Raw genomic sequence first — 55424 nt, forward strand, 5'->3', positions numbered from 1 at the left:
GTCGCAGATCGGTGCGCTCGAACCCGAACGAGGAGACGATCTCGGCGGTGGCCGGTCCGGTCGCCACCACGACCCGTTCGCTGCGATCGCGCCAGGCCGTTGCGATCGTCGCGAGCGGGAGCAGGTGCGATGCGTAGTCGGGGCTGATGACGAGGACGGTCATCCGAGCGACTCGGCAAGTTCGCGCAGCACATCCTCTTCGCGAGCGACGGTGCGGTAGACCACGCCGAGCGACTCGGACATCTGCTGGATCGTGAAGCGGCTGCGCACCATCTCTCGGCTGCGCGCGGGGCGCTCCGGGCCGCGCTCGGCCTGCGCCGTCAGGGCGGCGCTCTCGATCGCGTGCCGCAGCTGCCCGGCATCCCACGTCGCCGTGAGGATGCCGGTGACCCCGTCCTCGACGTAGGTGGCCGGGCCGCCGCCGTCCGGCGCGACGACCAGAAGGCCCGTGGCCATGCCCTCGAGCAGGGCGATGCCGAACTCCTCCTTGATGCTCGCGCACACGTACACGCCCCCCGGGGCCGTCGCGCGGGGCAGCCCGATCCGCGCCGCGGCCATCCACTGCGCGACGACATCGTTCGGGCGGTGACCCGGCAGCAGCAGGCCGCGGCGCGCGCGGTCGGCGGGCGGCACGCTGGCATCGATCAACCCGAGCTGCTCGCGCTCGTCGAGCGAGGGCGCGTCGAGGTCGCCACCGACGATCAGCAGGTTCGCGCGGTCGGCGAGCGGGCCGGACGCCCAGGCTTCGACGAGCGTCGCCATGCCCTTGACCCGATGAAGCCGGCCGACGCTCACGACGAGCGGCAGCGATCGGCGCGGCTCGTCGAGCTCTGCGATCAACGCGTGCAGCTCGGCGAGCGCCGGGGTGGGGGGCTCGCCCGCCGCGTGGCGCTCGGCCGCCGCCACGGCGGCGTCGACCGTGACCAGATCGACGCCCTCGGGCACGATCGTGTGGCGCTCGGCGTGCGCGGCCATGTCGATCCCCACGAGCTGCCGCATGTCGGCGGCGAGGTTCGGCCGAGGGAAGAACACGGTGTGCGCGGCGTTCGCGGCGAGGCTCTGCACGAGCCGGGTGCGGAACCAGAAGTGCTCGAGCACGTCTGCGTCGCCGAATCCCGACCGCGTGAGTCGCCCCGAGCGGTCGAGAGACTCGATCACCGCGTGGGGATCGGGCGCGACGGTGAAGACGACGGGGATGCCGAGCTCGCGCGCGACGTCGGCGGCTGCCAGGCTGCCGACATCCGCCATCCGCAGGTGGAGCAGATCGACACCGCCGGCGGCGCGGAGGATGCGGCGGATGCCGCGCCTCGTGACGACGCGCAGCGGCCACGCCGCGGCCGACGAGACCGGCTCGCGCAGGAGGGGGATGTGCCCGTACACGTGGCCCGTGTCGGCCGCGTGGATCGTGCGGAGATCCGCCGTCGCATCCGCCACCGAGCCGCGTGAGAGCGTGATCACCCGCCGCACCTCGGTGTCGCTGTCGTGCACGAGAGCGTCGCCGAGGCGGACGAGCAGCGTCGCGATGCCGCCGTTGTCTCCCGCCCCCGCGGACGAGAGGTGCGGATCGATGTCGGCGTGCAGGAACAGCTGCGCGACCGAGAGCCCGTCCGTGCGGCGCACGCGCGCCTGGTCGGGAGCGAGGTCGATGAGTGAGAGCCGCGCCACATCGCCGATGAGACCGGGCTCGGCCGCGAAGCCCTCGAGCGCATCGCGGACCGCCGGGCTGGGCGAGCGCTGGCCGAGCGCGGCGATCGCGGCGACGCGCACCGCCTCGTGCTCGTCGAGGTCGCGCGCGATGCGCAGCAGCGGGGCGGTGGCCACCGATGCCCGGACGAGCCCGAGCGTCTCGACCATCCTGGCCCTCGCCTCCGGCTCTGCGATGCCCAGCAGGGCGCCCTCGACGCCCACCATGAGGGGCTCCGCCGTCGTCGCCGACCACTGCTCGAGAGTGCGCTGCGCGACCATGCCGGTGAACCCGCCGCGGGCGACGAGCGCGAGCAGCCGACCCATCGCCTCCGGCCGCGGGAGTCCGGACCCGAGCGCCCACGCGACATGCTCGCGGACGAAGAGCCGCTCGTCGGAGAGGAGGCCGACGAGCATCCTCCCCGCTTCGCCGTCGAAGACCTCGGCGAGCGCGTGGATAGCCGCGATCACGACGAGCTGATCCGAGGATTGCAGCGCTGCGGCGAGGAGCCGAACCGTGCGGACGCCCGGATCGCGCCCCGCCTCGAACGCGAGGTCGTCGGCGGAACGCATAGCATCGACGATGCTCGGTGCGTTCGCGACCTGGTCGAGTGCGGTCTGAACGCCCACGCTCATCTCCTTCTGTCGCCGGACCCGCGCGCGCACCGCGCGCGACCCCGGCTGAGTGCCGGTATCTGGAATGGTACGGGGGAAGAATGAACGTTCGGCCGGGATTGACAACTCGCGCCGACAGAAGGGACATGGGTATGCATCTGGTCGCGATCGGCGACGTCGGAGTCTCCGGCGACGTCGTGCACATCGGCGACGAGGCGATGTTCGAAGCACTGCGGGATGAGGTGTCGGCCAGGGGCGTGCGATCGATCCTCGCGATCTCGAGCGCTCCCGCCGAAACCGCCCGTCGCTACGGGGTCGACGCGATCGATCGCATCGGATTCACGGGCGATCGCGCGGCGATGGCCGCCCGTCTTGCCGCGGTCGCCGCCTGCCTGGAAGGCGACAGTGCCCTCGCCGAGGACGACCCCGCCTGGCGGGTGATCAGTGCGGTGCGGGACGCGGATGCCGTGGCCATCGCCGGCGGCGGCAACATGGCATCGAACTGGCCCCTGCACATCTACGAACGCGCCGCGCTCGCACTGATCGCGCGGCGATACGGGCGGCCGTTGGTCGTCAGCGGGCAGACCCTCGGCCCGGCGCTGACCGCACCTGATCGCGAGGTGCTCGCCCCGCTCCTGCACAGCGCCGCCCTCGTCGGCGTGCGCGAGCGCGCCTCGGAGGCTCTGGCGGCGAGCCTGGGTGTCGAGACCGCGAGGCTCAGCGCGCACACCGACGACGCCTCGTTCCTTGGTTTCGACGACCGTCCTGTCACGCCCGAACCCGCGGGCTCCCTCGTCGTGAGCCTGTCCACGCACCTCGGCGGACTCCCCCGCGCCGAGACGGTCGCCGGGCTGGCGCGCGCGCTCGACGGGCTGGCCGCAGCATCCGGACTCTCCGTCGTGTTCCACCCGCACTTCGGCTCGCTCGATCCGGACGTGCTCGTCGGTGACCAGGTGCTCCATGACGAGGTGCGCGCGGCGATGCGCACGCCCTCCCGCGCGGTCCCGCCCGGCGACGCCCGCTCGTCCGCGGCCCTCGCACGCAGCGCCGGGATGCTCGTCACCAGCCGGTACCACCCCACGGTCTTCGCGACCCCGGCGGGCGTCCCGGTCGCCGCCCTCGTCGCCGACGACTACACCGGCGTCAAGCTGCGCGGGGCCACCGGTTGGTGGGACCAGCACGGCACCATGCCGCTGGCACACGCGGCCGGCGCGGGAGGCGCGGCATCGCTGATCGAGGTGTGGGAGTCAGCGCCCCGTGTCGCGGAGCGGACCGCCGAGCTCCTGCCGAGCGCACGCGCCGCGCACGCGGAGTGGTGGGACCGGGTCGTCACCGTGTTCCGAGGCTGAGGAGCGGGCTGGCGCGAGGTCGTCGGCGTCACAGCACCGGGTGAGCTTCGTCGATTCGACCTCAGGTGGGCGATCCGACCTCGATATCCACCGGGACGTTGAGCAACCGACGGTGCCGGATGTGCGAGCGGACTCAGCGCGGCGCGAAAGCGAGATGGAACAGCGCGCGCACCCGCGTGGCGACGTCGAGGCGCTGATCCGGGTCGCTCCGCGCGATCTCGGCGGCGAGCATCCCCGTCGCCAGCAGCACGTCTTCGACCTCGAGGTGCGACCCGGCGCGACCGGCGCGCTGCTCGCGCGCGAGCAGGCGGGATGCCACGCCGCGGTAGCGTTCGCCGAGCGCGGCGACCCGCGGATCGTGACGGTCGCCGTTGACGAGCTCGACGAACGCTGTCGAGACCATCGCCTGATCGACGGTGCGGGTGAGCAGATCGTCGAGCGTGCTCGTGTCGGGCTCCATGAGCCGCTCCAGTTCGGCGACGTTCTCCTCGTACACGGCCACCGCGAGAGCCGTCCGGTCGGGGAAGTGACGGTACAGACTTCCCTGCCCCACACCGGCGCGTTTGGCGACCGCGCTGAACGGAGCATTCAGCCCGCCCTCGGCGTAGACCTCCCGTGCTGCCGCGATCAGTGCGCGACGATTCTCGGGCCCTGCAGCGGGCCCGCGATTGGCTTTCGGCTGCTCTTCTGCCTGCGACGACACGGGTGTAGCCTAATACCGGACACAGTTGTCCGGTAGAAAGGAACACACCATGGGTACCTCGCCCCTCACCGCCGATTCGTCGATCGCCACCTGGCTCGAAGATCCGATCGGCAACGCCCTCCTCACCGATCTGCTCGCCCAGGGCGGTCAGACCCCCGACGCGTTCAGACCCGTCCGCAAGCTCGCGATCAAGCGGCTCGTCAAGCTCAGCCAGGGCGCCTTCACGCAGGACATGCTCGATGACCTCGTCCGCCGCGCGGCCGCAGGCGTCGTGCCGGGCGGGACGGCTCCCGCCGAGCCTCCGGCCGGGACGGATGCCGCAGCATCCGCGCCTGCCCCCGTCCTGCGCGAGTGGACCGAGCGCATCGACCAGGGTCGCTTCACCGGCAAGACGATCATCGTCACGGGCGCAGGATCCGGCATCGGCCGTGCCACGGCATCGCGCATAGCCCGCGAGGGCGGCCGTGTGATCGCGGTCGACGTCAGCCAGGAGCGCCTCGACGAGTTCGTCGCTGCGCACGCGGGCGCCGACATCGTCTCCCTCACCGCCGACATCACGGACGATGCCGGCGTCGCCCGCATCATCGAGGCGGCCGGCGCCACGATCGACGGCCTGGCCAACATCGCCGGGATCATGGACGACATGACACCCGTCGGCGACGTGTCGGACGCGGTGTGGGACCGGGTGTTCCGCGTCAACGTCACGGGAACGATGAAGCTCATGCGCGCAGCGATCCCCGCGATGCTCGCGCAGGGTGGCGGTTCGATCGTGAACACCGCCTCCGAGGCGGCACTTCGCGGTTCAGCCGCCGGGGCCGCGTACACGGCGTCCAAGCACGCGGTCGCGGGCCTCACGAAGAGCAGCGCATTCATGTATGGGCCGAGCGGCATCCGGGTCAACGCCGTCGCCCCCGGTCCCACGATCACGAACATCCAGGCGAGCTTCGCCTCGCCGCTCGGGGCCGAGCGCGTGCAGACGGCCATGGCGGTCATGCCCGACCCCGTCGAGGCGGATGCTCTCGCAGCATCCATCACCTTCCTGCTCAGCGACGACGGCGTGAACGTGAACGGCGTCATCCTCGCGAGCGACGGCGGCTGGTCAGCCGCCTGACCTCGCGTCGCCCTTCTCCTCCGCGCCGCTCACCGGAGGCGACACGCCCTTCGGCCGCGCCGTCGCGGGCGTGTTGCGTCAGGTGAGCGGTCCCCGCCGCCGGCTGCGCGCGACGTAGACCGTGTTGGACGAGGTTCCGCCGGTGACGGCGTTCGCGAAGTCGATGACGTGCGCCTCCGCATCGTCGAACACCCCGCGCAGCACGGCCATGTAGGCGGCGTCGGGCGGGTCGTCCGACCACAGTGCGAAGACTCCGCCGTCGACGAGGTGACGGTCGAGGGAGCGCATGCCGTCGGCGGAATACAGGGCACCGTGGCTCGGATCGAGCTGGTGACGCGGCGAGTGATCGACGTCGAGCAGGATGGCGTCATAGCCCATCGCGTCGGTGGGGGGCGGCATCCGCATCACGGCGAAGAAGTCGTCGCAGACGAGCGCCGTGCGCGGATCGTCGACCAGCTCGGTCGAGACAGGGAGCAGCCTGCGCTCGTGCCACCGGATGACCGCCGCGAGCCGGTCGATGACGGTGAGAGCGCCCACGGTGAGGATGCCGGCGCGCTCGTCGCGCAGCGCGGCGACGGCGGTGTAGCCGAGCCCGAGGCCGCCGACCAGGACATTCAGTCCACTTCCGGAGGTCGCATCCAGGCCGAGGGTGGCGAGCGCCTCTTCGGCGACGGTGAACAGACTCGACATGAGGTACTCGTCGCCGAGCTTCACCTCGTAGATCTCGTGGCCGACGGCCGGCTCGTTCCGGCGGCGCAGAGTGAGGTCGCCGAGGGGAGTGGACTGCCAGTCGAGTTCTTCGAACCGTGCGATCACAGCATCCTTCTCTCGTCGCAGCTCACCCTACGGGGTGTGCTCGGTCGCTCCCGCCGCGCGGAGTTCGCCCCTCGCTCAGCGAGCAGCGAGTTCAGCCGCGCAGGGCCAGGGCGAACGGCAGGACCGCGTCAGCCCCCGCGCGCCGCAGCTCGCGCGACGCGACCGTCAGGGTCCAGCGGCTGTCGGCGATGTCGTCGACGAGCAGCACCGGCCCCGCCGGGAGATCGAGCCCCGTCGCGTCGAACCGATCCCACAGGCCTGCGAGGCGATAGACGCTGTTGCCGCCGGGGTCGCCCGACGGACCCCCGTTCCGCGTGCCCAGCGTGCCCGCGAACGGCAGGCGCCCCGCCGCGGCCAGACCGCGAGCCACCGCATCGATCAGCAGCGGCCGGCGCCGCGACGGCATCGCGACGACGGAAGCTGGCCGCGCCGCCCACGGCCAATCGGCGAGCACACGCACGGCGGCGTCGAGGAGGGAGGGAGAGATCGGCCCGTCGGGGGCGCCCTCGGCGAACAGCGTGCGGAGCGCCCCGCCCCATCCGAGGTCGGTCAGGCGTGCGAGCGCACGGCCCTCCTCAGGCCGCTCGGCGGCTGCGATACGACCCTTCGCCGGCACCCCGAGCCGGTCGGCGCCCGTCGGCCATTGTGCGCGCGGCTCGATCGGCACGCCGACGCGCGCGAGCGACGCCGTGGCAGAGTCGGCCGCCGCCGACGCGATGCCCGTCTCGAACCACACGCCTGCGCAGTTGTCGCACCGGCCGCAGGGAGCGGCCGTGTCGTCGTCGAGCGCGCGCTGCAGGTACTCCATCCGGCATCCGCTCGTCGCCTCGTAGTCGAGCATGTGCTGCTGCTCGGCGACGCGCTCTGCGCCGATCCGCTCGTACCGCTCGGCGTCGTACGCCCACGGCTCGCCCGTCGCGACCCAGCCGCCGCTCACGCGGCGCACCGCCCCGTCGACGTCGAGCACCTTCAGCAGGAGCTCGAGCGGCGTCCGGCGGATGTCGACCAGCGCCTCGAGCGCCGGCGTCGAGGTCGGGCGATCGCCGAGCTCACGGATCACCCGCTCGGCACGCTCGCGCGTGGGCATCGACGCGGTCGCGAAGTACCGCCAGATGTCGGGGTCCTCCGGGCCGGGCAGCAGCAGCACGTCGGCGTTCGCGGTGGCACGGCCGGCACGGCCGACCTGCTGGTAGTAGGCGACCGGCGACGACGGCGCACCCAGATGCACGACGAACCCGAGGTCGGGCTTGTCGAACCCCATTCCGAGCGCGCTGGTCGCGACCAGTGCCTTGACCACATTGTTCTTGAGAGCCGCTTCGGATGCCTCGCGCTCGGCCGTGTCCGTCTGCCCCGTGTAGGCGCGCACGTCGTGCCCCGCCTCGCGCAGCAGTCGCGCGGTGTCTTCGGCACCGGCCACCGTCAGGCTGTAGATGATGCCCGAGCCCGGCAGGTCGCCGAGGTGCGTGAGCAGCCACGCGAGCCTCGCTCGGGCGTCGGGCAGACGCAGTACGCCCAGGCGCAGCGACGCGCGGGCAAGCGGACCGCGGATCGTCACCACGCCCGGCTCCGCCGCAGCTTCGCCACCCTCGCTCCGCCCGAGCTGCTCCTCGACGTCGGTGACGACGCGGCTGTTGGCCGTCGCCGTCGTCGCCAGGATCGGGATGCCTGCCGGCAGGCGCCGGATCAGATCGCCGAGGCGTCGATAGTCGGGGCGGAAGTCGTGGCCCCAGTCGCTGATGCAGTGGGCTTCGTCGACCACCAGCATCCCCATCCGATCCACGAGCGCGGGCAGCTGCTCATCGCGGAACGACGGGTTGTTCAGACGCTCGGGCGAGAGCAGCAGTACGTCGACGTCGTCGCGGTCGAGCTGCGCGAGCACGTCGCCCCACTCGTGGGCGTTCGTCGAGTTGATCGCGACCGCCCTGACTCCGGCGCGCTCGGCCGCTGAGATCTGGTCGCGCATGAGAGCGAGGAGCGGCGAGACGAGCACGGTCGGACCGCCGCCGCGACGCCGCAGCAGCAGGGTCGCGACGAAGTACACCGCCGACTTGCCCCACCCTGTGCGCTGCACCACGAGCGCGCGCCTGCGGCCGTCGACGAGTGTCTCGATCGCCTCGAACTGACCCTCATGGAACTCGGCGTCGGCGCGGCCGACGAGCGTGCGGAGGATCGCGAGCGCCTCGGTGCGGGTGTCGGCGGTCATCGTCCGAGTCTGTCAGCCGGCGCCGACACCCGGGCTGCAGCCTCCGCCGGCCGCACCGTCTGCAGGGAGCTCACGCCCACGACCCGGCGTGTCGCCCCTCCGCCGTCACATGCGCCACACCGCTCCCTGCAAACGGATCGTGGGAGGGCCGAGTCAGCCCGCCTGGCCGACACCCGGGCTGCACCCTCCGTCATCCGCACCGTCTGCAGGGAGCTCACGCCCACGACCCGGCGTGTCGCCCCTCCGCCGTCACATGCGTCACACCGCTCCCTGCAAACGGATCGTGGGAGGGCCGAGTCAGCCCGCCTGGCCGAGCGCGGCCTCGAGCGCGACCCAGGGGAGCATCGCGCACTTCACCCGCATGACGTACTTCGAGACGCCCTGGAACACCTCGGCGTCGCCGAGGAACTCCGGCGCCTCTTCGGCCCCGCGGGAGCGCATCATCGAGCGGAACGCGTCGATCGACTCGTGCGCGTGCTCCGCGGTGGAGCCCTCGAGCAGCTCCGACATCACCGAGGCCGACGCGGTCGAGATGCTGCAGCCCTGGCCCTCCCACGCGAGGCTGATCGTGCCGTCGTCGCCGACGGCGACCCCGATCGTCATCCGGTCTCCGCAGGTCGGGCTCACCTCGGTGTGCTGATGGACGAAGGATGCCGCATCCCCCTGCCCGATCTTCCGCCGGGCGTGATCGAGGATGACCTCCTGGTACAGGCCCTCGAGGTCGCTCATCGGTCGGCTCCGAAGAACGCGCGCACCTCGGCGAGCGCAGCGCCGAACCGATCGACCTCGCCGGGCGTGGTGTAGAGGTACGCGCTCGCCCTGGTCGAGGCGCTGATCCCGAGCGCGCGGTGCAGCGGCTGGGCGCAGTGGTGGCCGACCCGTACCGAGACGCCGCGGGAGTCGAGGAACTGCCCGACGTCGTGCGCGTGCACGCCCTCGACGTCGACGCTCACGATCGCTGCGCGCGGCGCGCCCGGCGGCGGGCCGATGAGCCGCACGCCGGGGATGCCCGCGACCGCCTCGGTCAGCAGCCCCGCCAGCTCGGTCTCGTGCGCGTGGATGCGGTCCATGCCCCAGCCGTCGAGATAGTCGACGGCTGCCCCCAGGCCGACCGCCTGCGAGACCGGCTGGGTACCGGCCTCGAACCGCTGCGGAGCCGGCAGGAATTCGGCGTCGGTCATCGTCACGGTCGTGATGGTCGATCCGCCCGTGCGCGCCGGAGGCAGCGCATTGAGCAGCTCGGCTCGCCCGTACAGGGCGCCGATACCCGTGGGCCCGAGCATCTTGTGCCCCGAGAAGGCGGCGAAATCGACGCCGAGCGCCCCGAGATCGACCGGCAGGTGCGGCACCGACTGGCAGGCGTCGAGGAGCGTCATCGCCCCGAGCGAGCGTGCGAGCTCGGCGACGTCGGCGACCGGCGCGATCAGGCCCGTCACGTTCGAGACGTGGGCGAACGCGATGAGGCGCGTGCGGTCGGATGCCGCGTCCCGCAGCCCATCGATGCTCCAGGTGCCGTCGGGACCGACCGGCGCCCAGCGCAGGACGGCCCCGGTGCGCGCCGCGAGCTTCTGCCACGGCAGGAGGTTGGCGTGATGCTCGGCCTCGGTGACGAGGATCTCGTCGCCGGGGCGGAGAGCCAGGGCGGAGTCGACGGCGATGGTCGAGGCATCCGAGAGTCCGAGCGCGACCACGTTGATGGCGTCGGTCGCGTTCTCGGTCCAGACGATCTCGTCGGCGGCGGCACCCACGAATCCGGCGACCTTGTGCCGCGCGGTCTCGAACGCCTCGGTCGCGGCGCCGACGGCTTCGCTCGCGCCGCGATGCACGGCCGCGTAGTCGCGCTCGACGAACGCACGCTCGGCGTCGAGCACCTGCGCGGGGCGCTGGGCCGTGGCCGCGGAGTCGAGGTACGCGCGACCGGGGTGGTGGCCGATGGAGGCGAAGTCGCGTCGCGACTGCGTGAGAGCGAGGTCGAGGTCGTCGCGCGGAGGGGTGGTGCGCATGGGGATCCGATCGTGGAGCGAGGGGGTCCTTCTAGTCTGCCTCGGACTGGCGGCGTGCGGGCTGGCCGTGGCAGGCCCGAGCCGTCACGCCGGCCCGAGCCGTCACGCCGGCGGGATGACGAACGTGCTGAACGAGTCCGGTGGAAGGGTCGGCGTGATGACCCGCTCGCCGAGCATGATCCGAACCGGCATGGCTTCCGCCATGTCGTTCTGCATCACGACGACCACACTGCCGTCCTCGTTGAGGAACGCGAGCTGATTGGCGTGACCGGTGTAGCTCAGGCACTCGAGCGCGCGCGCCCCGGGTCGCACGAACGCGCTCACGTGCTTGAGCACCTGGTACTCGTGCGAGTAGCGGTAGGTTCCGGCATCCGGATCCACCACGACCAGCGAGTTCTGCGCCCAGCCCCACCGGCTCACGCCGCCCTCCAGGAGCGAGATGTTCCAGTACATGTAGGCGTTCGCGCCGTGCGTGAAGTACTGCTTCATGAGCGACCACGCGTGCCGCGCGTGGCGCCAGTCGTTCCGGCCGTCGCCGCACTCCTGCTCGGTCTGGTAGATCCGCAGTCCGGGATGCAGGCGGTGCAGCGCCGCGACCGCGCGCTTGCCCTCCCACTGCACGCCGAGCCCCGTCACGTACCGCGCGACGTCCGGCTCGTCGAGCACGTCTCCGATCAGACGGTCGTTCGCACGCTCGAGCGTGCCGAGGAACACGTCGACGCCGCGGGTGGCCATCTCGGGGCCCAGGTGACGGACGAACCGGGTGAGGCCGTCGGGCGTCCACGTGCAGCTCGGGAAGACCTGCGCCGAGTTGAACTCGTTCTGCGGCATGACCATCCCGATCGGGATGCCGAGCTCGCCGTACGCATCGATGAAACGTCCGAAATACCGGGCGTACGCCTCGAGGTACGGCTCTTCGAGCCGGAACATGTCGGTGCCCTCTGCGCCGACCTGGTCGGGGCGGAGCCCGTTCTCGACGGAGTTCATGAACGGGTTCGGGAGGGCGCCGGCATAGTGGCCGTTGGCCTTCATCCAGCTCGGCGGACTCCACGGCGACGCCCAGAGCCGCAGGTCGGGCTGCTCGGCCTGCGCGGCGCGGATGAACGGCACGAGGGTCTCGAGGTCGCCCTCGATCGTGAAGTGCTCGAGCGCGAAGTCGCCCTCGACCTCGTCGTACGAGTACCAGTCGCGCGAGAAGTCGTTTGCGCCGACCGGCATCCGGCACAGCGACAGCGCGGCACCGGCACCCGGCGCGAACAGCTCGTGGAAGACCTCGGCGCGCTGCGCGTCATCGAGCGCGCCCAGTGAGGTCCAGCCGAGCTCGTTGAAGCTCGCGCCGAACCCCTCGATCACCTGCTGAGGGGCATCCTCGATCACGATCACGTTCGGCATATCGGAGAGCGGACCGAACTCGAGCCCGGGCCGCTCCTGCCACGGGGCGTCCTGAGTCGTGAGAATCCATCGAACGGCGTCGGTCGCGGGCGTCATCGTCATCGTCCCAGCGTATCCCGAGTGAGCGCTCGGTTTTCAGGTGTCTCGGACAGGACGGATGCTCCGCCAGCCCCTTGCCGAGTGTCCGTGCCCGGTGGTTCGGTGAGGTCATGGACACCGTGACATCCGCCGACGGAACCCGCATCGCCTACCACCGCACGGGCGACGGCCCCGTCGTGGTCATCGTGAACGGCGCTCTCTCGACAGCTGCCGACGCCGCCGGGCTCGCCGCCGCGCTGATGGAGGCCGGATTCACCGCCGTCACATGGGACCGCCGGGCGCGCGGAGACAGCGGCGACGCCCCCGGCTCCACTCCCGCGGACGAGGTCGACGATCTCGCCGCCGTCCTTGCCGCGGCCGGGCCCGACGCCGCCGTGCTCGGCCACTCGTCGGGAGCCGTGCTCGCCCTGTTCGCGGCGTCGCTGGGGGTGCCGGTGCGCGCACTGTTCCTCTCCGAACCGCCACTGCGGTTCGGAGAGGACGAACCGCCCGCCGACCTCGCCGACCGGCTGCAGCAGCTCGTCGACGTCGGCGACCCCGGCGAGGCGGTGGCGACGTTCCAGCTCGAGGGCGTGGGCCTGCCGCGCGAGATGGTCGATCAGTTCCGGGCGAGCCCCCAGTTCGAGGCGGTCGCGCCGCTCGGCCAGTCGACGGTCTACGACACCCGGCTGGTCGCGCAGGTGTCGACGCCGACGACGGCGATGCTCACGGTCACGCAGCCCGTCACGATCCTGCGCGGAGCGCAGACCTTCCCCATGCTCATCGCCGGCGCCGACCGCCTCGCCGAGGCGATCGATCAGGCCGAACTGGTCGTGGTTCCTGAGTCGGTCATGCACCGCGCCGACCCGGTCGCGACCGCCCGGGTCATCCAGCGATCGCTGCGATCAGATGCTCGGTAGCGGCTGAGGCGCGGGCGGTCCGACGTACCGGGCGGAGGGGCGGATGATCTTGGGGTCGGCCGCCTGTTCGAGCACGTTCGCCGTCCAGCCGAGGATCCGCGCGACGGCGAACGTCGGGGTGAAGAGCTCTCGTTCGATGCCGCACAGTTCCATCACGATCGCCGCGTACCACTCGAGGTTGGTGTGAAGCTCGCGGCCAGGCTTGTACTGCTCGAGCAGGACGGGCACGCGTTCCTCGACCGCGACGGCGAACTCCACGCGGGGGCCGCCGAATCGCAGCGCGACCTCTTTCAGCAGGGCCGACCGCGGATCCTCGGTGCGGTAGACGGGGTGGCCGAAGCCCATGATGCGCTCGCCCGCGGTCAGCCGGGCGGTGATCCAGCCATCGATCCGATCCGCACTCCCGATCGCATCCAGCGTGTCGAGGGCTCGGCTCGGCGCTCCACCGTGCAGGGGTCCGGAGAGCGAACCCAGCGCTCCGACCAGGCACGAGGCGGCATCCGACCCGGTCGAGGCGATGACGCGCGCGGTGAAGGTCGACGCGTTGAAGCCGTGGTCGATCGCGGCGACGAGGTAGACCGAGAGTGCCTCGACGACGCTCGGCTCGGGCATCCGATCGTGGAGCATGTAGAGGTAGTTCGCGACGTAGCCGAGTCCGTGGCGCGGTTCGACGGGCGCGCGCCCCTGCCGGAGCCGATGGAGCGCGGCGACGATCGTCGGGGCCTTGGCGGCGAGCGCGATGAGATCGGCCCTGCGCTGCTCGGGCGTGAGGTCGAACAGCGGCGACAAGCCCGCGCGCACCCCCTCGAGGGCCAGACCCGCGCGAAGTCCGGCGAGACCGTCGACGGGAGCCGCACAGCCGGCAGGCGCTGCGGCAGCGATCGTCGGCAGCGCCGCGCGGAGCCCGGCATCCAGCCGCGAATCGTGGGCGATCCGGGCGGCGAATGCGGCGCGCTCGCGCGCGTCGGGCAGGTGACCGTCGAGGAGGAGGTGCCAGACGTCCTCGACCGAGCGCGTCCGCGCGAGGTCCGTGGCCGAGTACTGGCGGTAATGGTAGAACCCCTCCCGCCCGCGGACATCGCTCAGCTCGGTCTCGGTGACCACGACGTTCGCGAGTCCTCGCGGCACCTCGATGGGGGTGTCGTCCATGCGTGCTGCGGTTCTCATCGCTTCTCCTCCGGAGGGGTGGGTTACCGTAAGGAGAACACCGACATTGATCGGGAGCAAACGAATGTTGATCGAATCAACCCCCCTCCCCCGCCTGAGTACCGCACAGGTGGCGTCGCGCCTGAAGATCAAGCGCGAGACGCTGTACGCCTACGTCGCTCGTGGGCTCCTCGTCAGCGAGCCGTCCGAAGACGGCGGCTCCACCTTCGATCCGCTCGACGTCGAGGCCTTCGCCGCGTCGCGACATCGCCGCGCGGCGCCGGACGAGGGCAGGGCGACACTCGGCAAGCCCCTCATGGTGCTGGAGTCCGACCTGGCGTCCATCCAAGACGACGAGCTGTACTTCCGCGGGCGGCCGGCCACCGACATCGCGCGCAGATTGCCCTTCGAGGATGCAGCGCGGTTCCTGTGGGCGGGATCCGCACCGCACGACGATCTCGACGACCGATTCGTCAGCCGGCCTGACGTGGTCTCCGCCGTGCGACGCGCCGCGGCATCCCTCGGGCCTGCGACGCGGACGATCGATCAGCTTCCTCTCGCCGTGGCGATCTGCGGCTCCTGGGATCCGGTACGCGACGCCACCGGCCCGGCCGCCGTGCGCGATGCCGGCCGCCACATGATCGCCACCATGGTCGACAGTCTCCCCGCCCTCGGCGCGCCGGCTGCCCCGGATGCCTCGCTCGCTGAGCGGCTGTGGCCGGCACTCTCGCCGAGTCCGGCCACGTCGCAGCACCTCCGCCTGCTGGACGCGACGATGGTGCTGTGCATGGAGCACGACCTCGCCCTCTCGACGATGGCGGCCCGGGTCTCGGCCTCGGCGAGAGCGAACCCGTATTCGGCCGTCACCGCTGCGCTGAGCAGCTTCGACAGCGCGATGCACGGGGGTGCGAGCATCCCCGCGTCGATCATGATCGAAGAGACGATCCGCACCGGCAACGCCGAGCACGCCCTCGCCCGCCAGCTCAGCGAGACGGGCCTGATCCCCGGCTTCGGCCACGTCGTCTACCGGCACGAAGACCCGCGGGCGCGCTTCCTGCTGGATGCGATGCGCCCGGCGCCCGGCTTTGCACCGGCCCTCCGCGCCGCCGACCGGCTGATCGCCGTCGTCTCGGCTCGCAGCCCGCGCCCCCTCAACCTCGACCTCGCCCTGGCGAGCCTCATCGTCGGCGCCGAGATGCGCCGCGACGCGGGCGAGCTCGTCTTCGCCGTCTCGCGCACCGCGGGCTGGATCGCGCACATCATCGACGAATACTCTCGACCCGCCCTGCGCCTGCGACCGCAGTCCCGCTACACCGGCCCCCGCATCCCCTCGCGTCGCTGACCGCGCGGTTGCGCGGGATGCCGCGGCTGTCGGTACGATCGAAGGGCCCACACGACGGAGCCCACCGACACGAAGGTCGCCATGTTCATCCTGTACATCGTTCTGTTCCTCGGCGGCATGTACCTCTTCGGCTTCGCCTTCACGGTCGATTCCTGGCAGGGACTCATCTTCTTCGCCGGCATCGTCTGCGTCTCGCTCGCCCTCGCCCTGGCGTTCCGGCAGACGCGCGAGAAGGGCTAGCGCGCCGCCGGCGTCACGCCGGGCAGCCGCCCTGCCACAGAGCGCGGCCGACCGATCTTCCTGGACAGCGGCCCGCACGCGCCGCGGGCACGCCTCACCGGGCGAGCGACTTGAGCTGCTTCTTCGCTTCGTTCTCTACGAGCACCGGCAGGAAGTCGCGCACGTGCGCGTCCGCGAACGAGGCGTATACCTCGGTCACGGTCGTTCGCACCGTGTCCACGGCGAGGTCCGGGAAACGACCCGTGAGCCTCACCACCACTTGCTCGAGAGCGTCACCGTCATCGGAATTGTCGTGTGTCACGTCGACCTCCGCGGCGAGGGGCAAGGGCTGCGAGAAACGATAGCCCTTCTCGATGCGCCCGCATAGGACGGACCGTGGACTGCCTCACCCCGCGGCGGGCGCCGTCACCACGTTGCCGCACATGCCGCAGATTCCCGAGGCCGGCACCTCGACGAAGCAGTCCGGACACAGCGTCGGGGGCCGCTCGACCACTGCCGCGGCACGCGGCGCCGAGACCCGACGCTCGCGGCGCGGCGCGATGCGTTCGTGCACCGGCGGCGCGACCGCGACCACGGCGGGTGGAACGTGCTCAGCGCAGTAGAAGCGCACGAACCCGTCGTGATTCTTCGGATGCCGGTGCTTGAACGCCCACAGTTGGGTGCGTGGACGCAGCGCCGAGTCGGCGCCGCAGATCGCGCATCGGGCAGGCTCGCCCGGAGAGATCTCGGCGACGATCATCGGGGTCTCGAACGGGATCCGGTCTCGCCAGTCGGCTGCTGCGACGATCTTCATGCCCTGCCCTTCGAGCGACGCTGTACCTCCACGGTAGGCGACGCAGCGGCCTGCCGGGGCCACCGCTCGGTTCGACGGAGCCCGATCCGCCAGAACCGCGACGCGTCGGGGGTCGCGCGCCAGATCTGCATAGACGAATTCGATGATCGCCGGCACGAGTCAGGCCGACAGTGAAGCCTGACCTGATCTCTCCGTCCGCGCGGCGAGGCGTTATCGGTCAGGGCGCGACCGCGAGTCCGGCGGAGCGGGATGCGCGAGACCGTCGCGAAGCGTGCCGTACACCGCGACCTCGGGCGCGAGTTCGGCGGCTCGCGCGAAGTACGTGTGTGCGCGCTCCAGACGCGCTGCGCGCTCGGGGCCCGTGACGAAGTCCGCCGACCGCTTCCATCCCGCGCCGACATTTCCCGCGGTGCTCGCCGATCGCGGGGCGAGCACCGCGGCGATGCGCGCGATCCCGAGTCCCCGCTCGATCCCTTCTTCACTGCTTCCCGCCAGGAGGCTCGCGCTGAACGCGTCGTACCAGTCGACGAGGAGGAGCGCGCAGAGTGCGCAGGGTGAGGTCACACTCGCCTCCTCCCAGTGCCGGTGCGGGGCGGGAATCGCGGCCGCGAATCGCAGGAACCCCTCGTGGAGGGTGGCGACGGCGCGCGCTGTCACCGATTCGGGATGCTGGGCGAACAGGTTCGCCAGCATCAGCAGCGGCGAGAGCGCGAACGGCAACCGGGCCGTCGCGACGAACTCGGCGGGGTCGGCGAGCGTCGCGGCGAGCCCGGCGACCAGCGGACTGGCGAAACTCGTTCCGCGGAATCCCGGCGGCTCCTCGACCACCAGCTCCGGCGTCACGAGGCTCCCCATCGAGGTCTCCGGAAGCCCGGACGCCGTGATCACGACTCCTCCCACGTCGACGCGTTGCGTGCGCTGGAATCCCACCCCCACCGCCCCGGCGAAGCACGCCGGGCACACCTGGTCACGGATGTTCCCGGATGCCGCGACCACGAGCACGCCGTCGGGCAGACGCCCGAGGGCGTCGCAGACCTCGCACGCGCGGGCGCACCTGCTGCCCGCGTACGGCTCGGCGTGGGCGATCCACGCGTCAACCTGAGGGAGGAAACGAGCGGGATCGGGGTCGATCTCGAGCGCGAGCGATGAGTCGATCCAGGTCGCATCGCGTCGTGAGCAGTCGGTGGGGAATTCCACGCTGAGGTTCACGATGGCCGCCCCGCACTCTGCGGCGCGCGCCAGGCCGGCGGCGACCTTGTCGGGCCGCACGAACGGTCCGGCCATCACGTCGATCAGCAGCACCTGCGCGGCGGGGGCGGCAGCGAGCACGAGCAGTGCGACAACGGTGCCGTGGCGCCCCGTCTCCGATGGCGGGGATGCCGCAACCTGCGATGCCGGATGGACACGCCCCGCGGGGATCATCGTGAGATCGAACTCGCCGTCGAGGATCGCGACGAGCGCGCCGGCACCCTGACGGCCGGCATCCTGAGCCGTCAGGATCGCCTCCCAGATGCGGCCCGTCCGCGCGACCCTCAGCTCACCGCTGGACGGGTCGAACGCCGTGCGCAGGAAGTTCTCCGAGGCGTCGCCGCTCGTTGCCAGAGCGCCGTCAGGACCGGTCATGCGGCCAGTATGGCCGGATGACCCGGCCCGGGTCATCCCCCAGCGGCCTAGCATCGAACGTATCCCCCGCCTGCGCGCTCATCCCGCGCGCCCGCTCGACGACGACGGATCGGAAGCATCATGGAATACACCCAGCTCGGCCGCACCGGCACGCAGGTCTCGCGCATCGTGCTCGGCACGATGAACTTCGGCGACAGGACGTCCGAAGAGGATGCCTTCGCCATCATGGACCGGGCGCTCGAGCTCGGCGTCAACTTCTTCGACACCGCGAACGGGTACGGCGGATCGGGCGGGCGCGGCGCGACCGAAGAGATCATCGGCCGCTGGTTCACCGCGCGCCCTGGAGTGCGCGACGACATCGTGCTGGCCACCAAGGTGCACTCGCCGATGGTCGATCCGACGCCCGACGGCGACGTCGTCAACGCTCGCGGCGCATCCGCGTGGCAGGTGCGCCGCGAGGCCATCGGGTCGCTCCGCCGCCTCCAGACCGATCGCATCGACCTCTACCAGTTCCACCACATCGACCGGCACATCTCGTGGCCCGAGCTGTGGCAGTCGATGGAGGTTCTCGTCGGGCGCGGCGAGGTGATCTACGCCGGCAGCTCGAACTTCGCCGCGTGGAACATCGCGCAAGCGAACGAGATCGCCCAGCACCGCAACTTCCTGGGGCTCGTGAGCGAACAGTCGCTCTACAACCTGGTGCAGCGGTCGATCGAGCTCGAAGTGATCCCGGCGGCGCAGAACTACGGACTCGGCATCCTCCCCTGGTCGCCGCTGGCCGGCGGTCTGCTGAGCGGCGGGTCGACCGATCCGAACGCCCGCTCGAACGCCGATCGGGTCACCTCTGCCCGCGCCGAGCGCAAGGACCAGCTCGACGCGTACGACGCGTTCGCTCGGGAGCGCGGGTGGACGCCCTCGGCCCTCGGCCTCGCATGGCTCCTGCACCAGCCCGGCGTGACGGGTCCGATCATCGGACCCCGCACGGTCGAGCAGCTCGAGTCGGCGGTGTCGGCGCTCAGCATCCAACTCTCTGAAGACGACCTTCGCCGGCTCGACGAGCTGTTCCCCGGTCCGGGCGGCCAGGCTCCGGAGGCCTACGCCTGGTAGCCCGTCCGCTGAAATCCGGCCTCTGAGCATTGCGCTGGTCTCGCGACCGTCTGGCCGCGCCCGAGTAGTGGGCCGGCCTACCGACCCTGGATGGCTGATTCGCCGAATTGCGCCCGCTAGCGCTTGGGCAACGGCATCGCCGTCTTCGCGGTGCAGATCGCGTTGCAACAACAGAGGACGGAACCGTGACCACGGGTGGCCGCGATGGTGCGGTTATCCACAGAGTCCCGAGAGCGCAGGTAATGTACATTACAGTACTGACACATGAGCTCGCATGCGTCGAGCATCCCGATCGCCATTCCATCCGGAGGCATTCAATGAAGTCTGCAAAGGTCACGGCAACGCTCGCCGCTGTCGTCGCGCTCGTCCTCAGCTCGGCCATCGGCGCCTCAGCGTCCGGCTCGGCATCGAGCGACGCTCCCCCACCCGAAGACACGCCGGACCGCATCATCTACGTCGACCACCCCGCCCCGCTCCCCGTGAACAAGCGGGTCATCTCCAGTAACGAGAGGGGCGAGGCGTACGTGGCAGACAACACCGAATTCCCCATCATCCCCGCGGAAGGGGAAACCGTGCAGATCGTCTACACGGATGCGGTGACCACCGTATTCACAGAACCCTCGACTCTTCCCGTGCAACCCGCTGTCTGCACGGTGTCCATGACGGTTGACGCGCCCACCAAGGCAGGCAATCGACCCGTCGTATTCGGCTCAGCGATGGTCTCGAGGGAGTGCTCCAGCGGTCGAGGGTTCACCCTTGGGCTTTACGGAGCCAACCAAGAACGCGGGCGCAACGCGATCCCTGTACCGAACAGCGGCAACTGGTGGGGCATCGGCACCAACGGCAACATCTGCACGTATGGCTTCAATTCCGACTACTACGGGGTCGGCACGATCAGCCCGGATAACCGTTCCGTTCGGGGAGTAACGGCAACCCTGCCCTGCTCCTTCTGATGATCCAAGGGTAGGCGCCGGCTGCACCCGCCCGCGCGATTCACGGGCGGGTGCAGATGGCCGAAGCATCAAGAAGCATCACGTTGTCGCGATCGAGTCAGTCGTCGATGCTCGGATTCGCAGCTCTCCGCGGGCGAATCAAGCAGTCGCGACCGAGGCAGGCTCACGCGCCGAAAACGTCACGGTCGTTTGACGAACCGCGCGGCCCCTGAGGAGCCCCTCAGGCGTGGAAGCGCTGGGTGATCCGCCCGATCCCGCCGATCTCAGTGATCAGCGTGTCGCCGTCCACCAGAAACCGCGGCGGCTTCATGCCGGCGCCCACCCCTGGCGGAGTGCCGGTGAAGACGAGGTCGCCCGGCAGCAGCTCGACCGTATGCGAGAGACGACTGATGAGGTCGGCGATCGGGAAGATCAGTTCTGCGGTCGACCCATCTTGTACGCGCGACTCGGTGCCGTCGGCCGAGACGATCGTCGTCGTCAGGGAAAGCCGGTCGGGGTCATCGAACTCGTCGAGGGTCACGACCACCGGACCCGTCGGGGCGAAGCCCTCGAACGACTTCCCCATGCTGAACTGCGCGGGCTCGCCGCGCCACTGCACGGTGCGCTCGGACAGATCCTGACCGACGGTGTACCCGGCGATACGCTCGCGAGCCTCATCGACCGGGATGCTCCGACCGCCGGCGCCGATCACCACCACGAGCTCGACCTCCCAATCCACCGTGTCGCCGGGCAGGCGCACATCGGCGTCCGGCCCCGTCACCGCTGACGCGAACTTCGTGAACACGACGGGATGCGAGGGGATCGCGAGCCCCGATTCCCTCGCGTGGTCCGCGTAGTTGAGGCCCACCGCGATGATCTGCCGGGGGCGGGGCGACGGGGCCTTCAGATCCGCGGGCGCGAAGGCGACAGCATCCGCGTGCGACTCCACGTCGACGGTGCCCGCCCACTCGACGAACTCGGCCCATCGGTCGAACACAGCGGCGGGGTCGGCGGCGAACCGCCCAGCGCTGGCCCGTTCGACATCGAGGGCGTGTTCGCCCGCGACCAGAACGAGGCGATCCGAGAGATTGGCTGTGCGCACGGTGCGCTCCTGTTCGTGTGAGAAGTCATTCTTGCCGGGCCTGAGCCTCGGCGAATCCGCGCACTGCCTCGAGCACCCCGGGGGATCTGCGGAGGCAGAACCCACCCAGACTATGTGCTCGTCGGGGCGATGCGGGGAGACTGACGATATGGTCACTGTCACGGTTATCCAAGGCGACATCACACAGCAGGATGTCGATGCCATCGTGAACGCCGCGAACAACCGCATGCGCGGCGGAGGGGGTGTCGACGGAGCGATTCACCGCGCCGCCGGCCCCGCCCTCCTGCGCGAGTGCATCGAGCGCTTCCCACAGGGCCTCGCGACCGGCCACGCCGGCTGGACCCACGGGCACGAACTGACGGCATCCTGGGTGATCCACACCGTCGGGCCGAATTACACCGCGGGCGAGCGCGATCGCGCGCTGCTCGAGTCCTGCTACGCCCGCTCGCTCGAAGTCGCCGACGAGCTCGGCCTGGCGAGCGTCGCCTTTCCGCTCATCAGCGCCGGTGTGTACGGATGGCCACGCGCGGACGCGATCGCCGCCGCGATCGATACGATCACCGCGGCGCCGACCGATGTCGCCGATGTTCGCCTCGTCGCCTACACCGACGACGTCTTCGCACAGCTGCGGGCCGCCCTGGGGTGAATCCCGCGGTCTCGCCCGTGACCGGTCGGGGCTGGCGTGTTCCACATCGCGGCCTCGGGCACCCCGCCGGGGTCGTCGACCGCGGCGCCCAGGCAGGCCAAGCGCTGGTCGGGGTGCGGCGAGCGGCCCGCCCGATGCATAACGCAGGACAGATAGGGCCGGGCTCGGCGTGCCGCCCCGGAAATCCGGGGTCAGGGCATCCTGACGGGCCGGTTGGTCCTGCGTTGTGCATCGCGGGTGCTGCGGCGGTGCCGGTGCGGCGGTGCGGCGAGCGGGCCGCGCGATGCACAACGCAGGACGGATAGGGCCGGGCTCGGCGTGCTGCCCCGGAAATCCGGGGTCAGGGCATCCGGGCGGGCCGGTTGGTCCTGCGTTGTGCATCGCGGGGCTGCGGCGGGGCGGGGGCTGCGACGGTGCGGGTGCTGCGGCGGTAGGGGTACGGCGGTGCCGGTGCGGCGGTGCGGCGAGCGGCCCGCCCGATGCACAACGCAGGACGGATGGCGCCGGGCTCGGCGTGCTGCCCCGGAAATCCAGGGTGGGGACATCCGGGCGGGCCGATTGGTCCTGCGTTGTGCATCGCGGGGGCTGCGGCGGTGCGGGTGCTGCGGCGCGGCGATCGATGGGAGGGGTGCGGGGTGCGGCGAATCAGACGGGCTCGGTCGTGCGGATCAGGCCGCAGTTCACGCACGACCACGCGACGAGGAACCGCTCGTCGTCGAGGATCTCGAACCTCAGCGGGTCACCGCACGTCGGGCATGCCAGCGGATCCGCAGTGCGCTCGCTCATCCCGTCAGCCTAAGGTTCGCGGGCGCAGGAGTGGCCCGATTCACCACGGACAGACTCGTTCCCTAAAGAATACTGATATATTTCCTTTCTATGTCAGACCCCCGCATGGACGCAGACGGAACACGAGATCTGACGAACCGAGGCGGTCGCGACGGCGCAGCCTCGCACGCGATCGCATGGATCACCGCGGGGATCTTCATGCTCGCCGGCATCTGGTTCGCCGTGGTGCTGCCGCTGGGCGGCAACGTCTTCGGAGCGCTCGTGCCCGGCCTGGTCGCTCTCGTGTCCGGACTCGGGATCATCGTGGTTCTCGCCCGGCGGAGGTCGAGCGCGTGACGACGCCGAGCGGGCGACATCCTCGTCGCTCGGATACGACTAGGCGGTGGAGCGCGAGCGGAAGACGACCGTCGTCGTGACGGCGAGCACGACGATCCCGAGTGACTCTACGACCACCGACTGCGGCACGAGGGTGTAGTCCCACCTCTCGGTGATCCCGAACAGCCCGACCGTCAGGGCGAGCAGCAGCGCGCCGAGCGTCGCGATCAGGAACAGCAGGCTCAGCACACTCGCGAGCCCGAGCAGGACGCCGCGGAGCACCAGCATCCCGATCCCGAGGACGAATCCGGCGATCGCGTTCAGGACGAACGCGATGCCCAGGACACCGCCCGTGCCGTTCATCACGAGGTACAGATGGATCGCGCCCGTCGCGATCAAGACGATCCCGCTCAGGATGCGCAGAACCCACAGCGCGGCTCGGTTGCTCTCAGCCATGTGACACCACCCGCTTCTCGTCGGGCCCTCCTCGGCGAAGGCCTCTCCCCTGAGACACGACGTGGCGGGCGGGCCGGTTCAGTCCGAGATGACGGTTCCGCCGTCGATCACGATGTTCTGCCCGCTCACGAACGCACCCGCCCGGGACGCGAGCCACACGACCGCGCCGGCGACTTCGTCCGGCGTCCCGAAACGGCCCAAGGGGGTTCTTGCGAGTCGTGCGGGCGCGGCGGCCGGATCGTCGGTGATCGGGCGAGCGAAGGCTGTCGCGATGACACCGGGCGAGATCGCGTTCGCACGGATGCCGCGGTCGCCCCACCGCACGGCGAGATTGCGGGCCAGCTGGGCGTTCGCCGCCTTCGTCACTCCGTAGCCGGCGAGCACGCGGTTGCCGCGCAGCCCCGCGATGCTCGACATCACGATGAACGACCCGCCGCCGGCGGAGGCCATCGCCGGTACCGCGATCTCGGCGAGCTGACTCACTGACCGCACGTGGAGGGCGAACATGCGCTCCAACCCCTCGATGCCGCTCTCCGCGTGGGGATCATCGAGCGCGGCCCCTGCGTTCGCCACGACCGTGTCGAGCCGCCCCCAGCGCGCGAGCGCCGCGTCGACCAGCGACGCGAGGAACGGAGCATCCGTCACATCGCCGACGATCCCCGCGACCTCGAGACCCCGCGACGCCAGCTCGGCCGCCGCGGCCGAGGGGTCGCTCGCCGCGAGCCCGGCGATCAGCACCCGCGCACCCGCGGCCGCCAGCGCCTCGGCGCTCGCGAGGCCGATGCCGGAGGCCCCGCCTGTGACGATCGCCACCTGACCGGCGCAGGAGAACAGCGAATCGGGCGCGAGATCGGAGCTCATCGCATCACGACCCGGCGAGCCGCTCCGCGGCCTTCCGTGCGCCCCGCACGGCGACCGCCACGCTCATCAGGGTCGGGTTCATCGTGTTGGCGGTCGGGATGACGCCGTTGCCGCCCACGACGAGCCCGTCGATGCCCCACACGCGAGACCAGGGATCCGCCACGGATTCGCCGTCGTCGGTCTCGCCGATCCGGGTGGTTCCCATGTAGTGCAGGCTCGACCCGTTCGGCAGCAGCCGTGGTTCGGCGACGAACGTGCCGAGGGCGGCGGCGGCTCTGCGAAGGTGCACGGTCGCCTCGTCGATCTCGGCGTTCTCGGCGTCGGTCAGGGCGTACTCGATCGTCATGTTCGGGAACCCGCGGTAGTCGAGCTCGGCATCGTCGAACGTGACGCCGTCTTCGAACCTCGGGCGCTTGCGCACGCCGTAGCCCATGTTCACGTACCCCCAGCGGTTGCCGGAGGCGGGGTGGGCTGGGTCGAGCTGGAAGGGCGGGTTCTCGGCGTACATGACCTGGAGGGAGAAGGGGTGATCGGGCTCGGAGAAGGGGATGCGGTTGACAGCGGCCACCGGATCGACCGGGTTGATCGAGCGGCGCGCGATCTCGGCATCCAGATCCGCCTCGGTCGCGAAGCGGCCGATCCGATCGGCATCGAGTGCGACCGTCGTGATGACGACGTGGTGCTCGGTGAGGTAGTGGCCGAGGGCGGCCGGACGGATGCCGGAGGCCCAGAGCAGCTGCGGAGTGCGGAACGCGTCGGCGGCCACGACCACCAGATCGGCGGCGACGAATCGGGACTGCCGCGTGCGGAGGTCTTCGACCTCGACCCCAATCGCGCGTCCGTCTTCGACGACGACCCGGCGGACGAGGCTCAGATCGTGCAGCTCGAAGCGCGCGCTCAGCGGCGACGATGCGTCCACGAGCGGGCCGAGCACGACGTCCGCGCCCGCCCACCTCATCGAGCCGTCGGGCTGCGGGTCGCCGGCGACCGGCAGGGTGCTCGGGCCGTACCCTTCGGGCAGCTCGGCTCCGAACTCCTCCTCGAGGAGCGATCGGATGCCCTCACCGACGGCCGAGTCCGCGAACGCCGCGCTCTGCACGTGGAGGAGGCCCTTGGCCGTCTCGAGAAGGTCGTCCCACTCATCGTCGGGGATGAACGCGATCTTCTCGCTGAACGCGGGCGAGGGGGTCGCGCACGTCCAGTGCGCACCCATTCCGCCGACGTTCGTCGAGGCCGCCCCGGCAGGGAACGTGGGGGCGTGGCTCGAGCCCTCGCCGCCGAAATCGAGCAGGTGCGTACCTTGGCGTGCGGTGAACATGCCCTCCACCACGACACCGGCCGGGATGCCGAGCGACTCGCGCAGCGCACCGGCCTGCGGGCCCTGCGACATCTCGCGTGCCCGCTCCTTCTCATCCGGATCGGCGATGTTGCGAACGCTCTCGCCCGGGATCGCGGTGAGCTGCGGACCGGCCTCGAACATCACGACCCGAGCCTCCGGGAGCGACTCTGCGAGCACGCGGGCGTAGGCCGATCCGATCGGTCCGCTGCCGACGATGGCGATGGTGGGGGTGTGTGACATGTCGTCTCCTCTTCGAGTGCTCACGCGGCGGCCGTCTCTGGCGCGGTGACGGGTTGCGGTTCAAAATCCTCGGACAGTCGCCCCCTGGGCAGCAGCAGCGCCGCGACGATCCCCACGGCGTACGCGATGGCGAGGGCGATGAAGATCGGCCCCAGCACGCTCGAATACACCTGGGCGACCTCGGCCTGCGCGGCTGCCGACGATGCGTGCACGACGGCGGGCGTGAGGGTCGCCGCATCCAGGCTCGCCGGCAGTCCGACCGCGACGCCGGCGCCGATCACGCCGCCGACGATCGCGGTCGCCGTCGTCGACCCGATCTGGCGTACCAGGCTCACCGTCGCGGTGACGCTTCCGGTGTCGCTGCGCGGTGCGGCGCTCTGCGCGACCGCGACCAGGATGTTCATGAACGCGCCCGTGCCGACACCGACGAGCGCCATCGCGGCCATCGGCACCCAGAGCGGCAGACCGGCGGGCAGGAACGCCATCACGAGGAGACCCGTGGCCGCGAGCGTGGTGCCGATGATCGGGAAGGGGCGGTAGCGCCCGGAGCGACTGGCGAGCCACCCGGTGACGAGGGTGCTCACGAGCATCCCGAACACGGTCGCGATCGGGACGAGCCCCGACACCGTGGCCGACGTGCGGTACGCCATCTGGATGTAGGTGGGCACGTACGAGACGATCGAGAAGAGCCCGACGCCGATCACGGCCGACAGCACGATGCAGATCAGGATCGTGCGGTCGGCGAAGTGCCGCAGCGGCACCAGCGGCTCGGGCACGCGCAGCTCGATCGAGATGAACGCGGCCAGCGCGACGAATGCGACGACCCCGGCGATCACGATCGGCGGGTGGATGCTCCAGCCGTCGCTGCTCGCCCAGCTCGCGGCCAGCACCATCGCGGTGACCGCGGTGCCCAGCGTGACAGCACCGGCGATGTCGAACCGCCTGCCCGTGCGCCCGTCGATGTGGGGCACGGCGACGACGGCGAGCGCGAGCGCGAGCAGTCCGACGGGGATGTTGACCCAGAAGATCCATCGCCAGCCGAACGTGTCGGTGATCACACCGCCGAGGAGCGGGCCCACCAGGATCGCGATCGGGAAGGCCGCGCCGATGATCGAGAGCACCCGGGGTCGCTGACGGGGGGGAACGACCGATCCGATGATCGTCTGGGGCATCAGGTGCAGGCCCGCAGAGCCGATGCCCTGGGCCACCCGGGCCAGCGCGAGCTGGGTGATGTCCTGCGCGAGCCCGCAGAACAGCGACGCGGCGAGGAAGAGAACGAGGCACGACAGGAAGACCAGCCGCGGACCGAGCAGGTCGCCGAGCTTGCCGATCACCGGCAGCATGACGGTGCTGGCGAGCGTGTACGACACGATCACCCAGCTCATCTGCTGTACGGCGCCCAGATCACCCGCGATGGTCGCGAGGGATGTGGCGACGACCGTGTGATCGAGTGCACCGAGGAACGAGACGGTGAGCAGGGAGACGAGGAGGAGACGCAGTCTCCAGGGGGTGAGTGTCATTCGCGGTCTGCCCGAGAGATCGGGCCGTCGACGCGACCGGGTGTGCCCCGGGCGCTGCGTCACGTCCGGGAACGGATCCAGAACGGATCCCGACGTCACGTCCATTATAGACCTACTTATGTGCCTTTTCAACCAAAGCGGATGCCGGGTGAAGGATTCAGCGGCTGCGGGCGCGCGAGCGGGAGCGCGCCGAGGCGAGCTCCGGTGCCGCCACCGCGCGACCGACGCGACCCGAGATCTCACCGATCCCCTCGACGACCATGCGCACGACGTCGCCTTCAGCCAGCGGGGGCGGAGTGAGCGCGCCCGCACGACCCCACAGCTCGCCGAGGCATCCGCCGTTCCCCACGGTCCCGGAGCCGAGCACGTCTCCGGGCACGACACGCGAGTTGCGCGACGCGTAGGCAACGAGCTCGCCGAAGGGCCACCCCATGTTCGAGACGAGGTCGTGGCCGATCACCACGTCATTGACGAAGACCTGCGCCTCGACGGCGAGGAAGCCGTCGTCGTCGACATAGCCGGCGAGCTCGTCCGCCGTCACGATCCAGGGGCCGAGGGTCGTACCGAAGTCCTTGCCCTTCGCCGGACCCAGCCGCACCTTCATCTCACGCGACTGCAGATCGCGCGCCGACCAATCGTTCATGATCGTGTACCCGAAGATGTGGGACGCTCCAGCCGCAGCCGTCAGGTTCGCCCCGTCCGATCCCGGCACCGCCCCGATGACAGCGGCGATCTCGAGTTCGAAGTCGAGGCGCTCCGTCACGGGCGGCGAGACCGGGTCGCCCGGGCCGAGCACGGTGTGCGGGTTGGTGAAGTAGAACGTCGGCGCCTGATACCACTCGGGCACGACCTCGCTCTTTCCGTCGACCGAGGCGCTGACCCCCTCGACGTGCTCCTCGAACGCCACGAAATCGCGGATCGCCGCGGGGACGAGCGGCGCGAGCAGCCGGACGTCCGCGAGTGGAACGCCGGGCGCCGAGGCTTGCGCGAGGAGGGCGTGCGCGGCATCCACCCCGCGTGCGAGCACGTCGGCCACCGTCAATCCGTCGGAGAAGGGCACGACCTGGTCGTCGATGACGAAACCCTCGCCGCGTTTCGGTCCGTCGCGCTCCTCACTCAACGACCGCGGGCCATGCTCCCAGCGCGCGATCCTCATGCCCGTACCCGGCTTCCGACGAGCGCCTCGGCGCTCTCGCCGAGGATGCGGCGCTCGATCTCGACCGGCAGCCCCGCGCTGCGGACGAAGGCCACCGGGTCATCGAGCCCCATGTCGAACGGGAAGTCGCTGCCGAGCAGCACATGCGCTCCCCCGGCGACTTCGACGAGATGGCGCAGCCCCGCAGGGTCGTGCACGACCGTGTCGAACCACAGCTTCGACAGATAGCTCGACGGCTCGTGCGCGCACCCGTGCGCCTCAGGGCGCACCCGCCACGCCCGATCCGACCGACCGATCGCGAACGGCAGGTAGCCTCCGCCGTGCGCCACGACGATCTTGAGGTCGGGGTGGCGGTCGAGGACGCCCGCGAAGATCAGGTGCGAGAGCGCGACCGCGTTCTCGGTCGGCTGCCCCACGGTGTTGGACAGGTAGAAGCGATCGAGCCGCTCGTCGAGGCTGCATCCGAACGGGTGCAGGAAGACGACGCAGCCCAGCTCGGACGCCCGCGCCCAGAAGGGCTCGAGCCGCGGATCCGACAGTTCGACGTCGCCGGCGAACGACGAGATCTCGACACCGGCGAGGCCCCGGCCGAGGACCGCGTCATCCAGGTACTCGACGATCCGGTCCGGATGCTGGAGCGGCACCACTCCGAGCCCCGTGAGGCGGTCGGGGGCGAGGGCCACGTGCTCGGCGATCAGGCGGTTGGTCTCACCCGCGACCCACCCGGCGAGCCCCTCGTTCGCCCACGGGTAGAAGTGGTTCGGCGAGACGCTCACCCACTGCTGATCGACGCCCTGCTCGTCCATCGCCGCGAGGCGTGCTCCGATGTCGGTGAGCTTCGGGAACCGCGCGCCGATCATCGCCCCCGATGCCTTGAGGCTCTCGAGACCGTTGCGGCGGCGATCGAGATCAGCCGCCTCGGCGACGCCCTCGGGTGCTCGGCGCTCGACCTCGGCTCCCATTCCGGGGAGGAGGAGATGCGCGTGGACGTCGATGACGAGATTCGTGCGGGAAGTGTCATCGCTCATGCGGGCTGCGCCATCTTCTGCGCGATCCCGAACATGAGCCCGGGAACGTCCGCGTCGCGCACTCCGTCGAGCTGCCACTGGCCGAGCTGGACGGACGCCTCCACGATCGCTGTCGCGCGCGGAATCCTGCGGGCGTGGAACTCGTCCCAGAGGGGCTGGTCGACAGCATCCCGCCCGACGAGCAGCTCGGTGAGCACGAGCGCGTCTTCCAGGCCCTGCGCCGCGCCCTGGGCGATCGTGGGAGGGCAGCTGTGCGCGGCGTCGCCGATGATGACGACCCTGCCGCGGTTCCAGGGCTCTGCCACGATGTGCTGCGTGAACCACGTGTAGTTCGCGTGCGCGCCGGCGGCGAGATCGTCGCGGATGGAGTTCCACGGGCCGTCGTAGGCCCGCGACTCCTCGAGCATGATGTTCGTCGCCTCTTCGTCCGAGACGCCGGCGCGATCCTGTGCCTTCTCGACCAGGAACGCGTACATCGAGTCCTCACCTGTGGGCGTGTAGCCCGCGATGAAGACCGGTCCGCCGTAGTACAGCTCACTGCGCTCGACCTCGGCGGGGCGCGACACGAAGGTGCGCCAGATGCCCATTCCGGTCGGCTTGGGCACGGTGTCGATCCCGATGAGCCCACGAACGGAGGAGTGCACGCCGTCGGCGCCGACCAGCAGGTCGTACTCGCCCGCGGACTCGTCGTTCACGAACACCTGGACCGTGTGATCCGAGCGCGCGTCGATACCGGTCACCTTCGCGCCGAACCGGATGCGGGCGCCGGCCTGCTCGGCGTGCGCGAGCAGGATGCGGGTGAGCTCGGGCCGGGGCATCCCCATCGCGGCGGGATAGTCGGGCCCGCCCGTCTTCACATCGGGCAGCGCCGCGACGATCGGTGCTCCGGGGCCGGGGGCGCGCAGGTGCAGGCCCTCGAACGGATACCCGGCGGCGCGGATGTCGTCCCACGCGCCGAGGGCGTCGAAGACGCGCAGCGCGTTGCCCTGGAGCGAGATCCCTGACCCGAGCGCCGTCGGCTCGGGCTTGGACTCGAAGACGTCGACCTCGACGCCGGCCTTCGCGAGCTGGATCGCGGTGGCGAGCCCCGCGACTCCGCTCCCGGCGATGGCGACTCTGTGGACTGCGGTCATGTCAGAACCTCTCTGTTCCTGGGGTGTGCATCATGCTTGCTAGAAGATCGCCACGGGGTTGATCGGCGAGCCTACGGCTCCCGTGATCGGCAGCGGTGGTGCGGAGAGCAGGAACTCCCAGCGCCCTCGTTCCCGGCAGGACGCGGCGAGCGCGTCGAGGTCCCACATCTCACCGATCGTGAGGCCCATGTTCGGGATCACGACCTGGTGCAGCGGTTGGAACGACGGTACGTCGAACTCGTTCGGGCGCACCTCGAAGCCCCACGTGTCGGTGGCGATCGCGGCGATCTCGGTGCGGTGGAGCCAGCCCGCGGTCGTGAGCGAGAGGCCCGCGGACGGTCCTCCCGCGTAGTCGCCCCACCCCTCGCGGCGCGCACGGGCCAATCGGCCGGTGCGGACCAGGACGATGTCGCCGCGACCGATCGAGACGCCCTGCGCGGTGGCACAGGCATCCAACTCGGCCGCACTGATCGCATAACCGTCGGGCAGCTCGCCCGTCTCGGGAACGAGGTGACCTGCGACGTCGAGGAGCACACCGCGGGAGACGACGACGGATGCCGCGTGCTCGATGCCCGTCACCAGATCGCCCTCGCTCGTGACGACGTCGCCGGCACGCCGTCCGTTCCACGCGAAGCCGTGGTCGAAGATGTGCCCCAGGCCGTCCCACTGCGTCGAGCACTGCAGGGGCATCGCGATCACGTCGTCGGCGCCCCCGATCCCGTGCGGGAACCCCTGGTTGCCGCGCTCGGCGTCCACACCGGTGTCGGTCATGGTGTGCACCGGGTTGGTGCGTCGGCGCCACCCCTTCTGCGGCCCGTCGGTGTCGAAAGACTGCGACAGCGAGATCACGGTGCCGTCGGTCACAAGCCCGGCGGCCTCGACGCGCTTCGCCGCGTCGATGAAATTGAGCGTGCCCAGCACGTCGTCATCTCCCCAGCGCCCCCAGTTGCGGAACGCCTCCACGCGGGCGGCGATCTCGGCGCCCGGATCGGTACGGTCGATGTCGGCCGGGTTCTCGGACGGACGCTTCGACTCGCCGCGCTCGCTCAACGGCCGGCCTCCGCCACGCACCGCACGACCTGCGTGCCGAGCCCTTCGATCGTGCCCGTCATCACATCGCCGTCGCGCAGGAACCGCTTCCAGTGCTGCCCGTTCCCCGGAGGGCTTCCGGTCAGCAGGAGGTCGCCCGGCAGGAGCGGCATCGTCTGACTCGCACCCGAAACCAGCGCGGCGATGTCGAACAGCAGGTCGCTGGTCGATCCGTCCTGCTTGAGCTCGCCGTTGAGCTCCAGTCGCACGGTCAGATCGCCGCCGTTCACGAACGGCGCCGGCACCAGGAACGGCCCGGTCGGCAGGAACCCTGGTGCGTTCTTCGCGCGGTACCAGTCGGTGCCGATCTCCTTCATGTCCTTCCGGAAGACGAGATCCCGCGTCGTGATGTCGTTCACGATCGTGTACCCCGCGACGTGCTCGAGCGCGTCCTCGCGCGAGACGCGGAACGCCTCGCGGCCGATCACGATCGCCAGCTCCAGCTCCCAGTCGTGCACGTCGCTGTAGGCGGGCAGCACGAGGGGCACGTCGTCGCCGACCACGCACGCGGGCAGGCCGATGAAGAAGTATGGCTCTCCGCTGGCCGCACGGTCGTCCATCATCTTGGCGGCGAACGCACGCGCTTCGTCCGGCGTGCGATCCGAGTTCTGGGTCAGCCCCGCCGCGACGAGCTCGATCACGTGCTCGCGGTAGTTCGCGCCCGCCTGCAGCACCTGGCGGGGCTGCACGGGGGCGGTCAGCCGGACGCTCGCCAGCGGCATCCACTCCTCGTCGTCGCGTACTGCCAGGGTCTGCAGTCTTGTCCAGTCGGGGGCGGCGAGGAACGCGTTGAGGTCTGCCGCGCCGAGATCGGCGGAAGTGAGCGGGCGGATGCGGTCTGCGGCCACCAGGCCCAGGCGCGCCTCGGATCCCTCGCCGAATCGTGCGAGCGCGAAGGGCGCGGTCAGTCCGGTCGAAGTCATTATGCGATCTCCTCGCGTCGTTGCGGTTCCGAATCGGAGTCGGCCGGGCGTTGCCGCCCGGCCGATGCGTCAGCCTCGCCCGTGCTGAGCGTACGGGTTCAGGAGCGCATCCCGGATCTCTTCCGGCACGCCCTCCTCCGTCGCGCTCGGGCCGTCTGCGGGCGGGAACGACTCGGTCATCGACATCGGCATCGCGCCGTTGCGGTAGAAGTTGTTCGACCCCTGAGACGGCTTCCAGGTGTTCGCCTCCCAGTCGGGGACGTAGTTGCGGTAGCCGCCCGTGTTCAGCTCGATGCGCAGGCTCGAGGGCTCGCGGTAGTACAGGAAGGTCTGCTCGCCGATGCCGTGGATGTTGGGCCCGTACTCGATCGGGATGCCGTTCTCCATCAGGGTGTCTGCGGCGATCAGGAGCTCTTCGCGGGTGTCGACCCAGAACGCGTAGTGGTTCACGCGCCCCGCGCGGGTCGACCCGTCGAGGACCACGCCGAGGTCGTGCGACTTCTCGTTCGTGGTCAGCACGGAGAAGACCGAGATGGGCGCCTCGTCGAGCACCGTCCGCGCCATGAAGCGGAACCCGAGGACGTCGACGTACCACTGCACGAACGCATCCACGTCGCTCGTCGCGACCGTGACGTGGTCGAGCTGACGCGGGGCGCCGGCGATCTTGCTGCGCTTCTCGGGACGATCCGGGTAGATCGACGCGACATGACCGGGTGCCTGGTGGCGGGTGACGTCCCAGTGCAGCGTCATCGAGTGGCCGAACGGGCCGGTGAACCGGTAGGCGCGGCCGATCTTGTTCACGTCATCGAGCCACTCCCCCTGGATGCCGGAGGCCTCGACGCGCTTGGCGGCCTCCTCGAGCGCCTCGGCGCTCGAGGTGCGCCACGCCATCGTCGCGAGGGCGGGTTCGTCTCCGGGCAGGACCACGAGCGAGTACGCGTAGTAGTCGCCCCAGCACCGGAGGTAGACGGCACCGTCGACGCGATCGACGACGGTGAGGCCGACCTGCTCCTCGTAGAACTTCACCGACGCCTCGACATCCGGCGTGGTGATGGCCACATAAGAGAGGTGGGAGAGCAGCTTGATCATCTTCGATCCCTTCGATTCGAGCGTGCGGGTGATCCCGACTTCCACTTTCGCTCGACTTCGACATATCCGGGAAGGTGAGAGTGCCTATCCGCGGGATAGACCTCGTTTATGCTTCGGAACGTTCCGCACCTGTCTCGGCGATGATCGTGCGCGCGGTCGCGCGGTCACCGGTGAGGTCGGCCAGATCGGTCGGCGACGAGGCCTCGGCGAGAGCGTCGATCGCTCGCCGCAGCGCGAGTCGAGCCCTGGTCTCCCGCCGCGCGCCGGCGAGGCTCTCGCCCTCCGCTCCCGCCCGGGAGATCCGCAGGATGCCGGCATCCTCGTCGATCGTCACCTCGCGCCGCTCCTCGGCGACGGCGGTGGCGCGCAGCTGGACACCGCGGGCTCGCGCCGCGGCCTGACTCACGGTCAAGGCGAACGCCGAACCCGCATCCGGCCCGATCAGGAGGGCCATCGATCTGCCCGGCGTCCCCGACACGGCGACCGGCGCGAACGCCGAACCCGCCAGCTCCCGCGCCCACCCGACGGCATCCGCGATCGCCTCGTCGCGGCGATCACGCGGAGCGATCAGCTCGACGGTGACGAATCGAGGAGCGCCCGCGCCCGGCTCGCCCCGCACGAGGCCGGCCGCGTCCGCGCGCAGCAGGCGACGGTCGACGATCACGGGCGGGAGGGCTCCGATCGGCCCGAGCGCCGCCCAGGCCGAGTCGCCGACCATGCCGACCTCGGCGAGGACGATGGCGGAGGCATCCGCATCCACCGCGGCGCGCACGCCGTCCAGGCCGTCCACGACCGCGATCGCACCCGCGATCACGCTCGCACGTCGGGCGCGTACCGGGAGTTCGGCGACGGCCACGTCGTACTCGTGACCGCGTGCACTGTCGATCCAGACGGAGACGGCGGTCATCGCCCACCCTCCTCGATGAGAAGCGCCGCGGCATCGGCGAGGTCGATCGCGTAGTGGGCGTCGTCGAGGAGCTCGTCGTACTCGACGACGTCGTGCCCGTCGAGCATCCCGGCGAACGCCGCCCACTCCCGCACGTATCCGTCGTCGGGTTCACGCGGGTAGGCGGTGATGGCTCCGTCGGCGCCGCGAACGGTCACCGCGGCACTCCCGGCGTGAACGAACGCGGGCGGGAACTCCACGTCGATCACGTCGACCGGCGTCGTCACGCGCATGCGCCACAGCGCATCCGCGCCACCGGGCAGCATGACCGCGGTCAGCTGCACGAGAACTCCGCTCGCCCGGTAGCCGATCGCGTAACCGATGGGCGGCACGGGCCGGGCGTAGACGACCTGCTCGATACGCGGCGCCAGGTCGCGCACGAGCGGAAGGTCGTGAACGGCCAGCCCCAGCACGAGCTGACGGACGACCGCGGCAGCGACGCGCGGGTCGCTCCAGTCCGGCGCGCCCCTCCCTGCCGCGGCGGTGGCGGGCGCCGATTCGGTGACCAGATCGTGCAGCCGCCCGTTCGGCGGCAGTGCGACGCTGATGCCGATGGTCTGAACCCGCGCGCTGTGGCCGATCAGGTGATGCTTCGTGCGCTCCCACGCCGGATCGAAGAGGTGGTTGGTTCCCACGAGGAGGGCGGTCCCCGCATCTCGACATGCATCCACGACGCGGATCGCCGCCTCGTGAGTCGTGGCGAGCGGCTTCTCCACGATCACCCCGCGCTTGCCCGCTGAGACGGCCGCCAGGATCTGCTCGGCATGCTCGTGCGGGGGCGTGCACAGCAGCACCACCTCGACGGCGGAGTCCGCAAGGGCATCCGTGATGCCGGTCGAGGCGGATGCGCCGACCCGCTCGGCGAGGTGGGCCGCTCGCCCGCTCCCGGCGTCGGCGATGTGCACCACGCGGAATCGATCCGTGAAGCGCGCCAGCGTCGGCAGGTGGAGGGCAGCCGCCCCCGGGCCCGCCCCGATGACGCCGACGCCGTACGGCATGCGATCTCCCTCGATCTAAAGTCGAAACCATGCATAAGTCTGCACCATCTCCACTCTAGAGTGCGCGGAAGGCTCTCTTGTCGTGAGGTGTTGTGTCAGAATCAACCATGGCAACTGACTCCACGTTGAGGTTCGGCGCGCAGACCGACGAACTCACCAGCCTGTTGCGCATTGTGAACATGGTCCGCACGGGCGAGGCCGCCACGCGCCCCGAGATCGGGCGGCTGACGGGCCTGGGCCGCGGGGTCGTCACGCAGCGCGTAGATCAGGCGATCGAGATGGGGTATCTGGAAGACGCCGACCTCGGCCCCTCCTCCGGTGGTCGCGCACCGCGTACTCTGCGCTTCCGATCCGAACGCGGGCGCATCGTCGTGTGCGCTCTGGGCGCCCTGCACATCCACGTCGGCATCGCGGCACTGGAGGGCGACATCGTCGACCAGACGCATCGGCAGTGGGACATCGCACGCGGGCCCGACGAGACCATCGCCGCCGCGATGGAGATGGTCGACGAACTGCTGGCGCGCGCCCCGGAGATTCCGATCTGGGCCCTCGTGGTCGGCGTGCCGGGCCCGGTCGACTTCGCCTCCGGGCGACCGGTCGCCCCGCCCATCATGCCCGGCTGGAACGCCTTCGATGTGCGCAGCCTCTTCGAGGAACGATTCGGCGCCCCCGTCTGGGTCGACAACGACGTCAACCTGCTGGCTCTCGGCGAATTCGCGCATCGCGGTCACGCGCGCACAGACCTGATCTACTGCAAGATCGGGTCGGGAATCGGCGCCGGGCTGCTCTCCCAGGGAAAGATCCACCGCGGCGCCAACGGCGCGGCCGGTGACATCGGCCACGTGCGCGTCCGCGACTCGGTCGCGCAGTGCAGGTGCGGCAAGATCGGGTGCCTCGAAGCCGTGGCCGGAGGGTGGGCGCTGATCCGCGACGCGGAGAAGGCCATCGCCGAGGGTGCCACGGGATTCATCGCCGAGCACGCCGGCGATGAGGGAGGGCTGACGCCGGAGATCATCGCGCGCGCGGCCGAGCGCGGCGACGCACTCGGGATCGCGCTGATCCAGAGCTCGGCGCGCGTGGTCGGAGAGACGGTCGCCGCGCTGGTCAACATGTTCAATCCCGGCGTGATCGTTCTGGGCGGCGCCGTCACCTCGGCCGGAGAGGTCTTCCTCGCCGAGGTGCGCCAGCGGGTCTACGAGCTGTCGCTGCCCCTCGCCACGAGGGATCTCGTCATCGTGCAGTCGGTGGACGACAAGCGCGAGCCGCTCCGCGGCGGTGCCGAGCTCGCTCGCGAGCAGCTGTTCGAGGCCACGTTCCCGCACTGGTTCGCCGAGGGGCATCCGCGATTGGATGCTGTGGCCCAGGTGACCGCGGCACGATGACGAGTTCTTCTTACTAAAACCGACATAAGCGTGTAGGTTCTCTCCTGAAGTCGAGGAGAGGCCCGAAATGAGTCTGGAGATCCTGCGCGAAGACGCGCTGGTATCGAACGCCGACGGCATGGCGCTGCGCCTGTCGCTCCCGTGGATCCGGTCGCTTCCGCTCGCGAGCCTCGTCGATCTGGAGGTCGCGATCGACGGCGCTCCGGTGACCGCGCCGTCGATCAGCCTCGGCACCCGCAGCCTCCCGCCGACAGATCTCGCGGGGGAAGACGCCTGGTGGTTCATTCAGGACCGGGTCGTCGTGACGGCCCGAGGGACCACGGGCGAGGGCGCGCACGAGGTGGCGGTGTCGTTCCGCCTCGTCGTGCCGTACCTGCAGACGGGGCCGGACGGCCCGCTCGTGCTCCCTTTCCACGCCGAACGCTCACTCGTCGTCGACGCCCCGGCATCCGCGCCGACCGTCTCGCGCGACGTCGTATGAACCCGAGGTGCCCCGTGACCCAGCATCCGCCCCTCCCCGACGCCTGGACTCTCACGGCGAGCGCGTTCAACTGGACGCCGGAAGTCATCCGCGCCGAGCGCTCGGCTCCCGACATCGCCGTCGGGATCGTCGCCGACGACGTCGCGCCGGTGATCGAAGTCGAGCTCGGGCAGCTCTGGCGCTCGTTTCCCACCCCGACCGACGAAGAGGCAGATGAGTTCGCGTCGGCTCTCGTGACGGCCGGGGGTGCCGTCAGCATCGTGGGCGTGAGCCTGGACGACTGGGCGACCCCGACGCGACGGCGTGACGATGACGAGCGTCTCGCGTTCCTCCTCCCGCAGCTGCGCACATCGCACCGGATCGGCGCGGCAGGGGTGCGGCTGCCGATCGGTCAGGCGGGCCGCCCGCTCCTCGAGCGCCTGCGGCCGCACCTGCACGAGCTCGATCTGACGCTGTACGAAGAGATCCAGGGCCAGCAGACCCCGCAGAACCCCGTCACCGCTGCGGCGATCGAGTCTCTCGCTGCGATCGACGACCCGCGAGTCCGGCTGCTGGTCGATGTCAGCATGCTGATGCCGGCTCTCCCCGACAGCTATCTCGATGCCCTCGCCACCGGCGGCGTGTCCTCGGACCTCCTCGCGCGGCTGAGGACGGCATGGCTCGAATCAGACACGATGGATGCCGTCGTCGGGATGCTGCGGTCCGGCGGGGTGCCACGCCGGGTGCAGACGATGTACATGAACCTCCTGGTGCGGTTCGGCCGCTCCCGCGCCGAAGACCTCCGCGGGGTCGTTCCCCTCACCGGGGCCTTCCACCTGAAGTTCTGGGACCTCGACGACACCGCCGACCGCGTCTCGCAACCCTTGCGCGACCTCGGCGCCCTGCTCGCGTCAACGGGGTTCCGCGGCACGCTGACCAGCGAGTGGGGCGGTCACGAGTGGCTCGACGACGAGGATGCCTCTGACATCACGCGTCGGCATCTCTCCCTCGCACGCGCCGCCCTCGCGGACGGCGCAGCCGCGAGCACATGAACCCGCCCACCATTCCCACCCACAGGAGCAACACATGCCAGACGTCCTGAACGCGCTGATCCTCTCGGGCCATATGACCCGCGAGCACGACAACGAGCACCGGAGCTTCCGGGCCCACAATCAGTGGATCACCGCCCTGCTGGAAGACACCGGGCGATTCCGCGTCCGCGTGGTCGAGGATCCTCGCGGGCTCACGGCCGAGATCATCGACAAGTACGACGTGCTGATCGTCGTCTTCGAGGGGCGCGACGGCTTCTTCGACAAAGCCACGGGCTTCGGTGCCGAGACGGACGCGGCGATCCTGCGCTTCGTCCACGACGAGGGCAAAGGCATCGTCTGGTTCCACGGCTCTGCCGTGCAGGAAGACTCGTGGGGCTACCCCGAGGAGTACAACGTCATGCGCGGCGCGAAGCTCAGCGCGTACGAGACGGGCCTACGGCCTCGCCCCTGGGGCGAAGCGCTCCTGAAGACGGCCGAGCCGCGGCATCCGATCACCGAGGGCATCACCGCGACGTGGACCGTCACCGGTGACGACATCCTCACCGGGGTCGAGCTCTACGAGGGCACGCAGGTGCTGCTCACCACGTTCGACGACCTCGACGCCTACGAGAACGCGCCGGTCTGGCCGATGTCGCACTATCCGGTCGTGATCCCCGAGGGCGGCATCGCCGCACTCAACGGGATGAACACGGATCAGCCGATCGCCTGGATCAACGAGTACGGCGCCGGGCGCTCCTTCACGATCACGATCGGCCACGACATCGACACGTTCCGCCGCATCGAGTTCATCCGCATGTTCCCGCGCGGCGTCGAATGGGCCGCGACCGGAGCGGTCGCGCTCGAGGGCCCCGATCGCCGCGGCGAGCGCCGGTTCCTGCCCTGGCCGTACTACAACCACGAGGGCTGAGCGCGGCCCGCACGCTCGCGCATGTCCGGAGGATGGTCGCCGGCGCAGCGCGTGGCGGCCACCTTGCGGACACGGCCGGGCGGGCGGGACGGCGGGACGGCAGGCGGGCACCCGCTCAGCGCGGTTGCAGACCGGCGGCCCAGTAGACGTCGTCGACGATGGTCATGGTTCCGACGCCCAGCGCAGCATCCAGCGGGCTGGGTGTGCCGTCGCGCAAGACGCCGACCAGGTGCTCCAGCTGCCGCGCGTAGCTGTTCTCGCCGTCGACCGCCTTGTCTTCGATGAGCACGCGGTCGCCCGCGGTCACGCGCAGCACGGCGCCCCACTGCGGCACGATGACGCTCGTCGCCTCCAGGTGCGCAGCCGTCCCCGTCACGCGCAGCGACATACTGCCCTTGTCGTCGCCGATGAACGATGAGCGGACGTACGCCGGGATGCCGCCGGGCAGCACCAGCTCGACGTCCGTCCGCAGGTCGACCCGCGGGTCGCCGGGGTACAGCAGCGCGTCGGCCGAGACCACCGCGGGCTCTCCCCACGCGGCGCGCATCAGGTCGACGGCGTAGCAGCCGACATCCATGAACGACCCGCCGCCCAGAGCGCCGTCCAGGCGGATATTGCCCGGCTGGACGACGAAATGAGGGATGCTGTAGTCGAACTCGACGCGCTCGATATCGCCGAGCACGCCAGAGGTGAGCACCTCCAGCAGCCGGCCCGTGAAGCCGTGCAGACGGTAGTGGAACCCCACGAAGGCGCGTCGGCCGGCCGCATCGGCGGCAGCGGCGATCGCGGCCGCGGTCGTGCCGTTCGCCGACAGCGGCTTCTCGCACAGCACGTGCTTGCCCGCCTGCAGCGCCCGCACCGCCCACTGCGCCTGCACCGTCGACGGCAGAGGGAGGTAGACCAGATCGATGTCGGGGTGGTTCAGGACCATTTCGTAGTCGCCGGATTCGGGCACATCGAGGCGGTCGGCCGCGGCGCGGGCGCGTTCCGGGTCGCGCGCGCCGATCGCCACCACACGGACGCCATCCAGCTCACGCGCGGGCTCGACGATGGCGCGTTCGGCGATGCCGGCAGCCCCGAGGACCCCGATGCCCAGGGTCGACCCGGTCATCGGCCGTCCCCGCTCGGTCGGTCGATCACCGAGAGGCCCCGACCGCTCTCCGGGAGCCCTCCACGATCGGACGGAGGACCTTCTGCACGTACCAGCCGCTGACCATCGCGCTCTCGGCAGGGTGCGGACTCTGATCCGACTCGACCACGATCCATCCCGAGTAGTCCGACTCGGCGACCGCCTGCGCGAACGCCTCGAAGTCGATCAGGCCGCCTTCGTCGGTGGGCTCGAAGAACCAGCGTTCGATCCGCCGCGAGCCGCCCTCCGTGCGGACGAACTGTTCGGCGTGCGGGGTCAACGCCTCCGCCTCGTCGACCACGGCACGCGCGTTCTTGAGCTGGATGTGGCGGACGCGATCCGCGTGCGTGCGGAAGAACTCCACGGGCTCGATCCCGGCGACCGCCAGCTCGGCGGTGTCCAGCGCGAGCCCGACGAGCGCAGGGTCGGTCGCCGCCAGCAGGCGGTCGATGCCGTTGCTCAGGCGCAGCGCCGAGAGGAAGTCGACGTGCAGGGCAAGGCCCACCCCGCCCGCGGCGATCCGACTGCCCACCTCGTTCCACAGTCGCGCCAGCGTGCCGATCTGCTCGTCGCTGAGCGGTCCGGTCTGCCACGCCGACCCCACCGGTCGCACGACCAGGGCGTCGCCGCCCAGGCGATGGACGGCGTCGGCGAACCACACCGCGGTTGCCGCGATGGGCTCGAGCGAATCGGGGTCGAGCGGATCCGGTCCGCGCCCCATCTCGACGTCGAAGCCCACGAACGGGTCGTACACGTAGCTGCTCACCGCGTCGAGGGCGCAGTCCGCGAGGAACGAGCGCAGCTGCTCGATCGAGCCGTACAGGTTCGCGATCTCCGCGGGGCTGCCGAACGGCTCCCACGGGCCGAAGCTGACCGCCGTGAACTCGACCCCGCTGAACCCGCTGATCGAGATCGTCTTGAAGGCGCGCTCGTGATCGCGGCGGCGCACGAACGCGTCGATGTTCGTATCCCACTGGTTGAGCGCGTACGCCCATCGGATGCCGGTCACTTCGCGCCCTCCGCATAGATGCCGTCGAGCACGTTCTTCGCGTACCAGCGCGCGATCGCCGTGCTCTCGGAGTAGTCGCCGCCGATCTTGTCGGCCTTGTCGTGCTCGACGCTGATCCACCCGGAATACCCGTGATCGCGGACTGACCGCATCATCGACTCGAAGTCGACGAGACCTTCGGCGGTGCCCATCTCGTAGAACCACTTCTCGGTCGTCACGGCCGAGAGCTCGGCATCCGGCCACAGGCGATAGTCGTCGTTCACATCCTTCGTGCGCGTGTCTTTGAAATGGAACCCGGTGACCCGCTCATGGTGCGCCTCGTACACATCGACGGGATCGACGTCGGCGATGCAATGCTGCGCGGTGTCGACGAAGAACTTCACGAACCGCGGGTCGGCGTAGTCGTAGAAGGTGTCGATCTGCGCCCGCGTGCGGATTCCGCCGTAGAACTCGTGGTGGCATGTGAGGTTCACACCGTATTGCTGCGTGATCTCGCCGACCTTGCCCCAGACCTCTGCGGCGTGCTTGAGCCCGTCATCGCTCACGCCTGCTTCGTCGAAGTAGCGGGATCCCGGCATCACGATGATGTTGTCGAGCTGGATGCCCGACCACCGGTCCATCGTGACCCTGAAATCCTCCAGGATCGTGTCGTGCGTCGCCGGCACCTCGGGCGCGTACCGGTCGGGCGTGTAGTAGACCCCGTGGAACGTATTGACGATGCGCTCGAGGCCCTGCTCCTGCACGAACTCCTGATAGTTCGCAACCGAGCCATACTGCTCGAGGATCTGCCAGAACCGGAAGTCGAACGTGTCGATCGCGTCGAAGCCGACGGCAGCGACCTGCCGGAGGAAACGGGTCATCGCGAGCCGCGACTGCCACTGATCGATCGGGCCGGCCGGCCCCTGGCTCCGCCAGTGGTCCATGTAGCTCCACTTGACGCGCGGCTGATCGGTCGCGTTCGTCATGCCGTGTCGCTCTTGTCGGCGTTCGAGGCTGCCGAGGAGAAGGCAGCGTCGAACGCGGCCTCGGGCGGGGTGATGTCGTTGAGCTTCCGCACGAAGGCGAGGGCTTCGGGGGCCCCGATCAGCCGGTTCATTCCGGCGTCCTCCCACTCGACGCTCGTCGGTCCGTCGTAGCCGATCGCGTTGAGGGCCCGGAACAGGGGCTCCCACTTCACAGCGCCGTGACCGGTCGAGACGAACGTCCACCCGCGGCGCGGGTCGGCCCACGGTCGGTGCGAGCCGAGCACGCCGCCCCGCCCGTCGAAGTTCGTGATCGACTCCTTCACGTGCACGTGGAAGATGTGGTCGGCGAAGTCGAGGACGAACGCGACCGAATCGAGCTGCTGCCAGACGAAGTGCGACGGGTCGAAGTTGAACCCGAAGCTCTCGCGGTGCCCGATCGCATCCAGCGTGTCTTTCGCCGTCCAGTAGTCGTATGCGATCTCGGACGGGTGCGGCTCGAGCGCGAATCGCACCCCGACCTCTTCGAAGACGTCGAGGATGGGGTGGAACCGGTCAGCGAAGTCCCGATAGCCGCGAGCGATGAACTCATCGGAGGCCGGCGGGAACATGGCCACCGCCTTCCAGATCGACGAGCCCGAGAATCCGTTCACCGTCTTCACGCCGAGCTTGGCGGCGATGCGGGCGGTGTTCTTCAGGTCTTCGGCGGCGCGCTGACGCACGCCCTCCGGGTCGCCGTCGCCCCACACCCGGTCGGACAGGATGTCGCGGTGCCGCTCGTCGATCGGGTCGTCGCACACGGCCTGGCCGGTGAGATGATTCGAGATCGCGTAGACCTTCAGGCCGTTGCGCTCGAGGATGTCGAGCCTGGACTGCACGTAGTCCGCGTCGTCCCATCGAGAGACATCGAGGTGATCGCCCCAGCAGGCGATCTCAAGGCCGTCGTAGCCCCACTCGCCCGCGAGTCGCGCCACCTCCTCGAACGGCAGGTCGGCCCACTGGCCGGTGAACAGGGTGACGGGGCGCGCCATTGACGTCTCCTTCGAAAGATCTCAGATGGATGCCGGGGCATCCGCGGCGACGCGGACCCAGGCGGAATCGTGGTCACTGGAGCGTTCGACGGCGTCGAGCACGCGCTGCACCGACAGCCCTTCCGCGAAGCTCGGATGCGGTTCGGTGCCGTCGGCGATCGCGGTGACGAAGTCGACGACCTGGTGGGTGAACCCGTGCTCGTAGCCGAGCATGTGACCCGCGGGCCACCAGGCGGCGACGTAGGGATGCACGGGTTCGGTCACGAGGATCTTGGCGAAACCCTGCCGGTCCTCCGGCGCCGTGCGGTCGTAGAACTGCAGGCTGTTGAGGTCTTCGAGATCGAACGCGAGCGCGCCCTTGTCGCCCGAGACCTCGATCGTCAGGGCGTTCTTCCGCCCCGTCGCGAACCGCGTCGCCTCGAACGACACCAGCGCGCCGCCCGCGAGGCGCCCGGCGAAGATCGCCACGTCGTCGACGGTGACCCTGCCGGTCCCCTCCGCGGCGGTGCCGGACAGGCCGGAGCCCGAACCCAGCAGTGGTCGCTCGGAGACGATCGTCTCGATCGTGCCCGACACCGCCGTGACATCCTGTCCGGTCACGAACTGCGTCATGTCGATGATGTGAGCCCCGATGTCTCCCAGGGCGCCCGATCCGGCGTGCTCCTTCTGCAGACGCCACGCCAGGGGCACGTCCGGATCGACGAGCCAGTCCTGACGGTACGCGGCGCGCACCTGCTGCACGCGGCCGATCACCCCCTGGGCGATCAGGTCGCGCATGTGGGTCACCGCCGGAACCCGGCGGTAGGTGAAGCCGACCAGCGACCGTACGCCGCGTTCGGCGGCCCTGGCCGCCGCCTCCCGCATCGCCTCGGCCTCGGCGACCGAGTTGGCGAGAGGCTTCTCGCAGAGCACGTGCTTGCCTGCCTGGAGCGCCGCGATCGCGATCTCGGCGTGCGAATCCCCCGGCGTCACGATGTCGACGATGTCGATGTCGTCGCGCCCGATGACGTCGCGCCAATCCGTGGCCGATTCGAGCCAGCCCCACTTCTCGGCCGCGGCGGCCACGGCATCCGCGTTCCGGCCGACGACCACCGTCATCTCGATCGATTCGGGCAGGTCGAAGACCCGCGGCGCCTGACGCCAGCCGACCGAGTGGGTGGCCCCCATGAAGCCGTATCCGATCATCGCCACCCGCAGCGGCCGACCCTGCCCGGTCATGCCAGGACGACCTCGCGCTCGACCGGGACGCGGTTGGTCACGTAGCGGCCGGGGCCACCGTCGACACCGGGCATGATCTGCATGTACAGCAGGCGCATCGTCAGGACGACCTCGACCGTGAGCTTCTCGCCCGCGGCCGGAGCATGATCGAGCGGGATCACGATCTCGGGCTTGTCGGCGACGAACCACAGCGTCTCGGACTGCTCGGGCAGCTCTTCGATGCGGTAGCTCGTGCCGTTCAGCTCGAAACGCAGGTCGTCTTTCGGCACCGGGACGCCGTTCACGGATGCGGCGACATCGTCGACCGCCGACAGCCACAGGCTGCGGTACCAGGGGATCTGGACCGAGACGGCGATCGCGTCGTCGCGACGGTGCACGTCGTTCTCGGAGAAGAGGGAGTTGTGGGTGGCCATGAGGGCTCCTCGGTCAGACGTGGATCAGTGGAAGGTGTCGACGAACGTGTCGTGCGCCACGGGCGGCACCGGCTCGAGCTTCTGCACGGTGGTCGGGCTGTAGGGGTGGTTCTGGCTCGGCACCGGTGCGTCGGCCGGTGGCATGAACACCGGCTTGCCGTCGTCGCCGAAGTACATGAGATCCAGGTCGAAAGCGCCCTGGTTCTTCACGCCGAAGCTGACCCAGTTCTCTTCGAACGGCGCACGGGCCAGTTCGTAGCAGCGGAACTTCCAGAACTTCCACTCGCCGTCCTGCTTGCGGAAGTCGATCGCGTACTTGCACCACACCCAGTGGGCCCAGACCTTCTTGCCGAGCACCTCATCGGGCGAGTACATGTCGGGGAACGCCTCGGCCACCTTCGGGTCGGTGAGGCCCGACTCGGTGCCGGCCATGAGCCAGACGCCTTTGGCGGTCTCGCCGTCGCCCGCGACCTCGATGACGGGGGTCGTCGTCGCGTGGAGGATGAGCTTGCCCTCGGGGCTCGGGCGATCGCGGTGGTAGCGGGTCACGCTCTCCCAGGTCGTGTACTCGCCGGCGTTCGTGTAGCGCGCGCGGATGCCCTCGGTACCCTCGGCGACCCAGAGCGGGATGATCTGCTCGTCCTGGAACGCGTTGTGCAGGTACATGTACCGGTTGAAGAGGTTCTCGACCTGCCCGCGGTCTTCGGCGCGCTGCGCGAGCCGCGTCGCATCCTCGACCTGGGCGCGGAGGCTCTCGATCTGCTCCTGGAGCTGCGCGAGCGAGGGCTCGGCCCGCGGTACCTCGATGACGGTGTCAGACATGAGCATCCTCTTTCACGGTCTCTTCGATCGCCTTCGTCATGAGGGCGTGCTGCTTCTTGACCAGGTCGATCGGGTCGGACTCGCCGAGGTCGGAGAACGCGTGGCCCTCCCACTCACTGGAGAGGTAGCCCTGGTACCCGCCCTTGACGAACTGGCGGACGATCCGCGGGATGTCCATCGCCGGTTCTTCTCCGTCGGCGCCGATGTCGTAGAACTTGGCGTGCACGTGGAAGATCTGCGGCATGATGTCGAGCCACTCCTCCGGCGGCACGAGTCCGTGCATGTTGAAGGCGAGGCGCGTGAACGGGCCGAACCGGAGCGGATCCACGCCCTCCCCCGACAGGTAGTCCTCGAACTTCTGGTTTCGCACGTGCATCGGCGCCTGTTCGTGCCAGATCTCGTCCATCACGGGGAAATGCTTCTCGTCCATGCCCATCTGGCCGAGCGTGCGCAGCAGCGTCGGCGACAGCGAGTGCATCGTCGAAGAGAAGTCGGCGGTGAAGCCGAGGCGCTCGGACTGCAGCTCGTCGTACATCTCGCGCATCTGCAGCACCTGCGGATTGTTCGGTCCCGACGGTGCGTGGATCTCGTAGCCGAGGTACTGGTCGTACTTCTCGGCGAGCGGCAGGAGGCTGCGCAGCAGCTCCTTGCCGTGCGAGCGGATGACGACCTTCTTGAAGCCGAGCGTGTGCGCGGTCTTCAGCTGCCGGGCGAGGAAGTCGTGCTCTTCGTCGAGAGTCATGTCGCGGTCCTTGCGGCGACCCATGTCGAGGTTCGTGCCCACGGCGCTGGCTTCGAGGCCGTACTTCTCGAGCGAGTCGAACCACAGCTTCACGAACGCATCGTCGACGTCGGGATACGTGCGCAGCAGCTGCGCGATGTTGAACTCGACGCCCGGGCCGATGCCTTCTTCTGCGACGGCCGCGATCAGGGTCTCGGGCGTGTACAGCCCGGCCGCGAACTCGCTCGTCATCGAGTAGAGGGTCGTCCCCAGCTTGATGCCGGTGCCGGCGATGCCGTTCTCTTCAGACATGTTCATGCCTTTCTTCAGGCGCGCGCGGCGACTGCGTGATGGGCGGACAGGATGCTGCGGGCCTCGCCCGCATCGGTGATCATGCGCGAACCGGCAGCGGTCGCCGCCGAACGCTGGACGGCCTGCTCACCGGCGATGATGTCGAACGGGCTCTGCCAGTAGTTCCAGTGCCAGCCCTCGTACTCGCTCGAGATCGCGCCGCTGTAGCCGTTGTCGACGAGGAGCGCGATGAGATCGCGGACCGGCACAGACGGCTCTTCACCGTTCTCGTCGATCCCGAAGAACTTGCCGTGCACGTGGGTGATCCACGGCATGATCTCGAGCCAGTCATCCACGCGCGCAGGGCCGAACAGGCCCGTCCCGTTGATCCCGAAATCGATCCCGAGATCCGGTCGGCCGTTCTGCGCGGCGAGTCCGATGAACGAGCCGAACCGCTGCCCGTGCTCGGTCTGGTCGACGGGCGGTCCCTGCTCGTAGTAGACGTTCCACAGGTCGACGACCTTGGCGAGCAGTTCCTCGGATGCTCCGCGACGACGGTAGGCCTCGATCAGCGACGGGGCGAAGCCCGAGACTGTCGCGCCCCAGTCCATCGTGAAGCCCAGGTAGGGCGACCCGACCTTCTCGAAGCGGTCGCGCAGCGCCAGGATCCGGGGATGCGAGGCGTACTGATCGGCGTGCACCTCTAGGGCGAGCCGGACGCCGTACTCCTCGGCGATCGGCGCGAGGGCTTCCATCGAGTCGGGGGTGATCGAGATCTGCACCCGCGCGACGGGGAATCCGAGCTTCGCGGCCGCGGCGATCTGGCGCCGCATGTACTCGATGAGCTCGTCCTGGTTCAGGAGGCGGTCGCGGTGGATGCCGATATCGGCGTTCACCGCGAGCGACGTGCGCACGAGCCCGACCTCGTCGACGAGGTCGCGGAACCAGCCCGCGTACCGGTCGTCGACCTCGGGGAAGCCGCGGAAGCTCGAGAACCCGATGATCTCGAGCCCCGGGCCGAGGCTGTCGGCCGCGACCTTCCGGATGAGACCTTCGAGGTCGTACTCGCGCCCGTGGAACGCACGGGTGAAGCTGTAGAGCGTGACGCCCTGGACGGGCGTCCCCGGTGCCTGTGCGAGAGTCATGCTGCGACCGCCTTCATGGTCTTGGTGTCGTGCTCCTCGATGTGCAGCGTCTCGCCGTCGCCGATGATGATGTACGGGATGAAGAGCGTCAGCTCGACGTCGACCTTGTGCTCGGCATCCGCGCTGACGGGCACGTCTCCGGAGAGAACGGCCGAGTCCATAGGGAACCACCATTCGTCTGCGCTGGCCGACAGCTCGGCGAACGTGAATTCGCGGCCGTTCATCCGCCAGCGCAGCGACTCGGTCGACGCGGGAACGCCGTCGATCGTGAGACCGGCCCCGGCGATGCAGGAGCCGGGGAGGGCCCGATACCAGGGGATGCGCACCTCGACGGCGGCGCGCGCGCCGTCGGTCGTCAGAGTGCCCTGCTCGATGATGCGGTCGGGGATCACCACGACCTCCTCGTCTGTGAGAGGCGAGATGAGCTCGCCGACTTCTTTGTCATTATTTCCACATTCTAATGTCGTTTTCAGACATAAGCAAGATCAGGATGCCAGTGAATCGGCGATCGTGCGGGCACCGCGCACCGCGAGCGCCACCGATGTCAGGGTCGGATTGCACGCCGTCGAGGTGGGGATCACACCGTTGCCTGCCACGTACAGGCCGTCCACGCCCCACACCCGGCTGCGGTCGTCGCACACGCTCGCGCCGTCATCGACCTCACCCATCCGCGTCGTGCCCTGATAGTGCAGCGACGCGCCGAGCGGCATCGTGAACGGGCGCGGGTCGAGGGGATCGCCGACGGCCTGCCCGAGGCGGACGATCTCTTCACGGGCCCGGTCCATCACCTCGTGGTCGAGGGGGGTGAGCCGGTAGTGGATGCGGATCGCGGGAAGACCGTACGAATCGACCGCCACATCGTCGAAGACGACCCGGTCGTCGCGCTGCAGGTCCTTGGCGCAGAACAGCCCCAGGCCCACGATCGATCCCGGCTGCACGACATCGTCGTCCGCGAGCGGCACGGGCGAGGCATCCAGCTGCATGACCTGCCCGTGGAAGGGCATGTCGTCCGTGAACGGCACCCAGCTCACCCCGCTGTACTCAGAGAGCGTGCCGTCGGCGGGCACGTCGGTCGCGAGGTCGGGCACATCCCGCAGCCGCGTGGCGAACACGATCTGCGCCTGGTCGTTGAGGTAGCGCCCCAGGGCATCGGGACGGATGCCGGAGGCCCACAGCAGCTGCGGAGTCCGGAGCGCATCCCCGGCGATGACGACGACGCGCGCGCGCACCTCGTGACTCTCGCCGGTGCGCTGATCGCGCACCTCGACACCCACGGCACGACGGCCCTCCACGAGGACGCGCGTGACGAGCGACTCGTCGTGCAGCGAGTAGTTCGGGTTCGAACGGGTGGCCTCACCGAGGACGACGTCCGACCCCGACCACACGAGACGTCCGTCTTCCCGTCGGTGCACAGCCAGCGGCATCCGCTGCACCCGGGCCTCAGCGGCGCGGCCCTCGTCGACCGCCGCGGCGAGCCGTTCGCGCACGAGAGCGCCGAACGGCGCGCCGTCGAACGCGTCGGTCGTGACACCCAGGAGGCGATCGGCCTCATCCAGCAGCTGGTCCAGGTCTTCGACGAACGCGATGCGCTCGCTGCCTCCGGGTCGCGGGCACGCCGCCGTCCAGTGCGCGCCCATCCCTCCGACGTTGCTCGACATGGCCGCGACGGGAAGGCCGTCCTCGTCGTCGAGCTGGTAACCGTCCGCCAGCAGGAACGTCCCCGGCCGGCCGATGCGCTGCCCGCTCTTGACGGCACCCGGGGAGCTGACCGTGGCGGCGTCCGCGCTCGGGCCCTGCGACGCATGCTGCGCCTCGGCGCGCCGCGCGGTGTCCTCGATGTTCTTGACGTGCGCACCCGGTGGGTCCGACACGGTCGGCCCGACCTCGAACATCGCGATCGTCGCCTGCGGCGCGCGCTCGCTCAGGATGCGGGCGTAGGCCGCCCCGGTCGGCCCGCTGCCGACGATCGCGACGTCGACGGATGCCGGGTACTCCCGGTCGCTCATGCGTCGGCCGCGAGCTGCGAGATGAGCTTCACCGACTCGGTCGAGGCGGTCTGCGGGTAGTACTCGAGCCCGATCGGACCGTCGTAGCCGGACGCCCGGAGGGTCGCAAGCGCCGCGGGCCAGTCGATCGAGCCGGTGCCCGGCTCGCCACGGCCCGGTGCGTCGGCGATCTGCACGTAGCGGATCAGGTCACCCGCGTTCGCCAGCTCGGCAGCGACGTCCTCGCCCTCGACGGTGGAGTGGTAGAGGTCGTACAGGACGCCGAAGAAGGGCGAGTCGACGCCACGGGCGACGTAGACGCCCTCGCTCGTGCGGTCAAGTAGCGATCCCGGGTGATCGACGCGCACGTTCACCGGCTCGAGCACGAGCGTGATCCCCGACCCGTCGATCTGGGCGGTCGCCTTCTGGTAGATCTCGACGAGCTTGTCCAGCTGCACCTGGCGCTTCCAGCCGCCGAAGCCCGTACCGCTGCCCACGACGATGCGCGGGCAGCCGAGCATCTGCGCGATCTCGACGCCCTCGTCGAGCTTGCGGTAGAACTCCGAGTGATCCCACGGCGGAATCATGAACTGCGTGCGCGGCTCGCTCAGCTGAGCGGTGAGCTCGGTGCCGGTCTCTTCGAGCGCTGCCTTGAGCGCGGGCAGGTCCTTCGGCGTGGCCGGGGCGTCGACGCCGGTCGGCCCCCACATCTCCACCGCGGTGAAGCCCGCTGCTGCTGCCGCGCGCACGCGGTCGTGATAGTCGCCGGCCTCGGTGAAGAGGAGTTCGATGTTGGGTGCGAGCTGATACATGGATCGTCCTTCGGGGTCAGAACATCGGATGGTCGTGGGCGGCATGCACGGGGACCTGTTGCAGCACGTCCCAGTGCTCGACGATCCGGCCGTCCTCGAATCGGTAGATGTCCGCGACGGCGGCGTCGGGCGCCCCGGGTCGCGAGGCCTTCACGTGCACCATGGCGAGGTCGCCGTCCACGAGGATCCGCTGGATCTCGAACGTGGCGTCGGGCGATCCGTCGAACTTCGGCGTCAGCATCTCGATCGCCGCGTCGGGTCCGTCCGGCACGTTGGGGTTGTGCTGCGTGTAGTGGTCCGAGACCAGGTAGGCGAAAGCATCCGCCACGGTCTTCTGCGTGTAGAAGAGGTCGCAGAACCTCTCGAAGGCGGCGCGGTTGTCGGTCATGATTCAGCCCTTCAAGCCGCCGGCGAAGCCCTGGATGAAGCGCTTCTGGGCGAACAGGTAGAACGCGAGGATAGGGATCATCGAGATGATCACGATCGCGAAGATCTGGTTCCACTGCGAGACGAGCGAGCCGATGTAGTAGTACATGGCCACAGGCAGGGTCTGCGCGGTCGAGCCGCCCAGGAAGATGAGCGACGTGAAGAAGTCGTTCCACACGATCAGTCCCGCGAGGATCGCGACAGTGCCGGTGGCCGGTGCCATCAGCGGGAAGACGATACGGAAGAAGATCTGCGTGCGGCTCGCGCCGTCGATCGCGGCCGCTTCCTCGTACTCGGTGCCGAGGCCTCGGAAGAACCCGGCGTAGAGGAAGATCGCGAGCGGCATCAGCATCCCGCTGTAGAGGATGATCATTCCCCACGCCGAGCCTGTGAGGCCGAGCGTGCGCGCGCCGATGTAGAGAGGCACCGTGCCGAGCTGCGTCGGAAGCACGATCGCGACCAGGAACAGGTAGTACACCACCGTGCTCCAGCGGCGCGTGCTGCGAGCGAGCACGTACCCGGTGAGCGAGCCGAGCAGCACCATCAGGAAGATGCTCCCGGCCGTGATGATGATGCTGTTGAGGAGACCGAGGAGGACGTTGGACTGCCCCGTGGCGGTGAGCACCTTGGCGAAGTTGTCGAGTGTCGGGGTGGTCGGCAGGGCGAGCTTCGACGTCGCGAAGACCTCGTTGTCACCCTTGAGCGAGATCGTGATGAGGAAGTAGAAGGGGGCGAGGTAGACGATCGCGACGAGCCAGAAGATGACTTCGCGCAGGGCGCTGAGCTTCGTGTAGCGGAACATGTCAGTCTCCCGTGGTCCGTCCCTGCGCAACGCGCTGCTGGAGCACGGCGAAGATCAGGATGATGATGGTCAGGATCAGGGCGAGGGCCGCGCCGTACCCGAAGTTGCCGAGCGAGAAGGCCTGCTTGTAGACCTCGGTCGCCAGGGTGGCCGTCGCGTTCGCGGGCCCGCCTCCGGTGAGCGCCATGATCTGGTCGAAGATGCGGAGCCCCTGCACGAGACCCAGCGTGGTCGCGATCGCGATCGCCGGGCGGATCGACGGAAGGGTGACGTGCCAGAAGCGCTGCCAGAGGTTCGAGCCGTCGATCGCGGCGGCCTCTTCGATCTCGACGGGAACGCTCGCGAGCCCGGCCATGTAGATGACCATCGCGAAGCCCGTGCTCTGCCAGACCACGACGATGAGGACGGTCCAGATCGCCCAAGTGGGGTCGGCCAGCCACGGCCGGGCGAGTGATCCGAGTCCGACCGCGTTGAGGATCACGTTCAGCGGACCGTCGAACTGGAAGATGAACTTCCAGATGTAGGAGGTGGCGAGCGGGCTCAGCACGACCGGCATGAAGAAGAGCGTGCGGAGGATGTAGCGGGTCTTGAGGATGCGGTTGAGGCCGACCGCGAGAACGAGGCCCGCCACATTGGAGAGGATGACCGAGCCGAAGGCGAGGAACAGGGTGTTGCGGAGGGCGGCGATCTTCGTCGGGTCGGCGAAGATCTTGCGGAAGTTGTCCAGGCCGATCCAGTCGAAGGATCCGATCCCGCTCCAGTTCGTGAAGGCGAAGACCCCGCCCGCAGCGGTGGCGACGTAGTGGATCGCGATGACGAAGACGACGCCGGGCAGTGCCCACCACCAGTAGCCGAACTTCAGGACACCGGGCCGCCGGGAGCGGCCCCGACTCGGCTTCTTGCGCCTCTTGGGCACGATCACGAGCTCGGTCTCGGACTGATGCATCGTCGCAGTCATGTGTACGTTCCTCCGTTGTCCACCGGCGGCCACCGGGGCTCTTCGCCCCGGTGGCCGCCGGATGAGATCACTGGTCCCAGGCGGTGTCCATCGACGCCAGGACGGAGTCGACGGTGGACTGGCCCGTGAGGAGCCCCTGCACTCCGGTCGCGAGTGCGTCGTACACCGAGGCGTTGGGCCAGTTGGTGTTCGCCAGCGGGGTGTAGTCGCCGTTGTTGAGCTCGTCGGCGACCGCGGAGTAGATCGTGGTCGACAGGTCGAGGTCACTCAGGCCGCTGATCGGAAGGCTGCCTGCGGCATCGGCGAAGATGCCCGCCTGCGCCGGCTGGGCGATCCAGTCGAGGAAGGCCGCGGCCGCCACGCTGTTCTTGGACGCCTTGTTGATCGCGAGCGAGTACGTCGGGCTTGCGACGCCGTAGGCCTTGTCCTTCGAGGTCGCCGGCGGGAAGGACTGCGCGACGAACTTCTGGTCGGGGGCGGCTTTCTGCAGCTCGGTCGCCGAACCCAGGGGCCCGAAGAAGCCGACGTTCGCGCCGGTGCTCATCCCGGTGGTGATCGCGTCGAAGCCCGCGCCCTCGGCACCGGCCTGGAAGCAGCCGGCGTCGTACATGTCCTTGACCGTCTGGAGGGTGTCCTTCCAGCCCTGGCTGTCGGCGAAGGTCACCTTGTTGTCGAGGCGCTGCTGGTTCCAGTCCGGCGTTTCGGCGTAGACGCGTGTCGCTGCGATGATCGATGCCGTGATCCCCGCGTTCGGCACGGTCGAGCCGGCGAGCACGAACAGCGTCTTGCCCGCGGCGGCTGCGCTCTGGCACTGCGACTTCAGTGTCGTCCAGTCCTTCGCGAACTCGGTGATGCCCGCGGCCTTGGCCGCGACCTCGTTGTAGACGATGCCGGCGTACGAGATCGTGAGCGGCAGGCCGTACGTGGTGCCGTCGATGCCGAAGAGCGACTCCGTGCCCGCGGGGATCAGCGCGGTGGCCGCGTCGTCGAGGGGTGCGAGGAACCCGGCCTGGGCGAGGGGGATGACGCTGCGGGTCTGGCCGCTGCCGGCCTCGGTCTCGAGGACGTCCGACGCGTTGCCCGCCTGAAGCTGCGTGCGCAGCGTGTCGCCGTAGGTGTCGTTCGGCTGCGGGTTCAAGGTGATCTTGACGTCGGGGTTCGCCTTCTCGTATTCCTTCACGAGCACCTCGAAGGGGCTCTCGACGTTGTTCGAGGTGGCGTACGTGAGGGAGAACTCGTTCGTGTTCGCGGCGCTGGAGGTGCCGCCCGACGAGCTGCCGGAGCATCCGGCGAGGATGAGTGCGCCCGCAACGGGAATGGCGATCGCGCCGATCCGGAGTGCTCGGGAGCCACGGTGCTGTGTCATGTCCAGCCTTTCTGACTACGTTGTCGGCTGCTCGGTCATCGAGTGGCCTGCTGTTCCCTCAGTATCCCCGCGATGTGCAGAAAACGCACATAAGTCTTCCCGATATGCGGCATAAGCCGGGGCGAGTCAGGGTCGCAACGTACATCGCACTCAGCTATCCCGCAGGGTTGTGGCATAGATGACGCTGATAGAGTTCGTGCACCCGCTTCCGAAGCCGAAGGATCACATCGTCGTGACCGATCATGCGCTGCTCTCGCGTCTGGATCTGAATCTGCTCGTCGCTCTCGACGCGCTGCTGACCGAGCGGAGCGTCACGCGCGCCGCCGAACGGCTCCATCTGAGCCAGCCCGCCCTGAGCGCGTCTCTGGCACGTCTGCGCATGCACTTCGGCGACCCGATCCTGGCCAGGCGGGGAAACACCTACGAGCTGACCCCGTTCGCCCTTCGGCTCGCGGAGCACACGACGACGGCCCTCGAGGCAGCTCGCCGAGTGTTCGAGAGTCAGGCCACGTGGGCGCCGACCGAGTCGGTCCGCGAGTTCGCGATCTACGGCAGCGACTACGGCTTCGTCACGATCGGCAAGGCGGTCGCCGAACTCGCCGCCGAGCGTGCCCCCGGAGTGCGCTTCCGCTTCATGCTGCACAACCAGACGATCGTGGAGGATGCCCCCAACCGCCTGCGGTCCGCCGACGGGATGGTGATCCCGCACGGTCACATGACCGACCTTCCTTTCGCCGACCTCTGGCACGACGACTGGGTCGCCGTCGTGTCCGAGAACAACGCCACGGTGGGCGACGACCTCACGATGGAGGATGTCGCCGCCCTGCCGTGGGTGATGACCTACCAGTCG

Annotated in this window: 56 protein-coding genes (2 of these 56 cut by a window edge); 14 read left to right on the forward strand and 42 right to left on the reverse strand. The window is 69.6% G+C overall.

Going from position 1 to position 55424, the window contains the following annotated elements:
• A protein-coding gene (locus F6B43_RS18495) for a nucleotide disphospho-sugar-binding domain-containing protein (RefSeq protein WP_150450494.1) crosses the window boundary here: on the reverse strand, positions 1–163 show its 5' portion. 1133 nt of this gene lie to the left of the window's left edge; the window shows 163 of its 1296 coding nt (coding positions 1–163); its start codon is at positions 161–163; its stop codon lies off the left edge, out of view.
• Entirely contained in the window at positions 160–2313 is a 2154-nt protein-coding gene (locus F6B43_RS18500) for a glycosyltransferase (protein WP_150450495.1), read from the reverse strand. The genes F6B43_RS18495 and F6B43_RS18500 overlap by 4 nt, the downstream gene beginning before the upstream one ends.
• 131 nt (positions 2314–2444) lie before the next feature.
• On the opposite strand from F6B43_RS18500, the gene F6B43_RS18505 reads away from it, so the two are divergent.
• Positions 2445–3647, forward strand: coding sequence for a polysaccharide pyruvyl transferase family protein (locus F6B43_RS18505; protein WP_170285741.1), 1203 nt, complete (start codon positions 2445–2447; stop codon positions 3645–3647).
• A 133-nt stretch (positions 3648–3780) separates the two neighbouring features.
• Here the strand turns inward: F6B43_RS18505 and F6B43_RS20055 are convergent, their stop codons facing one another.
• Complete coding sequence (locus F6B43_RS20055) at positions 3781–4350, reverse strand: TetR/AcrR family transcriptional regulator (protein ID WP_150450497.1); 570 nt, start codon at positions 4348–4350, stop codon at positions 3781–3783.
• A 49-nt stretch (positions 4351–4399) separates the two neighbouring features.
• Here F6B43_RS20055 and F6B43_RS18515 point away from each other — a divergent pair, with 49 nt between their 5' ends.
• Positions 4400–5461, forward strand: coding sequence for an SDR family NAD(P)-dependent oxidoreductase (locus F6B43_RS18515; RefSeq protein WP_150450498.1), 1062 nt, complete (start codon positions 4400–4402; stop codon positions 5459–5461).
• A 78-nt stretch (positions 5462–5539) separates the two neighbouring features.
• Here F6B43_RS18515 and F6B43_RS18520 read toward each other — a convergent pair whose 3' ends face one another.
• From F6B43_RS18520 to F6B43_RS18540, 5 genes are all read right to left on the reverse strand, one after another.
• Complete coding sequence (locus F6B43_RS18520) at positions 5540–6277, reverse strand: polyamine aminopropyltransferase (protein ID WP_150450499.1); 738 nt, start codon at positions 6275–6277, stop codon at positions 5540–5542.
• A 91-nt stretch (positions 6278–6368) separates the two neighbouring features.
• Positions 6369–8480 carry a RecQ family ATP-dependent DNA helicase gene (locus tag F6B43_RS18525; RefSeq protein WP_150450500.1) on the reverse strand — a complete coding sequence of 704 codons (2112 nt, stop codon included), beginning with the start codon at positions 8478–8480 and terminating at the stop codon, positions 6369–6371.
• 297 nt (positions 8481–8777) lie between these two features.
• Positions 8778–9209, reverse strand: coding sequence for a Fe-S cluster assembly sulfur transfer protein SufU (gene sufU / locus F6B43_RS18530; RefSeq protein WP_150450501.1), 432 nt, complete (start codon positions 9207–9209; stop codon positions 8778–8780).
• Positions 9206–10483 carry an aminotransferase class V-fold PLP-dependent enzyme gene (locus F6B43_RS18535; RefSeq protein WP_150450502.1) on the reverse strand — a complete coding sequence of 426 codons (1278 nt, stop codon included), beginning with the start codon at positions 10481–10483 and terminating at the stop codon, positions 9206–9208. The genes sufU and F6B43_RS18535 overlap by 4 nt, the downstream gene beginning before the upstream one ends.
• A 102-nt stretch (positions 10484–10585) precedes the next feature.
• Positions 10586–11977, reverse strand: a complete 1392-nt coding sequence (locus F6B43_RS18540; protein WP_246160052.1) for a glycoside hydrolase family 30 protein — start codon at positions 11975–11977, stop codon at positions 10586–10588.
• Positions 11978–12084: 107 nt separating this feature from the next.
• Between F6B43_RS18540 and F6B43_RS18545 the strand changes: the two genes are divergently transcribed.
• Entirely contained in the window at positions 12085–12873 is a 789-nt protein-coding gene (locus F6B43_RS18545) for an alpha/beta fold hydrolase (protein WP_150450503.1), read from the forward strand.
• On the opposite strand, the gene F6B43_RS18550 is transcribed toward F6B43_RS18545, so the two are convergent.
• Entirely contained in the window at positions 12859–14040 is a 1182-nt protein-coding gene (locus F6B43_RS18550; protein WP_150450504.1) for a citrate/2-methylcitrate synthase, read from the reverse strand. The genes F6B43_RS18545 and F6B43_RS18550 overlap by 15 nt on opposite strands.
• Before the next feature lie 64 nt (positions 14041–14104).
• On the opposite strand from F6B43_RS18550, the gene F6B43_RS18555 reads away from it, so the two are divergent.
• Together F6B43_RS18555 and F6B43_RS19695 are read left to right on the forward strand one after the other, a co-directional pair.
• Positions 14105–15361 carry a citrate/2-methylcitrate synthase gene (locus F6B43_RS18555; RefSeq protein WP_170285742.1) on the forward strand — a complete coding sequence of 419 codons (1257 nt, stop codon included), beginning with the start codon at positions 14105–14107 and terminating at the stop codon, positions 15359–15361.
• Positions 15362–15442: 81 nt separating this feature from the next.
• Positions 15443–15601: a hypothetical protein gene (locus tag F6B43_RS19695; protein ID WP_170285743.1), complete on the forward strand. Its 159-nt coding sequence runs from the start codon at positions 15443–15445 to the stop codon at positions 15599–15601.
• 94 nt (positions 15602–15695) lie between these two features.
• Here the strand turns inward: F6B43_RS19695 and F6B43_RS18560 are convergent, their stop codons facing one another.
• The 3 genes from F6B43_RS18560 to F6B43_RS18570 form a co-directional block, all read right to left on the reverse strand.
• Positions 15696–15902 (reverse strand): three-helix bundle dimerization domain-containing protein, encoded by a 207-nt coding sequence (locus tag F6B43_RS18560; RefSeq protein WP_150450506.1) that lies wholly within the window; start codon positions 15900–15902, stop codon positions 15696–15698.
• Between the two features lie 84 nt (positions 15903–15986).
• Positions 15987–16394: a glucose-6-phosphate dehydrogenase gene (locus F6B43_RS18565; protein ID WP_150450507.1), complete on the reverse strand. Its 408-nt coding sequence runs from the start codon at positions 16392–16394 to the stop codon at positions 15987–15989.
• Positions 16395–16604: 210 nt separating this feature from the next.
• On the reverse strand, positions 16605–18017 hold the full coding sequence (locus tag F6B43_RS18570; RefSeq protein WP_150450508.1) for a S8 family serine peptidase: 1413 nt from the start codon (positions 18015–18017) through the stop codon (positions 16605–16607).
• Positions 18018–18137: 120 nt separating this feature from the next.
• Here F6B43_RS18570 and F6B43_RS18575 point away from each other — a divergent pair, with 120 nt between their 5' ends.
• The gene (locus tag F6B43_RS18575; protein ID WP_150450509.1) at positions 18138–19124 is read left to right on the forward strand and encodes an aldo/keto reductase; all 987 of its coding nucleotides are present in this window, start codon (positions 18138–18140) and stop codon (positions 19122–19124) included.
• Positions 19125–19441: 317 nt separating this feature from the next.
• Entirely contained in the window at positions 19442–20077 is a 636-nt protein-coding gene (locus F6B43_RS18580) for a hypothetical protein (RefSeq protein ID WP_150450510.1), read from the forward strand.
• A 220-nt stretch (positions 20078–20297) separates the two neighbouring features.
• Here F6B43_RS18580 and F6B43_RS18585 read toward each other — a convergent pair whose 3' ends face one another.
• On the reverse strand, positions 20298–21158 hold the full coding sequence (locus F6B43_RS18585) for a fumarylacetoacetate hydrolase family protein (protein ID WP_150450511.1): 861 nt from the start codon (positions 21156–21158) through the stop codon (positions 20298–20300).
• Positions 21159–21306: 148 nt separating this feature from the next.
• On the opposite strand from F6B43_RS18585, the gene F6B43_RS18590 reads away from it, so the two are divergent.
• Positions 21307–21804, forward strand: coding sequence for an O-acetyl-ADP-ribose deacetylase (locus F6B43_RS18590; protein ID WP_150450512.1), 498 nt, complete (start codon positions 21307–21309; stop codon positions 21802–21804).
• 645 nt (positions 21805–22449) lie between these two features.
• Here the strand turns inward: F6B43_RS18590 and F6B43_RS19700 are convergent.
• Positions 22450–22590 carry a hypothetical protein gene (locus F6B43_RS19700; protein WP_170285744.1) on the reverse strand — a complete coding sequence of 47 codons (141 nt, stop codon included), beginning with the start codon at positions 22588–22590 and terminating at the stop codon, positions 22450–22452.
• 90 nt (positions 22591–22680) lie between these two features.
• Here F6B43_RS19700 and F6B43_RS18595 point away from each other — a divergent pair, with 90 nt between their 5' ends.
• A complete protein-coding gene (locus F6B43_RS18595; protein WP_150450513.1) occupies positions 22681–22926 on the forward strand; it encodes a hypothetical protein in 246 nt (81 codons plus the stop codon).
• 39 nt (positions 22927–22965) lie between these two features.
• On the opposite strand, the gene F6B43_RS18600 is transcribed toward F6B43_RS18595, so the two are convergent.
• The 12 genes from F6B43_RS18600 to F6B43_RS18655 all read right to left on the reverse strand — a co-directional run bounded on the left by F6B43_RS18600 (position 22966) and on the right by F6B43_RS18655 (position 35683).
• Complete coding sequence (locus F6B43_RS18600) at positions 22966–23361, reverse strand: hypothetical protein (RefSeq protein WP_150450514.1); 396 nt, start codon at positions 23359–23361, stop codon at positions 22966–22968.
• Between the two features lie 78 nt (positions 23362–23439).
• Positions 23440–24222: an SDR family NAD(P)-dependent oxidoreductase gene (locus tag F6B43_RS18605; RefSeq protein WP_150450515.1), complete on the reverse strand. Its 783-nt coding sequence runs from the start codon at positions 24220–24222 to the stop codon at positions 23440–23442.
• A 4-nt stretch (positions 24223–24226) separates the two neighbouring features.
• The gene (locus tag F6B43_RS18610; protein WP_150450516.1) at positions 24227–25801 is read right to left on the reverse strand and encodes a GMC oxidoreductase; all 1575 of its coding nucleotides are present in this window, start codon (positions 25799–25801) and stop codon (positions 24227–24229) included.
• A 20-nt stretch (positions 25802–25821) separates the two neighbouring features.
• A complete protein-coding gene (locus F6B43_RS18615) occupies positions 25822–27321 on the reverse strand; it encodes an MFS transporter (protein ID WP_150450517.1) in 1500 nt (499 codons plus the stop codon).
• 157 nt (positions 27322–27478) lie between these two features.
• The gene (locus F6B43_RS18620; RefSeq protein WP_150450518.1) at positions 27479–28477 is read right to left on the reverse strand and encodes a fumarylacetoacetate hydrolase family protein; all 999 of its coding nucleotides are present in this window, start codon (positions 28475–28477) and stop codon (positions 27479–27481) included.
• Complete coding sequence (locus F6B43_RS18625) at positions 28474–29505, reverse strand: amidohydrolase family protein (RefSeq protein WP_150450519.1); 1032 nt, start codon at positions 29503–29505, stop codon at positions 28474–28476. The genes F6B43_RS18620 and F6B43_RS18625 overlap by 4 nt, the downstream gene beginning before the upstream one ends.
• Positions 29502–30638 carry an FAD-dependent monooxygenase gene (locus F6B43_RS18630; RefSeq protein WP_150450520.1) on the reverse strand — a complete coding sequence of 379 codons (1137 nt, stop codon included), beginning with the start codon at positions 30636–30638 and terminating at the stop codon, positions 29502–29504. The genes F6B43_RS18625 and F6B43_RS18630 overlap by 4 nt, the downstream gene beginning before the upstream one ends.
• Before the next feature lie 39 nt (positions 30639–30677).
• Positions 30678–31688, reverse strand: a complete 1011-nt coding sequence (locus F6B43_RS18635; protein WP_211368205.1) for a cyclase family protein — start codon at positions 31686–31688, stop codon at positions 30678–30680.
• Positions 31685–32650: a fumarylacetoacetate hydrolase family protein gene (locus F6B43_RS18640; protein WP_150450521.1), complete on the reverse strand. Its 966-nt coding sequence runs from the start codon at positions 32648–32650 to the stop codon at positions 31685–31687. The genes F6B43_RS18635 and F6B43_RS18640 overlap by 4 nt, the downstream gene beginning before the upstream one ends.
• A gap of 69 nt (positions 32651–32719) precedes the next feature.
• Entirely contained in the window at positions 32720–33739 is a 1020-nt protein-coding gene (locus F6B43_RS18645) for a VOC family protein (protein ID WP_150450522.1), read from the reverse strand.
• A gap of 106 nt (positions 33740–33845) precedes the next feature.
• Positions 33846–34646 carry a coiled-coil domain-containing protein gene (locus tag F6B43_RS18650; protein ID WP_150450523.1) on the reverse strand — a complete coding sequence of 267 codons (801 nt, stop codon included), beginning with the start codon at positions 34644–34646 and terminating at the stop codon, positions 33846–33848.
• Positions 34643–35683: a Gfo/Idh/MocA family protein gene (locus F6B43_RS18655; RefSeq protein WP_150450524.1), complete on the reverse strand. Its 1041-nt coding sequence runs from the start codon at positions 35681–35683 to the stop codon at positions 34643–34645. The genes F6B43_RS18650 and F6B43_RS18655 overlap by 4 nt, the downstream gene beginning before the upstream one ends.
• A gap of 107 nt (positions 35684–35790) precedes the next feature.
• Here F6B43_RS18655 and F6B43_RS18660 point away from each other — a divergent pair, with 107 nt between their 5' ends.
• The 4 genes from F6B43_RS18660 (at position 35791) to F6B43_RS18675 (ending at position 39484) form a co-directional block, all read left to right on the forward strand.
• On the forward strand, positions 35791–37065 hold the full coding sequence (locus tag F6B43_RS18660) for an ROK family protein (RefSeq protein WP_150450525.1): 1275 nt from the start codon (positions 35791–35793) through the stop codon (positions 37063–37065).
• A gap of 67 nt (positions 37066–37132) precedes the next feature.
• Positions 37133–37546, forward strand: coding sequence for a hypothetical protein (locus F6B43_RS18665; RefSeq protein ID WP_150450526.1), 414 nt, complete (start codon positions 37133–37135; stop codon positions 37544–37546).
• 14 nt (positions 37547–37560) lie between these two features.
• On the forward strand, positions 37561–38577 hold the full coding sequence (locus F6B43_RS18670; RefSeq protein ID WP_246160053.1) for a sugar phosphate isomerase/epimerase: 1017 nt from the start codon (positions 37561–37563) through the stop codon (positions 38575–38577).
• Positions 38578–38611: 34 nt separating this feature from the next.
• Complete coding sequence (locus F6B43_RS18675) at positions 38612–39484, forward strand: ThuA domain-containing protein (RefSeq protein ID WP_150450528.1); 873 nt, start codon at positions 38612–38614, stop codon at positions 39482–39484.
• Positions 39485–39599: 115 nt separating this feature from the next.
• On the opposite strand, the gene F6B43_RS18680 is transcribed toward F6B43_RS18675, so the two are convergent.
• The 16 genes from F6B43_RS18680 to F6B43_RS18755 form a co-directional block, all read right to left on the reverse strand.
• Positions 39600–40595 (reverse strand): Gfo/Idh/MocA family protein, encoded by a 996-nt coding sequence (locus F6B43_RS18680; protein ID WP_150450529.1) that lies wholly within the window; start codon positions 40593–40595, stop codon positions 39600–39602.
• 25 nt (positions 40596–40620) lie between these two features.
• Positions 40621–41622 carry a sugar phosphate isomerase/epimerase family protein gene (locus F6B43_RS18685; protein ID WP_150450530.1) on the reverse strand — a complete coding sequence of 334 codons (1002 nt, stop codon included), beginning with the start codon at positions 41620–41622 and terminating at the stop codon, positions 40621–40623.
• The gene (locus F6B43_RS18690) at positions 41619–42587 is read right to left on the reverse strand and encodes a sugar phosphate isomerase/epimerase family protein (RefSeq protein WP_150450531.1); all 969 of its coding nucleotides are present in this window, start codon (positions 42585–42587) and stop codon (positions 41619–41621) included. Before F6B43_RS18690 ends, F6B43_RS18685 begins: the two co-directional genes overlap by 4 nt.
• Positions 42584–43615, reverse strand: coding sequence for a sugar phosphate isomerase/epimerase family protein (locus F6B43_RS18695; RefSeq protein WP_150450532.1), 1032 nt, complete (start codon positions 43613–43615; stop codon positions 42584–42586). Before F6B43_RS18695 ends, F6B43_RS18690 begins: the two co-directional genes overlap by 4 nt.
• A gap of 21 nt (positions 43616–43636) precedes the next feature.
• A complete protein-coding gene (locus F6B43_RS18700) occupies positions 43637–44800 on the reverse strand; it encodes a Gfo/Idh/MocA family protein (RefSeq protein WP_150450557.1) in 1164 nt (387 codons plus the stop codon).
• A 29-nt stretch (positions 44801–44829) separates the two neighbouring features.
• On the reverse strand, positions 44830–45246 hold the full coding sequence (locus tag F6B43_RS18705) for a C-glycoside deglycosidase beta subunit domain-containing protein (RefSeq protein ID WP_150450533.1): 417 nt from the start codon (positions 45244–45246) through the stop codon (positions 44830–44832).
• Positions 45247–45270: 24 nt separating this feature from the next.
• On the reverse strand, positions 45271–46068 hold the full coding sequence (locus F6B43_RS18710) for a nuclear transport factor 2 family protein (RefSeq protein ID WP_150450534.1): 798 nt from the start codon (positions 46066–46068) through the stop codon (positions 45271–45273).
• Positions 46061–47101: a sugar phosphate isomerase/epimerase family protein gene (locus F6B43_RS18715; protein ID WP_150450535.1), complete on the reverse strand. Its 1041-nt coding sequence runs from the start codon at positions 47099–47101 to the stop codon at positions 46061–46063. The genes F6B43_RS18710 and F6B43_RS18715 overlap by 8 nt, the downstream gene beginning before the upstream one ends.
• A gap of 14 nt (positions 47102–47115) precedes the next feature.
• Complete coding sequence (locus F6B43_RS18720) at positions 47116–48225, reverse strand: sugar phosphate isomerase/epimerase family protein (RefSeq protein ID WP_150450536.1); 1110 nt, start codon at positions 48223–48225, stop codon at positions 47116–47118.
• Positions 48222–48617, reverse strand: a complete 396-nt coding sequence (locus F6B43_RS18725; RefSeq protein WP_150450537.1) for a C-glycoside deglycosidase beta subunit domain-containing protein — start codon at positions 48615–48617, stop codon at positions 48222–48224. Before F6B43_RS18725 ends, F6B43_RS18720 begins: the two co-directional genes overlap by 4 nt.
• A gap of 93 nt (positions 48618–48710) precedes the next feature.
• Entirely contained in the window at positions 48711–50231 is a 1521-nt protein-coding gene (locus F6B43_RS18730) for a GMC oxidoreductase (protein ID WP_150450538.1), read from the reverse strand.
• Positions 50228–51022 (reverse strand): TIM barrel protein, encoded by a 795-nt coding sequence (locus F6B43_RS18735; RefSeq protein WP_150450539.1) that lies wholly within the window; start codon positions 51020–51022, stop codon positions 50228–50230. Before F6B43_RS18735 ends, F6B43_RS18730 begins: the two co-directional genes overlap by 4 nt.
• Before the next feature lie 16 nt (positions 51023–51038).
• On the reverse strand, positions 51039–51410 hold the full coding sequence (locus tag F6B43_RS18740; RefSeq protein WP_150450540.1) for a nuclear transport factor 2 family protein: 372 nt from the start codon (positions 51408–51410) through the stop codon (positions 51039–51041).
• 3 nt (positions 51411–51413) lie between these two features.
• Complete coding sequence (locus F6B43_RS18745) at positions 51414–52250, reverse strand: carbohydrate ABC transporter permease (protein ID WP_150450541.1); 837 nt, start codon at positions 52248–52250, stop codon at positions 51414–51416.
• A gap of 1 nt (position 52251) precedes the next feature.
• Positions 52252–53208, reverse strand: coding sequence for a carbohydrate ABC transporter permease (locus tag F6B43_RS18750; RefSeq protein ID WP_150450542.1), 957 nt, complete (start codon positions 53206–53208; stop codon positions 52252–52254).
• Between the two features lie 67 nt (positions 53209–53275).
• The gene (locus tag F6B43_RS18755) at positions 53276–54574 is read right to left on the reverse strand and encodes an ABC transporter substrate-binding protein (RefSeq protein WP_150450543.1); all 1299 of its coding nucleotides are present in this window, start codon (positions 54572–54574) and stop codon (positions 53276–53278) included.
• Between the two features lie 232 nt (positions 54575–54806).
• On the opposite strand from F6B43_RS18755, the gene F6B43_RS18760 reads away from it, so the two are divergent.
• Positions 54807–55424, forward strand: the 5' portion of a protein-coding gene (locus tag F6B43_RS18760) for a LysR family transcriptional regulator (protein WP_150450558.1). It continues 324 nt past the right edge of the window; only the first 618 of its 942 coding nucleotides appear in the window; its start codon is at positions 54807–54809; its stop codon lies beyond the right edge, outside the window.

This window comes from Microbacterium rhizomatis (genome assembly GCF_008710745.1).
Lineage (GTDB): Bacteria > Actinomycetota > Actinomycetes > Actinomycetales > Microbacteriaceae > Microbacterium > Microbacterium rhizomatis.

What these genes read in the sequence shown, in the direction of transcription:
- F6B43_RS18660 (WP_150450525.1), top strand. Translation starts at nt 35,791, where the DNA reads ATGGCAACTGACTCCACGTTGAGGTTCGGCGCGCAGACCGACGAACTC.
- F6B43_RS18620 (WP_150450518.1), bottom strand. Translation starts at nt 28,477, where the DNA reads ATGAGGATCGCGCGCTGGGAGCATGGCCCGCGGTCGTTGAGTGAGGAG.
- F6B43_RS18705 (WP_150450533.1), bottom strand. Translation starts at nt 45,246, where the DNA reads ATGGCCACCCACAACTCCCTCTTCTCCGAGAACGACGTGCACCGTCGC.
- F6B43_RS18505 (WP_170285741.1), top strand. Translation starts at nt 2,445, where the DNA reads ATGGGTATGCATCTGGTCGCGATCGGCGACGTCGGAGTCTCCGGCGAC.
- F6B43_RS18675 (WP_150450528.1), top strand. Translation starts at nt 38,612, where the DNA reads ATGCCAGACGTCCTGAACGCGCTGATCCTCTCGGGCCATATGACCCGC.
- F6B43_RS18580 (WP_150450510.1), top strand. Translation starts at nt 19,442, where the DNA reads ATGAAGTCTGCAAAGGTCACGGCAACGCTCGCCGCTGTCGTCGCGCTC.
- F6B43_RS18750 (WP_150450542.1), bottom strand. Translation starts at nt 53,208, where the DNA reads ATGACTGCGACGATGCATCAGTCCGAGACCGAGCTCGTGATCGTGCCC.
- F6B43_RS18735 (WP_150450539.1), bottom strand. Translation starts at nt 51,022, where the DNA reads ATGTATCAGCTCGCACCCAACATCGAACTCCTCTTCACCGAGGCCGGC.
- F6B43_RS18740 (WP_150450540.1), bottom strand. Translation starts at nt 51,410, where the DNA reads ATGACCGACAACCGCGCCGCCTTCGAGAGGTTCTGCGACCTCTTCTAC.
- F6B43_RS18570 (WP_150450508.1), bottom strand. Translation starts at nt 18,017, where the DNA reads ATGACCGGTCCTGACGGCGCTCTGGCAACGAGCGGCGACGCCTCGGAG.
- F6B43_RS18605 (WP_150450515.1), bottom strand. Translation starts at nt 24,222, where the DNA reads ATGAGCTCCGATCTCGCGCCCGATTCGCTGTTCTCCTGCGCCGGTCAG.
- F6B43_RS18695 (WP_150450532.1), bottom strand. Translation starts at nt 43,615, where the DNA reads ATGGCGCGCCCCGTCACCCTGTTCACCGGCCAGTGGGCCGACCTGCCG.
- F6B43_RS18680 (WP_150450529.1), bottom strand. Translation starts at nt 40,595, where the DNA reads ATGACCGGGTCGACCCTGGGCATCGGGGTCCTCGGGGCTGCCGGCATC.
- F6B43_RS18710 (WP_150450534.1), bottom strand. Translation starts at nt 46,068, where the DNA reads ATGTCTGACACCGTCATCGAGGTACCGCGGGCCGAGCCCTCGCTCGCG.
- F6B43_RS18545 (WP_150450503.1), top strand. Translation starts at nt 12,085, where the DNA reads ATGGACACCGTGACATCCGCCGACGGAACCCGCATCGCCTACCACCGC.
- F6B43_RS18615 (WP_150450517.1), bottom strand. Translation starts at nt 27,321, where the DNA reads ATGACACTCACCCCCTGGAGACTGCGTCTCCTCCTCGTCTCCCTGCTC.
- F6B43_RS18515 (WP_150450498.1), top strand. Translation starts at nt 4,400, where the DNA reads ATGGGTACCTCGCCCCTCACCGCCGATTCGTCGATCGCCACCTGGCTC.
- F6B43_RS18555 (WP_170285742.1), top strand. Translation starts at nt 14,105, where the DNA reads ATGTTGATCGAATCAACCCCCCTCCCCCGCCTGAGTACCGCACAGGTG.
- F6B43_RS18600 (WP_150450514.1), bottom strand. Translation starts at nt 23,361, where the DNA reads ATGGCTGAGAGCAACCGAGCCGCGCTGTGGGTTCTGCGCATCCTGAGC.
- F6B43_RS18610 (WP_150450516.1), bottom strand. Translation starts at nt 25,801, where the DNA reads ATGTCACACACCCCCACCATCGCCATCGTCGGCAGCGGACCGATCGGA.
- F6B43_RS18715 (WP_150450535.1), bottom strand. Translation starts at nt 47,101, where the DNA reads ATGTCTGAAGAGAACGGCATCGCCGGCACCGGCATCAAGCTGGGGACG.
- F6B43_RS18745 (WP_150450541.1), bottom strand. Translation starts at nt 52,250, where the DNA reads ATGTTCCGCTACACGAAGCTCAGCGCCCTGCGCGAAGTCATCTTCTGG.
- F6B43_RS18525 (WP_150450500.1), bottom strand. Translation starts at nt 8,480, where the DNA reads ATGACCGCCGACACCCGCACCGAGGCGCTCGCGATCCTCCGCACGCTC.
- F6B43_RS18730 (WP_150450538.1), bottom strand. Translation starts at nt 50,231, where the DNA reads ATGAGCGACCGGGAGTACCCGGCATCCGTCGACGTCGCGATCGTCGGC.
- F6B43_RS18590 (WP_150450512.1), top strand. Translation starts at nt 21,307, where the DNA reads ATGGTCACTGTCACGGTTATCCAAGGCGACATCACACAGCAGGATGTC.
- F6B43_RS18625 (WP_150450519.1), bottom strand. Translation starts at nt 29,505, where the DNA reads ATGAGCGATGACACTTCCCGCACGAATCTCGTCATCGACGTCCACGCG.
- F6B43_RS18640 (WP_150450521.1), bottom strand. Translation starts at nt 32,650, where the DNA reads ATGACTTCGACCGGACTGACCGCGCCCTTCGCGCTCGCACGATTCGGC.
- F6B43_RS18535 (WP_150450502.1), bottom strand. Translation starts at nt 10,483, where the DNA reads ATGCGCACCACCCCTCCGCGCGACGACCTCGACCTCGCTCTCACGCAG.
- F6B43_RS18700 (WP_150450557.1), bottom strand. Translation starts at nt 44,800, where the DNA reads ATGATCGGATACGGCTTCATGGGGGCCACCCACTCGGTCGGCTGGCGT.
- sufU (WP_150450501.1), bottom strand. Translation starts at nt 9,209, where the DNA reads ATGAGCGACCTCGAGGGCCTGTACCAGGAGGTCATCCTCGATCACGCC.
- F6B43_RS18755 (WP_150450543.1), bottom strand. Translation starts at nt 54,574, where the DNA reads ATGACACAGCACCGTGGCTCCCGAGCACTCCGGATCGGCGCGATCGCC.
- F6B43_RS18650 (WP_150450523.1), bottom strand. Translation starts at nt 34,646, where the DNA reads ATGACCGCCGTCTCCGTCTGGATCGACAGTGCACGCGGTCACGAGTAC.
- F6B43_RS18645 (WP_150450522.1), bottom strand. Translation starts at nt 33,739, where the DNA reads ATGATCAAGCTGCTCTCCCACCTCTCTTATGTGGCCATCACCACGCCG.
- F6B43_RS19695 (WP_170285743.1), top strand. Translation starts at nt 15,443, where the DNA reads ATGTTCATCCTGTACATCGTTCTGTTCCTCGGCGGCATGTACCTCTTC.
- F6B43_RS18540 (WP_246160052.1), bottom strand. Translation starts at nt 11,977, where the DNA reads ATGACGATGACGCCCGCGACCGACGCCGTTCGATGGATTCTCACGACT.
- F6B43_RS18690 (WP_150450531.1), bottom strand. Translation starts at nt 42,587, where the DNA reads ATGACGAACGCGACCGATCAGCCGCGCGTCAAGTGGAGCTACATGGAC.
- F6B43_RS19700 (WP_170285744.1), bottom strand. Translation starts at nt 22,590, where the DNA reads ATGAGCGAGCGCACTGCGGATCCGCTGGCATGCCCGACGTGCGGTGAC.
- F6B43_RS18595 (WP_150450513.1), top strand. Translation starts at nt 22,681, where the DNA reads ATGTCAGACCCCCGCATGGACGCAGACGGAACACGAGATCTGACGAAC.
- F6B43_RS18550 (WP_150450504.1), bottom strand. Translation starts at nt 14,040, where the DNA reads ATGAGAACCGCAGCACGCATGGACGACACCCCCATCGAGGTGCCGCGA.
- F6B43_RS18575 (WP_150450509.1), top strand. Translation starts at nt 18,138, where the DNA reads ATGGAATACACCCAGCTCGGCCGCACCGGCACGCAGGTCTCGCGCATC.
- F6B43_RS18655 (WP_150450524.1), bottom strand. Translation starts at nt 35,683, where the DNA reads ATGCCGTACGGCGTCGGCGTCATCGGGGCGGGCCCGGGGGCGGCTGCC.
- F6B43_RS18720 (WP_150450536.1), bottom strand. Translation starts at nt 48,225, where the DNA reads ATGACTCTCGCACAGGCACCGGGGACGCCCGTCCAGGGCGTCACGCTC.
- F6B43_RS18630 (WP_150450520.1), bottom strand. Translation starts at nt 30,638, where the DNA reads ATGACCGCAGTCCACAGAGTCGCCATCGCCGGGAGCGGAGTCGCGGGG.
- F6B43_RS18665 (WP_150450526.1), top strand. Translation starts at nt 37,133, where the DNA reads ATGAGTCTGGAGATCCTGCGCGAAGACGCGCTGGTATCGAACGCCGAC.
- F6B43_RS18565 (WP_150450507.1), bottom strand. Translation starts at nt 16,394, where the DNA reads ATGAAGATCGTCGCAGCAGCCGACTGGCGAGACCGGATCCCGTTCGAG.